The organism is Xanthomonas sp. NCPPB 901 (assembly GCF_056725085.1).
In genome coordinates this window covers 4161496-4219166 of the sequence record NZ_CM161511.1, presented here as the reverse complement: position 1 = coordinate 4219166, position 57671 = coordinate 4161496, and the positions used below count along the sequence as shown (strand labels likewise).

Genomic DNA, 57671 nt, shown 5'->3' with positions numbered 1-57671 from the left:
CGCTGCGCCACGCCGATCCGCAATGTCGCCTCCTGTCGGCGGGACAGCGTTGTTGTCCCGCAGCGATGGCGCTGCGCCGCGTTGCGGCGTGCAGGCCATTCGTGCGCGGTAGATCACACATCGTGCGACTGGATCCTGGCGTCGCCTCGTTGCCTCTTTACACGCGCGTCGCCCTCCCTAAAGTGCGCGCCTCTTCGGCGCCTGCCTCCCACGCGGGCATGACCCGCAGTTGTCCGAGGGGACAGCGACCGCGCAGGCGTCGCCGTGGGTTCCGCTGCCGCGGAGCGCGCGCGTCTGCGTCCAAATCACGCATGCACACGAGGTTTCCAGGATGATCACCCAGTCCTTCATCGCTCCATCGCCGCTGCGCACATTCGGCCTGGCCCTGTGCCTGGCCGGCATCGCCGGGGCCGCCCATGCCGACGCCAGCCTGGAGGTCGCCAGTACCGGCTGGGCCACGCAGAACGGCGGCACCAAGGGCGGTTCCAAGGCCGCCGCGGCCGACGTCTACAGCGTCAGCACCGCCGCGCAGCTGAAGGCCGCGCTGAAGGCCAGCGCCGGCAGCAACGGCCGCATCATCAAGGTCAACGGCATCATCGACATCAGCGAAGGCACGCCGTACAGCACCACCGCGGACATGAAGAGCCGCGCGCGCCTGGACATCCCGACCAAGACCACGCTGATCGGCGTCGGCAGCAACGCCGAGATCCGCGAGGGCTACTTCTACGTCAAGGCCAACGACGTGATCGTGCGCAACCTGACCATCGAGAACCCGTGGGATCCGCAGCCGGTGTGGGATCCGGACGACGGCAGCGCCGGCAACTGGAATGCCGAATACGACGGCATGACCATCGAGGGCGCCAGCAACGTGTGGGTGGACCACGTCACTTTCACCGACGGCCGCCGCACCGACGACCAGAACGGCACCGCCAACGGCCGGCCCAAGCAGCACCACGACGGCGCGCTGGACATCAAGAAGGGCGCCAACTACGTGACCGTGTCGTACTCGGTGTTCAAGTCGCACGAGAAGAACAACCTGATCGGCTCCAGCGACAGCGCTTCCAGCACCGACAGCGGCAAGCTCAAGGTGACCATCCACAACACCCTGTTCGAGAACATCGCCGCGCGCGCGCCGCGGGTGCGCTTCGGCCAGGTGCACCTGTACAACAACTACCACGTGGGCAGCACCGGCAACGCGGTGTATCCGTTCTCCTACGCCCACGGCGTCGGCAAGGAGTCGAAGATCTTCTCCGAGAACAACGTCTTCGACATCAGTGGCGTGAGCGGTTGCGACAAGATCGCGGCGAACTACGGCGGCAGCGTCTACCGCGATTTCGGCTCGCTGCTCAACGGCCAGGCGCTGACCTGTTCCTGGAACAACAACATTGGCTGGACCCCGCCGTACACCTATTCGCTGCTGCCGGCGAACAAGGTGGCCGCGGACGTCAAGGCCAAGGCCGGCGCGGGCAAGCTCTGAGCCTGACAGGTGTCGCCGCCTGCCAGGCAGGGCGGCGGCACCTGGGGACGGCCGTGATGTTATGTAGCCGCGGTAGGAGCGGTTTCAGCCGCGACCGGGCGTTCATGGGAAGGCCCGGTCGCGGCTGAAGCCGCTCCTACGACGCCGTGCCCGGTGGCGCCCCGCGTCCGCGCTACAGCTTGGCGCGCTGCTCGCGCAGGCCGTCCAGCTGCGCGCTCCAGTCGATCAGGCGCTGGCGTTCCTGTTCGACCACCGCGGCCGGCACCTTGTCGGTGAACTTGCCGAGCTTGGCCTCGCTCTTGTCCTTCTCGGCGGCGACGCGGGCGATTTCCTTGTCCAGGCGCAGGCGCTCGGCATCCAGGTCGACCAGCCCTTCCAGCGGAACCAGCAGCTTCAGTTCGCCGACGATCGCGGTGGCCGCGGCCGGCGCCGGTGCGCCGTCGTCCAGCCACTGGATGGCCTCGAGCTTGAGCAGGAAGCGCAGCTGCGCGGCGAAGCGCTCCACCCGCGCGCGGTCCTGCGCCTGGCCGCCCTGCAGCAGCAGCGGCACCTGCCGCGACGGCGCCACCTGCAGCTCGCTGCGCACGCGGCGCAGCGCCGACACCATCGCCTTCAGCCATTCCACGTCGGCCGCGGCCGCGTCGTAGGCGGCCACGTCCATCGCCGCCGCGTCCGGGTACGGCTGCAGCGAGATGGTCGGCGCGGCGATACCCAGGCGCGGCGCCACCTGCTGCCACAGCTCCTCGGTGACGAACGGAGTCAGCGGGTGCAGCAGGCGCAGCAGGGTTTCCAGCACGTGCAGCAGGGTATGGCGGGTGCTGTCGGCGGCCGCCGCGTCGTCGCCGCTCAGCGCCGGCTTGGCCAGTTCCAGGAACCAGTCGCAGAACTCGTTCCAGGCGAATTCGTACAGGCATTGCGCCAGCAGGTCGAAGCGGTACGCGGCGAACTGCGCCTGCGCCTCCGCGGTCACCGCCTGCAGGCGCAGCAGGATCCACTTCTCGGCATCGGTGACCGGTGCGAGCCGTTGCGACTCTCGATTCCCGACTCCCGACTCCCCGCCCGGCGTGTTCATCAGCACGAAGCGGCTGGCATTCCACAACTTGTTGCAGAAGTTCTTGTAGCCCTCGGCGCGGCCCAGATCGAACTTGATGTCGCGGCCGTGGCCGGCCAGCGCGGCGATGGTGAAGCGCAGCGCGTCGGCGCCGTGGGCGACGATGCCGTTCGGAAATTCCTTGCGCGTGGCCTTCTCGATCTTCGGGGCGTCTTGCGGCTTCATCAGGCCGGTGGTGCGCTTGGCGACCAAGTCCTCGATGTCGATGCCGTCGATGATGTCCAGCGGATCGAGCACGTTGCCCTTGGACTTGGACATCTTCTGGCCTTGCGCGTCGCGGATCAGGCCGGTGATGTAGACGTCGCGGAACGGCACCTTGCCGGTGAAGCTGTCGGTGGCCATGATCATGCGCGCCACCCAGAAGAAGATGATGTCGAAGCCGGTGACCAGCACGCTCGACGGCAGGTAGCGGTCGAAGCCGCGCTCGGCCATCGCCTGCGGATCGGGCCAGCCCATGGTCGCGAACGGCCACAGCTGCGAGGAGAACCAGGTCTCCAGCACGTCGCTGTCCTGGTGCAGGGCGACGTCGGCGCCGAGGCCGCCCTTGGCGCGCGCGTCGGCCTCGTCGCGGCCGACATAGCAGTTGCCCGCGTCGTCGAACCAGGCCGGAATGCGGTGGCCCCACCACAGCTGGCGGCTGATGCACCAGTCCTGGATGTTCTCCATCCAGTGGCGGTAGGTGTTGATCCAGTTCGGCGGTACGAACTGGATCTGCCCGGACTCGACCAGCTCCAGGCCGCGCTTGGCCAGCGCGTCCATCTTCACGAACCACTGGTCGGTGAGATACGGCTCGATCACCTGGCCGGTGCGGTCGCCGCGCGGCACCTGCAGCTTGTGCGGCTTGGTCTCGACCAGGATGCCGAGCTCTTCCAGATCGGCCAGCACCGCCTTGCGCGCGTCGAAGCGGTCCAGGCCGCGGTATTTTTCCGGGACGCTCTCGTTGAGCGCGGCGGTCGGGGTGAACAGGTTGATCATCGGCAAGCTATGCCGCACGCCGACCTGGTAGTCGTTGAAGTCGTGCGCCGGGGTGACCTTGACCACGCCGGTGCCGAACGCGCGGTCCACGTAGTCGTCGCCGATCACCGGCACGCGGCGGCCGGTCAGCGGCAGGGTCACCGTCTTGCCGATCAGGTGCGCGTAGCGCGCATCCTCCGGGTGCACCATCACCGCGGTATCGCCGAGCAGGGTCTCCGGGCGGGTGGTGGCGACCACCAGGTAGTCGCGGGTCTCGCGCAGGGTCTCGTTGCCGTCGGCGTCGTGCTCGACGTGTTCGTAGCTGGCGCCGTCCTCGAGCTTGTAGGCGATCGACCACAGGAAGCCGTCTTCCTCGACGTTCTCCACTTCCAGGTCGGAGATCGCGGTCTTCAGCACCGGGTCCCAGTTGACCAGGCGCTGGCCGCGGTAGATCAGGCCCTGCTCGTGCCAGCGCACGAACGCCTCGATCACCGCCGCCGACGGCTGCGGGTCCATGGTGAAGGTGCTGCGCGACCAGTCGGCCGAGGTGCCGAGGCGGCGCATCTGCCGCTCGATGGTGTCGCCGGAATGCTGCTTCCACTCCCAGACCTTGGCGATGAAGCCGTCGCGGCCCAGCGAATCGCGGGTCTCGCCCTTGCCTTCCAGGGTCAGGTTGCGCGACACCACCATCTCGGTGGCGATGCCGGCATGGTCGCTGCCGACCTGCCACAGCGTGTCGAAGCCGCGCATGCGGTGGTAGCGCACCAGCGCATCCATCAGCGTCTGCTGGAAGGCGTGGCCCATGTGCAGCGTGCCGGTCACGTTCGGCGGCGGCAGCAGCACCGTGTACGGCGTGCCCTGCCCGGACGGCGCGAAGTAACCGGACGCTTCCCATTGCGCGTACAGGCGCGATTCGAAGGACTTGGGATCGTAGCTGGAGGCGAGGGTGGTCATTGGCTGGGAATCGGGAATCGGGAATGGGGAATCGATGGAGCGCAGAGCGGGACCCGCCTCAATGCGGCGCTTGGAGAAACGATTCCCGATTCTCCATTCCCGATTCTCCGCTGCATCACATATCGTGCTTGTTGACCGTGTAGCCCTGCGCTTTGTACTGCTTCCAGCGCTCGCGCAGCGGTTCGCGTGCGGACGGATCGGCCGGGACCACTTCCAGGACGCGGTCGCAGGCGCCCAGGTAGGGCGCATCGCGCAGGTTGATCACCAGCGGCCGCGCCGGCGCGTCGACGCCGGGCGGGGCGATCAGCACCTGCGCTTCTTCCTCGTCGGCGTCGGCGCCGGCGATCTGGTGCGGGATGTAGGCCTCGTCGTCGAACGCCCACAGCAGCTCGTCCAGCTCCTCGGCCTGGGCCATGTCGCGCGCCAGCACCAGCGTCCACAGGTTGGCGTCGTTGGCCTTGCGCGCCAGCTCGCACACCAGCCGCAGCGGTTCGTTGAGGAACCGCGGCTTGGCGATCAGGTAGAAGTCGGCGCGCATCAGGGCTGGGAGTGGGGAATGGGGAATAGGGAATGGGAACAGCGGGCGGCGCGCGCGCCGCCTCCGGTTGGGTCAGACAAGGCGCTTTTCACGATTCCCGATTCCCGTTTCTCAATTCCCGGCCGCGGCGCGGTCGAGCAACCACTGCGACAACAACCCCACCGGGCGGCCGGTGGCCATGCCGCGCTTGCCTTCGTCGCTGGCCACGCCGGCGATGTCCAGGTGCGCCCAGCGCTGGCCTTCGGTGAAGCGCGACAGGAAGCAGCCGGCGGTGATCGCGCCGGCCCAGCGGCCGCCGATGTTGTAGACGTCGGCGAAGCTGGAATCCAGCAGGCCCTGGTACTCGTCCCACAGCGGCAAGCGCCAGGCGCGGTCGAACACGTGCTCGCCGGCGGCCAGCAGTTCGGCGGCCAGGTCGTCGTGCTTGCTCATCAGGCCGGCGGTCTGGTGGCCCAGGGCGACCATGCAGGCGCCGGTGAGGGTGGCCACGTCGATCAGCGCCGCGGGCTTGAAGCGCTCGGCGTAGGTCAGCGCGTCGCACAGGATCAGGCGGCCCTCGGCGTCGGTGTTGCCGACCTCGATGGTCTTGCCGGACATGCTGGTGATCACGTCCGACGGGCGGTAGGCATTGCCGTCGATCGCGTTCTCCACCGCCGGCACCACCACCACCAGGTTCAGCGGCAGGCGCGCGGTGGCCGCGGCGACGAAGGTGCCGATCACGTTGGCGCCGCCGCACATGTCGTACTTCATCTCTTCGATGCCGCCCTGGGTCTTCAGGTTGACGCCGCCGGTATCGAAGGTGATGCCCTTGCCGACCAGCACGTAGGGCTGGGCGTCGCCGCCGCCATGCCACTTCAGCACCAGCAGCCGCGGGCGGTTGGCCGAGCCGCGCGCCACCGCCAGCAGCGAGCCCATGCCCAGTTCCTGCATCCGCGTCTCGTCGAGGATCTCGGCCTCGGCGCCGTCCACGCCCCGGGCGAAGGCGGCCGCGGTCTCGGCCAGGTAGGCCGGGGTGCACAGGTTCGGCGGCAGGTTGCCCAGTTCGCGGGCGAACGTCACGCCGGCGGCGATCGCCTCGCCCTGGGCCAGCGCGGTGGCGTCGTCGCCGTGCAGGGCCAGACGCGCCAGGCCGCTGTCGTCGGGCTTCTTCTTGCCGAGGGTGGCGGTGTAGCGGTAGCAGGCGTGGTCGCTGGCGATCACCGCCTGGCGCAGGTTCCAGGCGCGGTCGCGGCCCTTGACCTCCAGTTCGCTCAGGGTCAGCAGCGCGCTGGCCGCCGGCCCGCTCTTGAGCGCACGCGCGGCGTCGCCGACCGCCTTCAGGTACTGCGGCACGCCGAACTTGGCGGCGTCGCCCAGGCCCACCGCCAGCACCCGCGGCGCGCTCACCCCGGGCAGGTCGTGGAGCAGGGCGGTGGCGCCGGTCTTGCCGCTGACGTCGCCACGGTCGGCCAGGGCGGTCAGGCGTCCGCCGCTGGCCGCGTCCAGGGCCTGGGCGGCCGGGGACAGGCGCTTGTCGGCGAACACGCCGACGACGATGCAGTCGAACGCCGCGGTAGCCGGGGCGTCGTGGTTCAGGGTGAATTCCAGGGCCATTGATCAGATTCCGTTGGCAAATCCGTACAATCGCGGACTCTTTACCCCCAGTCGAATAGGCTGGGTCCGCCGCGAACGAATCCGAGAGTTTAAATCAACCCACCCCCATGCCGAAGCTCGATCGATACCTGCTGCGCGATTTCGTCCAGAGCTTCTCGGCCACCCTGATCGTGCTGCTGGTGGTCAGCGTCGGTGGTGTGCTGGTGGACATCCTGGGCAACATCGCCGATGGCCGCATTCCGGCCAAGTTGTTGTTTTCACAGCTCGGCCTGCAGTTCGTGGTGTACCTGCCGCTGATCCTGCCGCTGGCGCTGATGCTGGGCCTGCTGCTGGCGCTGGCGCGCCTGTACCGCGATTCGGAGATGGCGGTGATCACCGCTATCGGCGTCGGTCCGCGGCGCCTGCTGCGGCCGATCCTGATGCTGGTGATCCCGGTGGTGACCCTGGTCGGCATGTGCTCGCTGTGGCTGGGCCCCTGGGCCGACCGCACCTCCGACCGGCTGATCGACGAGGCCAACCACAGCCTGCTGATGGCCGGGCTGGAGGCGGGCCGCTTCACCCCGCTGTCCGATGGCGGCATCGTCTACATCAGCACCCTGTCCGGGGACGGCACCAAGCTCAGCAAGGTGTTCATGCAGCGGCAGAAGGACGGCCGCCTGGACGTGGTCACCGCGCAGCGCGGCGCGATGTTCTTCGAAGGCAAGGCCGACCGCTACCTGCGCCTGGAGGACGGCTACCGGGTCGAAGGGCCGCTGGCCGGCGACGGGCTGGACTACCGGATGATGCGCTTCGTCAGCAACGACGTGGCGCTGCCGGACCGCGACGCCGCGCGCAAGGACGACGATCCGGAACTGCTGCCCACCGCCAAGCTGATCGGCGATCCGCGCCCGCAGGCCAATGCGCAGTTGCACGCGCGCCTGGCGCCGCCGCTGCTGGCGCTGGCCTTCGCCCTGCTGACCCTGCCGCTGTCGCGCAGTTCGCCGCGGCAGCAGCGCTATGGCCGGATCATGCTGGCGTTCCTGGCCTACCTGGTCGGCACCAACCTGATGTTCCTCGGCACCCAGTGGCTGAGCACCGAGAAGCTGCCGCGCGCGCTCGGCCTGTGGTGGCTGACCCTGCCGTTGCTGGCCCTGTCGGTCTGGATGTACCTGCGCGATGGCCGGCTGTCGCGGCCGCGGAGGCAGCCGGCATGAGGCTGCGTCCGAACCTGCACGATGTGTACGTGGGCCGCGCCGTGCTCGGCACGGTGCTGCTGACCTGGGCGGTGCTGCTGGGCCTGGATGTGATCATGGCCCTGTCCAACGAGTTCAAGGTCATCGGCACCGGCAGCTACAGCCTGGGCCATGCCGCCGCGTTCGTGGCCTACACGGTGCCGCGCCGCGCCTACACCCTGTTCCCGACCGGTGCGGTGATCGGCGTGCTGATGGGTCTGGGGCAGCTCGCCGCCACCTCCGAACTGACCGCGCTGCGCGCGCTGGGCCTGTCGCGGCGCCGGCTGAGCCTGGCCGCGGCCTCGACCATGGCGGTGCTGACCGTGGTCATGGTGGTCAACGGCGAGACCCTGGCGCCGTGGGCGCAGAACCAGGCCGACGCGATCAAGGCCAACGCCAAGTACAACGGCGACATGAGCATGGCCCGCTATTCCGGGCTGTGGGCGCGCGAGGGCAACACCTTCCTCAACGCGCAGGCCGGCGAAGAGCACCTGGAGGACGGTGGCGGCACCTGGCTGGAGCTGCGCGACGTGCGCCTGTACACGTTGGACGACAACGGCCGGCTGGCCTCGCTGACCCACGCCGCCATCGCCGAGCATCGCCATGACGGCTGGACCCTGAAGCAGGCCTACCGCGACACCTTCGGCGAGCGCTCGGTGCAGCGCGAGAAGTTCGACAGCCTGCCGTGGCAATCGCGGCTGGATGCGGCGGCGCTGGCCTCGGGCCTGGCCAAGCCGCGCAACCTGTCCGCGCGCGACCTGCACACCAGCATCGAGTACCGCCGCCGCAACGGCCTGGACGCGCGCGACTACGAGGACCAGTACTGGAGCCGCTGGTTCTATCCGCTGAACGTGCTGGCGCTGTGCTTCGCCGCGATCCCGTTCGCATTCGGCGCGCTGCGCAGCGGCGGCATGGGCAAGCGCCTGTTCCTGGGCATCCTGTTCGCGCTGGTGTTCTGGCTGCTGCAGCTGTTCTTCGGGCGCATGGCCGGTGCCCTGAAGTTCGACTACCGCATCGCCTACGCCTTGCCGCCGCTGGTGATGCTGACGGTGTCCTGGTTGCTGTTCCGCAAACGCAGCAGTTAGCGGTGCGCCGGCGCAGCGTGCTCGGCCTCGGTCTGTGCATGCTGTATGCGGCGCTGGTGGCGTGCTGCGTGTGGGTGGCGCTTGGCGCCGACGACAAGGGCCGTTTCGTGTTCTTGCAGTTGCCGTTGACGCCGCAGTTGCTGGTGTTGGCGGCGTTGGGTGTGGATGGTGCGCTGCCAGGCCTGTGCTGGGTCGCCCGCTATCTGCTGCTGATCCCGCCGTTCGGGCTGCTGCTGTATCTGACCGGATGTGCGCTGCAGGCACTGGTGCGGCGCGCTGTCATGCGTCTGCCGCGGTCCATGCGAGGTTGAACGGCGTAGCGTTCCTGAGGCCGCTTGGCGCCGTAATCCCGATACGTCAGCAACGGCTGGCTGTGCGGCTTTCTGCTGCGGTCAGGGCTTGGCTTTGGGTTGACGGGTCAAGTGGGTAGCGCTGGCTCTGTCATGCCACGTCAACCGTTCCCGATCGAACAACGCCCACCAGAACCCCAACCCACCCAGCAGCAACGACACGGTCCCGACCAGATAGCGCCGCCACAGCGCGCTCCAGCTCGGTGGCTTGCCGTCGGCGCCGTGCAGGCGCAGCCGCCACGGACGCATGCCCAAGGTCTGGCCGCCGCGGCGCCAGCTCAGCGTCGCGTACAGGCCGGCGACGACCCAGCAGCACAGCCACAGCAGCCACTGCAGGGCGCTGAACGGGGCGATGTTCTCGCGCGGCGCATGCCCCTCCAGCGTGTAGCCGAGGGTGAACAGCGCCGAGACCACGAACCACAGCGCCAGCACCGGCCAGGCGTCGTAGAACAACGCCAGCAGCCGCCACAGCAGCAGCGCGCGTGGACGGGGGGCGGAGGCGGGAGGCGAGGCGCTCATCGGCACAGCTTAGAGCCAGTCGCGCCGATTGCGGTGGACCGCGTGCATCGCGGTCGCGCTGCTCGCGCACGCCATCCTGGCGCTCGTTGCCCGGCCACGCCGGCCTTGCGCCCCCGGGCAAAGCGGCTAGGCTCTCCCGAATCCCGAATCCCGAATCCCGAATCCCGAATCCCGAATCCCGAATCCCGAATCCCGAATCCCGAATCCCGAATCCCGCCCGCATGCCCTCCCTGCATTCCCCCGCCGAACGCCGCCAGCAGGCGCAACGGCTCGCGCCGCTGCGCGAGGCCGATGCGGTGACGATCCAGCAGTTCCTGGATGCGGCCTGGGCCGAGCAGGGACTGGCGCGGCAGAGCCTGGAGAGTTACCGCCGCGATCTGGAGGGCTTCGCGCGCTGGCGCGACGGGGCCGGCGGCGGCCTGGCCGGCGCCGATCGGCAGGCGCTGTTCGACTATCTGGCCTGGCGCACCGAACTGGGCTATTCGCCGCGCAGCAATGCGCGCTGGCTGTCGTCGTTGCGCGCCTTCTTCGCCCTGCGCGTGCGCCGCGGCGAGCGCGGCGACGACCCGACCGCGCTGCTGGAGCCGCCGCGGCTGCCGCGCTCGCTGCCCAAGGCGCTGGCCGAGAGCCAGATCGATGCGCTGTTGGCGGCGCCGGACGTGTCCGCGCCGGTGGGGCTGCGCGACCGCGCCATGCTCGAGCTGATGTACGCGGCCGGCCTGCGCGTCAGCGAGCTGGTCAACCTGCCGGCCAACGCGGTGAACCTGCGCCAGGGCGTGTTGCGGGTCACCGGCAAGGGCAGCAAGGAGCGGCTGGTGCCGCTGGGCGAGGAGTCGCAGCACTGGCTGCAGCGCTACCTGGACAGCGCGCGGCCGGCGCTGGCGGCCGGGCAGGCGGTGCCGGCCAGCGACGGCGTGGTGCCGCTGTTCATCGACGCCGCCCGGCGCGCGCTGACCCGCCAGCAGTTCTGGGGGCTGGTCAAGCGCCATGCGGCGGTGGCCGGGATCGATCCGGCGAAGATCAGTCCGCATGGCCTGCGCCACAGCTTCGCCACCCATCTGCTCAACCGCGGTGCCGACCTGCGCGCGCTGCAGATGCTGCTTGGCCACAGTTCGCTGTCCACCACCCAGATCTACACCCTGGTCGCGCGCGAGCACCTGCAGAGCCTGCACCGCAAGCATCATCCGCGCGGCTGAACGCCGCCGCGGCGCGCGGGCGGGCCGCTCAGCCTGTCTACATGGAGCGCGCCGGGGGGTGTGCGACAATCGGGCGATTCGCAACCCTTATGGATCGCCAATGCTCCGTTTTGCTCTTTGCGCGCTGCTGGGCGCGGCTTCGCTCTCCGCCTGCGCACAGTCCACCACGCCGCCCGCCGGCGCCACCGCCGGGGCCAAGGCCGCTCCCGCCGCCAGCGGCGCGCCGGGCGAACAGCGCGTGCGTGCGGCGCTGCTGCAGCTCGATCCCAACTTCAAGCCCGACTACATCGGCGCCGCGCCGTTCCCCGGCTTCCGCGAGGTGGTGGTCGGCGGCCAGGTGCTGTACGTCTCCGACGACGGCCGCTACCTGTTCCAGGCGCAGCCGTTCGACATCCAGGAGAAGCAGTTCGCCTCCAGCGAGGGCCTGCTGAGCTACCGCCGCAAGCTGCTGGAATCGGCGCCGCGCGCCGATCGCATCGTGTTCGCCCCGGCCAATCCCAAGTACACCATCAGCGTGTTCACCGACATCGAATGCGGCTACTGCCGCAAGCTGCACAGCGAGATCGGCGAGCTCAACAAGCAGGGCATCGCGGTGGAATACCTGGCGTTCCCGCGCATGGGTCTGGGTAGCCAGGACTTCAAGGACATGGTCGCGGTGTGGTGCGCGGCGGACAAGAAGCAGGCGCTGACCGAGGCCAAGAGCAGCGGCAAGGTGCCGGGCGCGACCAACTGCAAGAACCCGGTGACCATGCAGTACAACCTGGGCCAGCGCCTGGGCGTCAACGGCACCCCGGCGATCTTCGCCCCGGACGGCACCCAGATCGGCGGCTACCTGCCCCCGGCCAAGATGCGCGAGGCGTTGGACAAGCGCGCGGCGGAAGCGACGAAGGCTGGCGGAAGCCGTTAAGGGCCGTGCGCTGAGCGGCCGGGAATGGGGAAACGGGAATCGGGAATGGGCGCGACGTCGCTCGTTCCCGCGGGCACGAGCGCTGAACGCGCGTCTCCCCCTTGGCCGGCGGTGCGACCTTCGCGCCACCGTTGGTACCACCCCGCGTTTTGCCGCTGGAGCGCCGCGTCCGCTGGCGCCCAACCACCGCTAGCGTCCGCGTGCGCCGACCCCGCTCGGCGGCCGGCTGTGCCGATTCCCCATTCCCGAATCCCCATTCCCAGCTCTCCGCTACAATAGCCAGCCCGTTTCCTCACACGGTTCCCCGGACATGATCGTCCTCGAGGGCGCTTCCGCCCTTTCGCCGTTCCGTCGCGCTCGGCTCGAAACCCGCCTGCAGTCCCTGGTTCCCGGTGTGCGTATCGCCGGCGCCTGGCATGTCTACTTCATCGACGGCGAGAACGCCGAGTCGCTCGATCTGGTCGCGGCGCGGCGCATCCTGCAGGCGCAGGAGGCACCCGCGCCGGCCGCGGCGGGGACCTGCTCGCGCTACGTGGTGCCGCGGCTGGGCACGCGCTCGCCCTGGTCGAGCAAGGCCACCGAACTGGTCCGCGGCGCCGGCCTGGCGATCCGCCGGGTCGAGCGCGGCACCCGCCTGGACCTGGCCGGCTGGCCGCAGGCGCCGGCCGACCAGGCGGCGCTGGCCAAGCTGCTGCACGATCCGATGACGCAGTCGCTGCTGGACGGCGCCGCGCAGGCGCAGGCGCTGTTCCAGGCGCCGGCGCGCGGCGAGGTCGAGCGCATCCCGCTGGACCAGCTGGAAGCGGCCAACGCGCGCCTGGGCCTGGCCCTGGCCCAGGACGAGATCGACTACCTGCGCCAGCGCTTCGGCGAGCTCGGCCGCGCTCCGGCCGACGTGGAACTGATGATGTTCGCGCAGGCCAATTCGGAGCACTGCCGGCACAAGATCTTCAACGCCAGCTGGACCATCGACGGCAAGGAGCAGGACCGCTCGCTGTTCCGGATGATCAAGCACACCCACCAGCAGACCCCGCAGCACACGCTCAGCGCCTACAGCGACAACGCGGCGGTGGTGGAAGGGCATCCGGCCGCGCGCTACCGCCCGGATCCGGCCAGCGGCGAATACCGCCGTGAGCCGGTGACGCCGTCGGCGTTCTGCATCAAGGTCGAGACCCACAACCACCCGACCGCGATCGCGCCGTTCCCGGGCGCCTCCACCGGCGCCGGCGGCGAGATCCGCGACGAGGGCGCCACCGGCCGCGGCGGCAAGCCCAAGGCCGGCCTGACCGGCTTCAGCGTTTCGCACCTGCGCATTCCCACCCTGCCGCAGCCGTGGGAGGGCGCGCGCCCGCTCAACCCGCGCATGGCCCCGGCGCTGGAAATCATGCTGGACGGCCCGCTCGGCGGCGCCGCGTTCAACAACGAATTCGGCCGGCCCAACCTGCTCGGCTATTTCCGCAGCTTCGAACTGCCGGAAACGCAGGACCTGACCCGCGCCTACGACAAGCCGATCATGCTGGCCGGCGGCCTGGGCGCGATCGACCGCGTGCAGGTGGAGAAGATCCCGCTGCAGCCCGGCGATGCGGTGATCGTGCTCGGCGGCCCGGCGATGCTGATCGGCCTGGGCGGCGGCGCGGCCAGTTCGGTGGCCTCCGGCGACAGCGCCGAGGACCTGGATTTCGCCAGCGTGCAGCGCGACAACCCGGAGATGGAGCGGCGCGTGCAGGAGGTCATCGACCGCTGCGTGGCGCTGGGCGCGGACAACCCGATCCGCTGGTTCCACGACGTCGGCGCCGGCGGCCTGTCCAACGCCATTCCCGAACTGCTGCACGACTCCGGCGTGGGCGGGATCATCGACCTGGACCGCGTGCCCAGCGACGACCCCTCGCTGTCGCCGATGCAGCTGTGGTGCAACGAATCGCAGGAGCGCTACGTGCTCGGCGTGCCGCAGGCGCGCCTGGCCGAGTTCGCCGCCCTGTGCGAGCGCGAGCGCTGTCCGTTTGCCGCCGTGGGCGTGGCGACTGCCGAGGAAAGGCTGGTCGTGGGCTACGGGGTGCTCGGCGGCGGGAATGGAAAATCGGGAACCGGGAATGGTGAAACGCCGGCCGACCTCGCTGTTGCCCATTCCCCATTCCCCGCTCCCCATTCCCAGCATCCCATCGACCTGCCCATGGACGTGCTCTTCGGCAAGCCGCCGAAGATGCACCGCGACACCCGGCAGCCGCCGGCGCCGCGCTGGCCGGAGCTGGACACCGATGCGCTGGACCTGCGCGAGGCCGGGCTGCGGGTGCTGGCGCATCCGACGGTGGCGGCCAAGAGCTTCCTGGTCACCATCGGCGACCGCAGCGTCGGCGGCCTGACCGCGCGCGAGCAGATGATCGGCCCCTGGCAGCTGCCGCTGGCCGATTGCGCGATCACCCTGGCCGGGTTCGACACCCACGCCGGCGAAGCGATGGCGATCGGCGAGCGCACCCCGCTGGCCCTGCTCGATGCCGCCGCGGCGGCGCGGATGGCGGTGGGCGAAGCCATCACCAACCTGTGCGCGGCGCCGGTGCAGGCGCTGGACCAGGTCAAGCTGTCGGCGAACTGGATGGCCGCGGCCAACCACGACGGCGAGGACGCGCGCCTGTACGCCGCGGTCAAGGCGGTGGGCATGGAACTGTGCCCGCAGCTGGACCTGAGCATCCCGGTGGGCAAGGACTCGCTGTCGATGCAGGCGCAGTGGGCGGTGACCGCCGTGAATCGGGAATCGGGAATCGGGAATGGGGAAAAGCGCGATGCGTCCGCCACCGATGCCGCCGCTTCCGCGATTCCCGATTCCCCCTTCTCCAGTCCTGGCAAAACCCACAAATCCGTCTCGCCCGTCTCGCTCATCGTCTCCGCGTTCGCGCCGGTGGCCGATGCGCGGGCGCAGTTGACCCCGTTGCTGGCGCGCGAGGCCGACAGCGAGCTGTGGCTGATCGGGCTGGGCGGCGGCAAGCAGCGCCTGGGTGGGTCGGTGCTGGCGCAGGTGCATGGCGACGGTGCGTTGCCGGCGTTCGGCGGGGCGGTGCCGGACCTGGACGACCCGCAGCGGCTGCGCGCGTTCTTCGAGCTGATCCGCGATGCGCGCGAGGCCGGCTTGCTGCTGGCGTATCACGACCGCAGCGACGGCGGCGCGTTCGCCGCGCTGTGCGAGATGGCGTTCGCCTCGCGGCAGGGGCTGGACATCACCCTCGATGCCTGGGGCGACGATCCGTTCCGCAGTTTGTTCAACGAGGAACTGGGCGCGGTGGTGCAGGTCGCGCGCGAAGACCGCGCCGCCTTCGCCGACCTGGTCGAGCGCCACGCGCTGACCGAATGCGCGCAGCGCATCGCCCGCCCCAGCACCGCGGCGGCGGTGCGCGTGGGCCTGGGCGGCAAGACCCTGGCCGAATGGCGCTGGGAGGAGCTGTTCGACGCCTGGTGGTCGGTGACCCACGCCATGCAGACGCTGCGCGACAACCCCGACAGCGCCGCCGAGGAGCGCGCGCTGGCGCGCGACTTCGCCGCGCCCGGGCTGAAGCCGAAGCTGGCCTTCGACCCGGCCGAGGACATCGCCGCGCCGTTCGTGGCCAGCGGCCAGCGGCCGAAGGTGGCGATCCTGCGCGAGCAGGGCGTCAACGGCCAGATCGAGATGGCCAACGCATTCGAACAGGCCGGGTTCCGCGCCTTCGACGTGCACATGAGCGACCTGATCGCCGGCCGCGTCGACCTGGCCGACTTCGTCGGCCTGGCCGCCTGCGGTGGCTTCAGCTACGGCGACGTGCTCGGCGCCGGCCGCGGCTGGGCCACCTCGATCCTGGAGCGGCCGGCGCTGCGCGATGCCTTCGCCGCATTCTTCGCGCGCAGCGACAGCTTCGCCCTGGGCGTGTGCAACGGCTGCCAGATGCTCAGCCAGCTCAAGGACATCATCCCCGGTGCCGAGCACTGGCCGCGCTTCCTGCGCAACCGCAGCGAGCAGTTCGAGGCGCGCACCAGCCTGCTGGAAGTGGTGGAATCGCCGTCGATCTTCCTGCGTGGCATGGCCGGCTCGCGCATCCCGGTGGCGGTGGCGCACGGCGAAGGCCGCGCCGAGTTCGACAGCGCGGTGGACCAGGCCGCCGCGCGCGTGGCGCTGCGTTTCGTCGACGGCCATGGCGCCGTCGCCACGCAGTACCCGCTGAACCCGAACGGCTCGCCCGACGGCATCACCGGCCTGACCAGCGACGACGGCCGGGTGACGATCCTGATGCCGCATCCCGAGCGCACCCTGCGCTCGCTCAACCTCAGCTGGCATCCGGCGGAGTGGCCGGACGAGGCGCCGTGGCTGCGCATGTTCCGCAACGCGCGGGTCTGGGTGGGCTGAGCCCGGCGTTGCGCTTGGCGTGCGCCGCAATGGCGATGCGCCAGGACGGCCTCGGCGGCGACACGCTGCCGGGGGCGCTGCCGCGTGCTGCGGGATGCAGATACAGCACCACGCGGCGCACCGCGCAGCGTCTCTGGATTGGTCGCGCGGCGCAGGCGCTGGATCGCGCGTCGCCGCATCCCGTGTGGGAGGGACTCCAGTCCCGACGCTGGACAGCCTCCGGGCCGGCGGCTGGGCGGTCGATGCCGTCGTTTTTTCCTGTGGGCCGAGCTGCGTTGTCTCGGCCCAACCCCCATTCCGATGATCTGAGCGTGCGCGGTCGCGGCTGAAGCCGCTCCGACGCGCATCGCGGCGCTTCTGGCGCTGCCGTCATGGCGGCAGCGTCCGCATGCCTGCGCCATTCGGCGTCTCGCGCAGGCCAGTGGCGCGCACGCATGGCGCTCTCCGCTGCGCCGCCGCCAAGCGTGGCTCCCTCCCAGACCTCCAACGCTCCAGCCCGGGCTGCCGCGCGACGTCGGCTGCGTGTTTCGCGCAATCGGCGCCCTCCGCGTCCGTTGCTCGCCTCGCGTTGGCGGGTCTGGACGCGCCTACCACGCGTTTGCGTCAAGTCCTTGACGGGTAACGAAATCGCGCCGAACGCAATGTGTCAAGACTGGCAAGGTGTGTGCCGAAAAATTGGCGGAACCCGCTTGTTTTCATTGATATTTACCGAAAAATTAACGAAAACGACCTGAATTCGCGGTCTTTGTCACGGCCTATGTCGTCGCAAGTCAAAAACTTGACGTACGCGAGAGACCGGGTTAACACTTCGGCCAGTTCCGCATTCCACCTCGGTTCATCTTCAGCTCCGAGCAGCGACAGGCGTGAGCCTCTCGGGTCCCGTATCGGGACGTGCGGCACCAAAAAACCGACAGGGGGTCGGCCGGCCGGAACGCCGGGCGAGGGTGGCTTTTTGACCAAAACCAGCCGAATTGAGGAGCAGTCGTCGATGAATCGGATTTATCGCAAGGTCTGGAACAACGCGTTGGGGATGTGGGTGGTGGCATCGGAACTGGCCAGCGGCGACGCGCGTGGCGCGCTCGTCCGCGACCGTCGTGCCGCCCGTGCGCACGGCCTGGCCCTGGCCGGCGCGATCGCCCTGGCGCTGGGCGCCGGCGCGGCGGGCCTGCCCACGGCGGCGCAGGCACAGGCCGTGCAGATCGGCGACAACGCCAGCGCCAGCGGCGACTACGCCACCGCGGTCGGTGCCGAGAGCAATGCCAGCGGCGCACAGAGCACCGCGACCGGCGCGGCCAGCAACGCCAGCGGTGACGGCAGCGTGGCCAGCGGCACGCTCAGCGAAGCCAGCGGCGTGGAGTCCAGCGCGCTCGGCTACTACAGCACCGCCAATGGCGATGGTGCGACCGCGCTCGGCGCCGAGAGCATCGCTTCCGGTGCGGCCAGCGCCGCGGTCGGCCTGGCGGCCGACGCGACCGGCGCGTACGCCACCGCGGTCGGCGGCTTCTCCAGCGCCAGCGGCTTCAACAGCACCGCGCTGGGCAATAGCGCGGTGGCGCAGGGCCGCAACAGCGTGGCGCTGGGCGCCGATGCGCTGGCCGATCGCGACAACAGCGTCTCGGTCGGCAAGGCCGGCGACGAACGCCAGATCACCAACGTGGCCGCCGGCACCGAGGCCACCGATGCGGTCAATGTGGCGCAGCTGGACGCGGTCCGGCAGACCGCCGACACCACCGCCAAGTACTTCCAGTCCAGCGGCAGCGACGCCAGCGATGCCGGCGCCTACGTCGAGGGCGCCAATGCGGTGGCCGCCGGCGAAGGCGCGAACGCCATCGGCGACGGCGCCAGCGCGCTGGGCAGCGGCGCCACCACGCTGGGCGGCAACGCCACCGCGGTCGGCAGCAACGCCACCGCCGTCGGCGCCTCGGCGACCGCGGTCGGCGGTGCGCTGTCGATCGTCGACGACAACGGCGAGGTGCTGCTGGAAGGCACCACCACCGCGGCCGAGCAGGGCGCCAGCGCGTTCGGCGCCGGCGCGCAGGCCAATGGCGCGTTCTCCACCGCGCTGGGCACCGCGGCGCGCGCCGACGGCGTGCAGAGCACCGCCACCGGCTTCTCCGCCGCCGCCACCGGGCTGGCCGCGACCGCCACCGGCGGCTTCAGCCAGGCCGGCGGCGACCTTGCCTCCGCGTTCGGCTACGGCGCCAACGCCAGCGGCGGCGAGGCCGTGGCGGTGGGCTTTTCCAGCCTGGCCAGCGGCGCGTCCAGTACCGCCGTGGGCGGTAGCGTGCTCGGCCAGTACGTCACCGAGGCGCGGGGCGAAGGCGGCAGCGCGTTCGGCGCCGGCGCCTGGGCCAACGGCGCGTTCTCCACCTCGGTCGGCTGGCTGAGTTCGGCCGACGGCGTCTCCAGCGCCGCGTTCGGCGCCGCGTCCTGGGCGCAGGCCGACGATTCCACCGCGCTGGGCTACGGTGCCAAGGCCGCGGCCAGCGACAGCGTCGCGCTCGGCCAGGGATCGGTCGCCGATCGTGCCGGCAGCGTGTCGGTGGGCAGTGCCGGCAAGGAGCGGCAGATCGCCAACGTCGCCGCCGGCACCGAGGCCACCGACGCGGTCAACGTCGCCCAGCTGGAGGCGGTGAAGCAGGCGGCAGCGACTACCAGCAAGTACTTCCAGGCCAGCGGCAGCGCCGACAGCGATGCCGGCGCGCTGGTCGACGGCGACAACGCGCTGGCCGCCGGCGAGGCGGCCAACGCCACCGCCGACGGCGCCACCGCGCTCGGCGGCGGCGCCAATGCGGTGGCCGCCGGGGCGACCGCGATCGGCTTCAATGCCGTGTCCAGCGGCGTCGACGCGGTCGCGCTGGGCAATGCCAGCCAGGCCGCGGGCGAGAACAGCATCGCCATCGGCAGCAACGCCCAGGCCAGCGAGATCGGCGCCACCGCCAGCGGCGCCGGCGCGCAGGCCAGCGGCACCTATGCCACCGCCACCGGCAACGAAGCGGTGGCCTCGGACAACCAGGCCACGGCGACCGGTTTCCGCAGCACCGCCTCGGGCACCGGCGCCACCGCGCTCGGCGGCTACAGCGAGGCCAGCGGCTATCTGTCCTCGGCGCTGGGCTATGGCGCGCTCGCCTCCGGCAGCTACGGCACCGCGGTCGGCGTGTCCTCCACCGCGTCCGGCAGCAGCAGCGTGGCGGTGGGCGAGTACAGCGTGGCCTCCGGCGAGGAGAGCGTGGCGGTCGGCGGTACCTCGTTCTACGGGCTGATCCCGGCCGAGGCGTCCGGCGCCAACAGCGCCGCGTTCGGCGCCGGCGCCGGCGCCACCGCCGACTTCAGCAGCGCGCTCGGCAGCCTCAGCTACGCCAGCGCCGACAGCGCCAGTGCGTTCGGCTACGGCGCGTCCGCGTCCGGCATCAACAGCGTGGCGCTGGGTGCGAACTCCACGGCGGCGCGCGACAACACCGTCTCGGTGGGCAGCGCCGGCAATGAGCGGCAGATCACCAGCGTCGCCGCCGGCACCGAGGCCACCGACGCGGTCAACGTCGCCCAGCTGGAGGCGGTGAAGCAGTCCGCCGACGCCACCGGCAAGCAGTTCAAGGCCAACGGCGGCAGCGATCCGGCCGACGATGTCGGCAGCTACGTGGAAGGCACCTACGCCACCGCCGCCGGCGAGGCCAGCAACGCCTACGGCACCGGCGCCTCGGCGTTCGGCAGCGGCGCGCTGGCCGGCGCGCGCTATGCCACCGCGTCCGGCTACAACGCCACCGCCACCGGCGAATCCAGCACCGCGATCGGCGGCTCGCTGTACTACACCGATGCGGCCGGCAACGTGCTGCTCGACGGCACCACCACCGCCAGCGCCGCCGGCGCCACCGCGCTGGGCGCCGGGGCGCAGGCCAGCGGCACGTTCAGCAGCGCCAGCGGCGCCGGCGCCCTCGCCAGCGGACTGCAGGCCACCGCCAACGGCTACAAGGCCACCGCCGGCAGCGACTACAGCACCGCGGTCGGCGCCTTCAGCAACGCCAGCGGCACCCGCACCAGTGCGTTCGGCTACGGGGCGGCGGCCGCGGGCAACTACGCCTCGGCGCTGGGCTGGGGCAGCACCGCGTCCGGCGCGTATGCCGCGGCGCTGGGCTACAGCGCCCGTGCCACCGGCGAGGACGCGACCGCGCTCGGTGCCTCGGCCTGGGCCACCGCGGCGCAGACCACCTCGGTCGGCCAGTTCGCCTGGGCCACCGCGCAGGGCGGCACCGCGATCGGCCAGAACGCCTTCGCCTACGGCGGCGCCAATGCCACGGCGCTGGGCATCAATGCCTCGGCCAGCGGCGCCGGCAGCGTGGCCCTGGGCTCGGGCGCGCGCACCAGCGAAGCCAACGTGGTGTCGGTGGGCGGCGGCAACGGCGTCACCGCGCCGGCCACGCGCCGCATCACCAATGTCGGGGCCGCGGTCAACGCCACCGATGCGGTGAACAAGGCGCAGCTGGACGCGGTGGCCTCGGCCGCCGGCGACACCAGTGCGCGCTTCCAGAGTTCCGGCACCGCGGTGGCCAGCGCCAGCGGCGTGGACAGCACCGCGGCCGGTGCCGGCGCCACCGCCAGCGGCCTGCGCAGTTCCGCGCTGGGCGTGGGCAGCGTCGCCGCCGGCGCCGGTGCCACCGCCACCGGTGCCGGCAGCTCGGCGACCGGCGCGCGCAGCACCGCGATCGGCCTGCAGACCAATGCGATCGGCGAGAACGGCGTGGCGATGGGCTACAACAGCTTCGTCCGCAACAGCGGCAGCAACGGCGTCGCGCTCGGCGCCAATGCCGGCGTCTCCGCGGACAACGCAGTCGCGCTCGGCGCCGGTTCGCGGGCGTACGAGGCCGACACTGTGTCGCTGGGCAGCGGCAACGGCCGCGGCGGTCCGGCCACCCGGCGCATCGTCAACCTGACCGCCGGCAGCGTGGCCGCCGGCAGCACCGAGGCGATCAACGGCGGCCAGCTGTACCAGTCGCTGAGCAACATGGCCACGTTCCTGGGCGGCGGCGCCGGGCTCGGCGCGCAGGGCCTGTTCGTGGCGCCGACCTACGTGATCCAGGGTGCCAGCTACAACAACGTCGGCGCGGCGCTGGCGGCGCTGGACGGCAAGGTCAGCGAACTGGATGCGCGCACCGGCGGCAGCGCCACCGTGGCCCGCAGCGCGCGCATGGTCAGCGCCAGTGCGGTGGCTGCGCAGGCCAGCGAGGCCGCGCCTGCGGCATCGGCCGCGACGGCTGCAACCGCGGCGGCGACGCCCGTGTCCGGCAGCATCGGCACCGCGCAGGTCGGCGAAAGCACGGCGGTGGCCGCCGCTGCCACCGCGGTCGGCGCTGCCGCACGCGCCAACGACGTCACCGGCACCGCGATCGGCGGCAGCGCCTACGCGCACGGCCCCAACGACACCGCGATCGGCAGCAACGCCAAGGTCAATGCCGACGGCAGCACCGCGGTGGGCGCCAACAGCCACATCGCGGCGGTGGCGACCAATGCGGTGGCGATGGGCGAGGGCGCCAGCGTCAGCGCGGCCTCGGGCACCGCCATCGGCCAGGGCGCCAGCGCCACGGCGCAGGGCGCGGTGGCGCTGGGCCAGGGGTCGGTGGCCGATCGCGCACAGACGGTCTCGATCGGCAGCGCCGGCAACGAGCGCCAGCTCGCCCACGTCGCCGCCGGCACCCAGGCCACCGATGCGGTCAACAAGAGCCAGCTCGACAACGGTGTGGCCACCGCCAAGTCGTACACCGATGCGCGCTTCGGCACCATGGCCGACAGCTTCGAGGTGCTGCGCGGCGACGTCGATGCGCGCTTGCGCGACCAGGACCGTCGCATCGACCGCCAGGGCGCGATGAGCGCGGCCATGCTCAACATGGCCACCAGCGCTGCCGGCATCCGCACCCAGAACCGGGTCGGCGCCGGCATCGGCTTCCAGAACGGCGAGTCGGCGCTGTCGGTGGGTTACCAGCGCGCCTTCAGCGACCGCGCCACGGTGACCATCGGCGGTGCCTTCAGCGGCGACGACAGCTCCATCGGCATCGGTGCCGGTTTCGGCTGGTGATCCATCGCGGACGGCGGCGCGTGCCGCCGTCCGCCACGCAACGGCCTGAGGGGGCAGACCACAGGACCTTGGCTGGGCCGGCCAACGGATTCGGAAAAGGGAGTTTTACGGCCGCAACTGTCGCCTGATCCACGAAACTTTGAAGAGGACGTCAACGTGATCGACAAGCAAAACCTTCGTATCAATGCCATCGCCGCCGCCATGCTGGCGATGTCGCTGGGCGCCTCGAGCGCAGTCGCGGCCGGCGCTTCGGCGCCGCTGCCGGTCAAGGAGCCGGGCAGGTCCGCGCCGGCCGATGCGGTGACCTCCAACCGCATCCTGGTGCGCTACAACGCCGGCAGCGCCGCGGCCAGCGACCGCAGCGCCAAGCTGTCGGCGGTGCAGTCGGCGGTGGGCCGCGCCAGCCTCGGCGGCGGCAACGGCATCTCGCGCGCGGCCGCGGCCAGCGTGCGCGCCGAGTACGTGCGCACCCTGGGCATCGGCGCGGACCTGATCCGCCTGACCGGCAAGCTGAGCAAGGCCGACGTGGACAAGGTGGTGGCGGAAATCGCCGCCGACCCGGCGGTGAAATACGCGCAGGTCGACGCCAAGCTGCGGCCGGTGGAAGTGCTGCGGGCCAAGGCGCAGGTGCAGCCGCAGTTCGTGCCCAACGATCCGCTGTACGCGCAGTACCAGTGGCACTACAGCAACGCCAACGGCGGCATCAACGCGCCGGCCGCGTGGGACGTGTCCAAGGGCGACGGCGTGGTGGTGGCGGTGCTCGATACCGGCATCCTGCCGAACCATCCGGACGTGGCGGTGAACCTGCTGCAGGGCTACGACTTCATTTCCGACGCGGCGACCTCGCGGCGTCCGACCGATGCCCGCGTACCGGGCGCGCTGGACTACGGCGATTGGGTCGAGAACGCCAATGAGTGCTACACCGGCTCGTCGGCCGAGGACAGCTCCTGGCACGGTAGCCACGTCGCCGGCACCGTGGCCGAAGCGACCAACAACGGCGTCGGCATGGCCGGCGTGGCGCCCAACGCCACCGTGCTGCCGGTGCGCGTGCTCGGCAAGTGCGGCGGCTACACCTCCGACATCGCCGACGCGATCATCTGGGCCTCGGGCGGCACCGTGTCCGGCGTGCCGGCCAACCAGAACCCGGCCGAAGTGATCAACATGTCGCTGGGCGGCAGCGGCGCCTGCGACAGCGTCACCCAGGACGCGATCAACGGCGCGGTGTCGCGCGGTACCACGGTGGTGGTGGCCGCCGGCAACAACACCGCCAACGCCGCCAACTTCAGCCCGGCCAGCTGCGACAACGTGATCGCGGTCGGCGCCACCCGCATCACCGGCGGCATCACCTATTACTCCAACTACGGCGCCAAGGTGGACCTGTCCGGTCCCGGCGGCGGCGGCAGCGTCGACGGCAACCCGGGCGGCTACGTCTGGCAGAACGGCTACACCGGCGCGACCACGCCCACCTCCGGCAACTACACCTACATGGGCATGGGCGGCACCTCGATGGCCTCGCCGCACGTGGCGGCGGTGGCGGCGCTGGTGCAGAGCGCGCTGATCGCCGCGGGCAAGGCGCCGCTGACCCCGGCCGCGCTGGAGACCCTGCTCAAGCAGACCGCGCGACCGTTCCCGGTGTCGATCCCGTCCAGTACCCCGATCGGCACCGGCATTGTCGATGCCAAGGCCGCGCTGGCCAAGGCGCTGGAAGAGCCGTGCGATCCGGCCACCGAGCAGTGCGCGCCGACCGCGACCGCGCTGACCAACAAGGTGGCGGTCGCGGGTCTGGCCGGCGCCGCGGGCAACGAGGCGCTGTACAGCTTCGAGGCCAAGGCCGGTGCGGTGCTGAGCTTCCTCACCTACGGCGGCAGCGGCAACGTCTCGCTGTACGTGAGCTTCGGCAAGGAGCCGAGTGCCGGCAACGCCGACGCCAAGTCGACCCGTCCGGGCAACAACGAGACGGTGCGCTTCACCGCGCCGCAGGCCGGCACCTACTACATCAAGCTGGTCGGCGAGAGCGCCTACAGCGGCGTCAGCCTGGTCGCGCGCCAGTAAGCGCACGCGGCGCAGGGAAGCGCCACGCGGTCCCAGGAAACCCGGCTCCGGCCGGGTTTCCTGCGTCTGGGGCCGGCGCACCGGCCCGACGATCGCCGAGTCGCCGAGCGCATGGAACACCAGGCGCTGGTGGCCGCGGCGGCGGGCCTGCTCAGCTTATTCTTCTGGCATGTCAGTGCGATGACCGCGACGGGCGCCGCCGGGTCGGCACCCTGCCGCCCGGTAGACAGTGGCGACGGCGCGCGCCGGATTCGGCGTCGGGTCGCGCCGAACTGCTAAAGTCGCACGGTCATCTGGGAGGGATAGCGTGAACGCGCTCGTGAAGGACACTGCCGTCGCCGTCGATACGCCCGAAACCCGCATCATCGAGGCGTTGCTGGCCAAGGGCCGGCTCAAGGACGGCGACCTGGCGCGCGCGCGGCAGTTGCAGCGCGAGTCCGGCGGCGGCCTGCTGGCGTTGCTGGCGCGCCTGGGCCTGGTCTCCGAGCGCGACCATGCCGAACTCAGCGCCGAGGTCCTGGGCCTGCCGCTGCTGGACGCCAAGCAGCTGCCGGCCACCGCGCCGGAAAGCCTGCCCGAGGCGCAACCGTTGTCGCTGCGCTTCCTCAAGCAGTTCCATGTGTGTCCGCTGGGCGAGCGCGACGGCGTGCTGGAACTGTGGATGGCCGATCCGCACGACGCCTATGCCGCCGACGCGGTACGCCTGGCCACCGGCCTGCAGGTGCTGCCGCGGGTCGGCCTGCGCTCGGAGATCGACGACCTGATCGAGCGCTGGTTCGGCCAGGGCCGCAGCGCGATGGGCGCGATCGTGGAGACCGCCGACGGCGACAGCGTCGCCGCCGACGACATCGAACATCTGCGCGATCTCGCCTCCGAGGCGCCGGTGATCCGGCTGGTGAACCTGGTGATCCAGCGCGCGGTGGAACTGCGCGCCTCGGACATCCACATCGAACCGTTCGAGAGCCGGCTGAAGGTGCGCTACCGCGTCGACGGCGTGCTGATCGACGGCGAGAGCCCGCCGGCCAACCTGACCGCGGCGGTGATCAGCCGCGTCAAGATCATGGCCAAGCTCAACATCGCCGAGCGCCGCCTGCCGCAGGACGGCCGCATCATGCTGCGCGTGCAGGGCAAGGAACTGGACCTGCGCGTGAGCACCGTGCCCACCGCGCACGGCGAGAGCGTGGTGATGCGCCTGCTCGACCGCGAGACCGTGGTGTTCGACTTCCACCGGCTCGGCTTCACCGACGCGTTCCTGCCGCAGTTCCGCAAGGTGCTGGAGCAGCCGCACGGCATCCTGCTGGTCACCGGCCCCACCGGCTCGGGCAAGACCACCACGCTGTACACCGCGCTGAGCCAGCTCAACACCGCCGACGTTAAGATCATCACCGTCGAGGATCCGGTCGAGTACCAGATCGAGGGCATCAACCAGATCCAGGCCAAGCCGCAGATCGGCCTGGATTTCTCGCATGCGCTGCGCAGCATCGTGCGCCAGGACCCGGACATCATCATGATCGGCGAAATGCGCGACCTGGAGACCGCGCGCATCGCCATCCAGTCCGCGCTGACCGGCCACCTGGTGCTGTCCACCCTGCACACCAACAACGCCGCCGGCGGCATCACCCGCCTGCTCGACATGGGCGTGGAGGACTACCTGCTGACCTCCACCATCAACGGCATCCTCGCCCAGCGCCTGGTGCGGCGGCTGGAGCCGACCCACGCCGAGCGCTACGCGGCCTCGCCGGAGGAGATCGAGAAGTTCGAGCTGCGCCGGCTGCAGCCGGAAGGCGAGATCTTCCTGTACCGCCCGCGGCCCTCGGCGCTCGCCCCGACCGGCTACGTGGGCCGCACCACCATCATGGAATTCCTGGTGATGAACGACGCGCTGCGGCGTGCGGTGATGCGCCACGCCGGCATGGGCGAGATCGAGCAGCTGGCGCGCGAGGCCGGCATGCGCACCATGTACGAGGACGGCCTGGCCAAGGCGCTCAGCGGCCAGACCACGATCGAGGAAGTGCTGCGCGTGACGGAGGAAACCTGATGCGCGCGGCATGCGCTCCGGCGATGGCAGCGTGGTGCTTCGCCATGCGCTCGCGGCCGGCGCCCGGGTACGCAGCGAACGTGCACGACGCGCTTTCCCACTCCCGATTCCCCATTCCCCATTCCCAGCCCTGATGCCCCTGTACCGCTACAAGGCCCTGGACTCGCACGGCGAGATCCTGGAAGGGCAGATGGAAGCCGCCAGCGAGGCGGAGGTGGCGCTGCGCCTGCAGGAGCAGGGGCACATGCCGATGCAGGCCCGGCTCGCCGCCGAGGGCGGTGGCACCTCGCTGCGTGGGCTGTTCCGGCCCAAGCCGTTCGACGGCGCGGCGCTGGTGCAGTTCACCCAGCAATTGGCGACCCTGCTCGGCGCCGGCCAGCCGCTGGACCGCGCGCTGTCGATCCTGCTCGAACTGCCCGAGGACGAACGCTCCAAGCGCACCGTCGGCGACATCCGCGACGCGGTGCGCGGCGGCGCGCCGCTGTCCACCGCGCTGGAGCGCCAGCACGGGCTGTTCTCGCGCCTGTACATCAACATGGTGCGCGCCGGCGAGGCCGGCGGCAGCCTGCACGACACCCTGCAGCGCCTGGCCGAATACCTGGAACGCAGCCGCGAACTGCGCGGGCGGGTGATCAACGCACTGATCTATCCGGCGATCCTGGTCAGCGTGGTCGGCTGCGCGCTGCTGTTCCTGCTCGGCTACGTGGTACCGCAGTTCGCGCAGATGTACGAGAGCCTGGACGTGGCCCTGCCGTGGTTCACCCAGGCGGTGCTGAGCGTGGGCCTGTTCGTGCGCGACTGGTGGATCGTGCTGCTGGTGGTGCCCGGGGTGATCATCCTGGCGGTGGACCGCAAGCGCCGCGACCCCGCGTTCCGCGCCAGCTTCGACGCCTGGCTGCTGCGCCAGCGCTTCGTCGGCGTGCTGATTTCGCGGCTGGAGACCGCGCGCCTGACCCGCACCCTCGGCACCCTGCTGCGCAACGGCGTGCCGCTGCTGGCGGCGCTGGGCATCTCCCGCAACGTGCTGTCGAACCTGGCGCTGACCGCCGACGTCGGCGCCGCCGCCGACGACGTCAAGAACGGCCATGGGCTGTCGGCCTCGCTGTCCAAGGGCAAGCGCTTCCCGCGCCTGGCCCTGCAGATGATCCAGGTCGGCGAGGAATCGGGCGCGCTGGACATCATGCTGCTGAAGACCGCCGACACCTTCGAGCAGGAGACCGCGCAGGCCATCGACCGCCTGCTGGCGGCGATGGTGCCGGCGATCACCCTGGTCCTGGCCTCGGTGGTCGGCCTGGTGATCATCTCCGTCCTCGTCCCCCTCTACGACCTTACCAATGCGATTGGGTGAGGTCATGGCGGGCCGGGCCGGCGTGTCCGGCGCCGGGACTGCGGCGCCATGCAGGGCGGTGGCCTTGCCCGCGGCGTCCGCGTGGTGCGCCATGGCGGATGGGGCGCCGCCCGCCCGCGCATGGCCTGGCCTCGGACGGCTGTCGCGGACTGTGACGCCGCGCGGTCCCGGGCGGGAACCTTCGGCCGTCGGCCCTGTCCCATTGCCAGCGGCGCCGCGCGCGCCAGCCGCGGCCGTGCGTGCGCGCGGCACGGATCCTCCGCTGCCAGGTGTGACGGCGTGCGTGACGCGCCGCTGTACCGCCGGCTGGCGCCGGCAGCCATCGTCACCGTGTTCGGCTACATAGGTCTTCCACCGCAAGGATCCGATGCAATGCGTACTCTCCGCCGCTCCCTGACCCGTTCCCCGTCCGCCGCACGCCAGGCGGGCATGAGCCTGCTGGAAATCATCATCGTCATCGTGCTGATCGGCGCGGTGCTGACCCTGGTCGGCAGCCGCGTGCTCGGCGGCGCCGACCGCGGCAAGGCCAACCTGGCCAAGTCGCAGATCCAGACCCTGGCCGGCAAGGTCGACAACTACCAGCTCGATACCGGCAAGCTGCCGTCCAAGCTCGACGACCTGGTCACCGCGCCGGGCGGCGTCAGCGGCTGGCTCGGCCCGTACGCCAAGCCCGCCGAACTGAACGACCCCTGGGGCCACCCGATCGAATACAAGGTGCCCGGCGAAGGCCGCCCGTTCGACCTGATCAGCCTCGGCAAGGATGGCCAGCCCGGCGGCAGCAGTTACGACGCCGACATCAAGTACGAGTGATCCGGCGCCGTGATCCAGGCCCCTGCCGGCGCGCTGCGCTTCGGCGCGCCGGCGGGCGCGCCGGCTGCGCGTGCGCGCATGCGCGGCGTGTCGCTGCTGGAGATGTTGCTGGTGGTGGGCCTGATCGCGATCGCCGCGCTGCTGGCGGCCTCGGTGCTGACCGGCGGCATCGACGGCATGCGCCTGCGCTCGGCGGCCAAGGAGATCGCCTCGCAACTGCGCTACACCCGCACCCAGGCGATCGCCAGCGGCCAGCCGCAGCGCTTCCTGATCGACCCGCAGGCGCACCGCTGGCAGGCGCCCAACGGCCGCCACGGCGAGATTCCGCCGTCGCTGACGATCCGCTTCACCGGCGCGCGCCAGGCGCAGCGCCGCGACGGCGAGGGCGCGATCCAGTTCTTCGAGGACGGCGCCTCCACCGGCGGGCGCATCGAGCTGCAGGCGCGCCAGGCGCGCTGGCGCATCGACGTGACCTGGCTGACCGGCGAGGTCACGGTCGGGCGCGCGCCGGAGCAGGCGGGCTCATGAACCGCCAGCGCGGCTACACCCTGATCGAGGTGATCGTGGCGTTCGCGCTGCTGGCGCTGGCGCTGACCCTGCTGCTCGGCTCGCTGTCCGGCGCCGCGCGCCAGGTGCAGCGCGCCGACCAATTGAGCCGCGCGACCCTGTACGCGCAGTCGCTGCTGGCGGCGCAGGGCGTGGAGCAGCCGCTGCAGCCGGGGCGCAGCCAGGGCACGCTGGAGCAGGGCGGCTACCGCTGGACCCTGGACGTGGCGCCCTACGCGGATCCGCGGCGCCCGCCGGATGCGGCGGTGGTGCCCGGCGCGCCGACCCTGCTGCAACTGACCCTGCAGGTGCGCTGGGGCGAGGCGCCGGCGCAGGCGCTGCAGTGGAAGACCCTGCGCCTGGTCGCGCCGCAGAGCGCCGGGGTGCCGCAATGAGCCTGTGCGCGCCGCGCCGCGCCGGGATGCGCGGCTTCACCTTGATCGAGGTGCTGCTGGCCACGGTGCTGCTGGTCGGCGGCCTGACGTTGGCCTTCGCCACGCTGCGCTCGGCGATGGCGATCAGCGGCCGCGGCGAGGCGATCGCCGGGCGCAGCGAACGCATGCGTGCGGTCGAGGGCTTCCTGCGCCGGCGCCTGAGCGGCGCGCAGTCGCTGCCGCTGGACATCGACACGCACACCCTGCAGCCGGTGCGCTTCGTCGGCGAACCGCAGCGCATGCAGTTCGTGGCCGATCTGCCCGAGTACCTCGGCCGCGGCGGCCCCTACCTGCACGACCTGCGGGTCAGCGGCGACGGCGACCACCGGCAGCTGACGATCGCGCTGGTGCAGGTACAGGCCGGCAAGCAACTGGCCGAGACGCCGCCGCGTCCGCCCGAGCCGCTGGCGCGCGACCTGCGCGAGGTGCGCTTCCGCTACCGCGGCCTGGACCCGGAGCGCGGCACCATCGGCCCGTGGCAGGAGCGCTGGGAGCGCACCGACACGCTGCCGCTGCTGGTCTCGATCGAGCTGCGCAGCGGCGACGGCGTGGCGTGGCCGCCGCTGGTGGTGGCGCTGCGCCAGGCCGGCGGCGCGGAGATGCGGCAGTGAACGCGGCACGCAACAACCGCGGCGCGGCGCTGGTGCTGGTGCTGTGGCTGATCGCGCTGCTGACCGCCCTGATCGGCGCCTTCGCGCTGACCGCGCGCACCGAGAACCTGCAGGGCAAGGTGCTCGGCGACGGCGCCGAGGCGCAGGAGCGCGCCCGCGCCGGCCTGGAATACGCGCTGACCCGGCTCGCCGGCACCGCCACGCAGCCGGGCTGGCGTGCCGACGGCCGGCGCTACCGTTGGCAGTACGAAGGCGCCACGGTCGACCTGCGGGTCACCGACGAGAGCGGCAAGGTCGACCTGAACATGGCCGATGCGCCGCTGCTGGCGGCGCTGGTGCGCGCGGTCGGCGAGGATCCGCAGCGCGCCGAGCGCATCGCCGCGGCGATCGTGGACTGGCGCGATCCGGACAACCTGACCCAGCCCAACGGCGCCGAGGATCCGGATTACGCCGCCGCCGGCCTGCCCTACGGCGCCAAGGATGCGCCGTTCGAGAGCCTGGCCGAACTGCAACTGGTGCTGGGGATGGACCCTGCGTTGTACGCCAAGCTGCTGCCCAACCTGACCCTGTACGCCGGCGTGTCGCGGCCGACACCGGACTTCGCGCCGGGGCCGGTGCTGACCGCGCTCGGCCTGGACGCGCAGCAGGTGCTGGCGCAGCGCGAACGCACCGATCAGACCCAGCTCGGCATGGTCGGCCTGGGCGGTGGCGGCACCTACAGCATCGAAAGCCGGGCGCGGCTGGGCAATGGCCGCGAGGGCGTGTTGCGCGCGGTGGTGCGCCCAGGCTCGTCGGCGCTGCCGGGCTCCGCCTACACTGTGCTGCGTTGGGAAGAAGGAACGACGGTGCGATGACGGCGTGGCGCGACACGATGGACAAACTTGGCGTACGCATCGCCCCCGGTGCGGGCGGGCTGCTGTCCTGGTGGCAGCGGTCGCTGATGGCGTGGCTGCCGCCGCGCTGGCAGCTGCAGCTGGGCTGGTCGCAGGCGCGGCTGCTGCTGTGGCGCCAGGGCGAGCAACTGATGCTGGCGCGGCAGGTCGAGTCCGAGCTGGGCGCGCCGCTGGCGTTGCCGTGGCCGCTGCTGCCCGACGAACTGGATGCGCTGCTGGGGCCGCGCCTGGCGGCGCTGCCGCGGGTGTGGCTGCTGCCGGCCGAGGCGGCGCTGCAACGCCGGCTGCGCCTGCCGGCGGCGGCGGCCGAGCACCTGCGCGAGGTGGTGAAGTTCGAGATCGACCGGCAGACCCCGTTCCAGGCCGACCAGGTGATCTACGACGTGCGCGCCGACGGCCGCCGCGACGACGCCCAGCTCGATGTCGAACTGGTGGTGGCCCCGCGCCGCGTGCTCGACGACCTGCAGGCCAGCGCCGGCGCGCTGCGCCCGACCCTGGCCGGCATCGACGTCGCCGGCAGCGACGGCGCGCCGCTGGGGGTGAACCTGCTGCCGCAGGAACAGCGCCACCGTCGCGCCGACCCGATGCGGCGCTGGAACGCGATTCTCGCCGCCACCGCGCTGCTGGCGCTGTTTGCGGCCGGCTGGCAACTGCTGGACAACCGCCGCGACGCGCTGGAGCACCTGCGCACGCAGGTGGACAGCGGCGCGCAGCGCGCGCGCGCGGTGGCCGCGCAGCGCCAGCAACTGCTCGACCTGGTCGAAGGCGCCGCGTTCTTCGACCAACTGCGCGCCGAGCGCCCGGCCTCGGTGGAGGTCTGGAACGAACTGAGCAAGCGCCTGCCGGAGGGCACCTATCTGGAGAAGTTCTCGATCGAGGGCAATCAGTTGCAGTTGATCGGCCTCAGCAGCGAAGCCTCGTCGCTGGTCGGGCGGCTGGAAGGCTCGCCGCTGTGGCGCACGCCGTCGCTGACCGGCGTGCTGCAGGCCGACCCCGGCAGCCACCGCGACCGCTTCACCCTCACCGCCGAACTGGCCGGGACCAAGCGCAAGGAGGCCGCCGATGCCGGTGCAGGTCGATAAGCGCGACCGCTGGCTGGCCCTGGGCCTGCTGCTGGCGGCGCTGGCGCTGGGCTACCTGGTGCTGGTGCATCCGTGGTGGACTGTGCCGATGCGCGAGGTCGATGCGCAGCTCCAGGAACTGCGCCAGCGCGAGTTGCGCGTGCGCATGCAGTTGCAGCAGGCGCCGCAGGTGGCGCAACGGCTGCAGCAGGCGCAGCGCGAACTGGCCACGCGCCCGGGTTTCCTGCGCGAGACTTCGGCCGAGCTGGCCTCGGCCGGCCTGGTGCAGCGCCTGGAGAGCGCAGTGGCCACGGCCAGCCCGGGCAACCGCAGTTGCGCGATCAGCAACCGCTCGCCGCTGGCCGCCGACAACCGCAGCGACCGCTTCACCCGGGTCGCGGTGCAGGTGCGCCTGCGCTGTGGCACGCCGGAACTGGCCGCCGTGCTGCATGCGCTGGAGAGCGGCACGCCGGCGCTGTTCATCGACAACCTCAACGTGATGGCGCAGCGCTACCAGCTCTCGCCGGGCGAAAGCGGCAACGGCCTGGACGTGGCCTTCGAACTGGCCGGCTACCTGCGCCCGAACGCGATGCCGGCGCCGCCGGCGTCCGCCGCACCGGACCCCTCCGCGGCGGCGGCACCCGCCGCGACCGCCCCGGTGATGAACGCCGGCGGTTCCGCCGGCGCCGGGCCGAGCGAGCCGGCCACGGTGCCGTCGCCGCCGGCCGCGCCCGGCGCGACCAACCTGCCGGGCGCCCCGGCTGCCGCGCCGGCGGACCTGCCGCAACAGGTGGAGGGCCGCCATGCGAATTGAAGCGATGGGCCTGCGCACCGTGTGGCTGGGCACGCTGGCGCTGTGGGGCCTGCTGGTCTGGGCGCTGGGCCTGGGCGGACTCGGCGAGCGGGTGGCGCCGCTGCCCGACGATCCGTCGATGCTGCAGCGGCTGCCGGGCCTGCCCGCGGCCACCGCGCACCGCCTGGGCGATTTCTCGCAGTACGGCGAGATCGCCGCGCGGCCGGTGTTCGCCGAGGATCGCCGCCCGCATCCGTTCTTCCTCAGCGCCGACAACGGCCAGGCCGCCGCGCCCAACGTGCGCCTGACCGGCGTGCTGCTCACCGACCGCTTCAAGATGGCGACGCTGACCACCGAGCAGGGCGAGTCGCTGCGCCTCAAGGAAGGCGGCGACGCGGTGCAGGGCTGGCGGCTGCTGTCGCTGGCGCCGCGCCAGGCCACGGTCAGCGGCGCCGGCGGCACCCAGACCCTGGAGTTGAAGGTGTTCGACGGCAAGGGCGGGCAACCGCCGACCGTGCTCGGCCAGGCCGGGCGCGCGGCCGCCGGGCAGGTGCCGCCGCAGGCCGCCGCGGGCAACGGCCAGCCCAACGCCGGCATGCAGCGTCCGCCGACCCCGGCCACCCCCACCACGGTGCCGAACCAGGCGCCGACCCCGTCCGCACCCCAGCCCGCGTCCCCGGCGCCGTCGTCGGAGCAGTTGCAGGCGATCCGCGAGCGGATCGAAGCGCGGCGCCGGCAATTGCAGCAACAGCGCCAGAACAACCCATCAGGCCAGAACCCTTGAAGAGTGATCGCATGACGCCGCGTCTGTTTTCCCTGTTCCTCGCCATCGGCCTGGTGGCCGGCTGCGCCACCACGCCCTCGCCGGACATCCGTCGCGGCGCCGCGATCAACCCCCAGGTGGGCGCGGCCGGCAGTACCCAGACCGACGGCCAGGGCGGCCCGGCCGATCCCAATGCCCTGCCCGAGCGCACCGCCCCGGTGATCCGCCGCGGCAGCGGCACCATGATCAACTCCGCGGCCGCCGCCGCGCCGGCGCCGTCGCTGGGCAACGCCAGCAGCGGCAGCGCCACCTTCAACTTCGAGGGCGAATCGCTGCAGGCGGTGGTCAAGGCCATCCTCGGCGACATGCTCGGGCAGAACTACGTGATCGCGCCGGGCGTGCAGGGCACGGTGACCCTGGCCACGCCCAAGCCGGTGTCGCCGGCGCAGGCGCTGAACCTGCTGGAGATGGTGCTGGGCTGGAACAACGCGCGCATGGTCTACAGCGGCGGCCGCTACAACATCGTCCCCGCCGACCAGGCCCTGGCCGGCACGGTGGCGCCGAGCACCGCCTCGCCGGCCAGTGCGCGCGGCTTCGAGGTGCGGGTGGTGCCGCTGAAGTACATCTCCGCCAGCGAAATGAAGAAGGTGCTGGAGCCGTACGCGCGGCCCAACGCCATCGTCGGCATCGACAGCTCGCGCAACGTCATCACCCTGGGCGGCACCCGCGCCGAACTGGAGAACTACCTGCGCACGGTGCAGATCTTCGACGTCGACTGGTTGTCGGGCATGTCGGTGGGCGTGTTCCCGATCCAGTCCGGCAAGGCCGAGCAGGTCGCGGCCGACCTGGAGAAGGTGTTCGGCGAGAACAGCAAGACCCCCAGCGCCGGCATGTTCCGCTTCATGCCGCTGGAGAACGCCAACGCGGTGCTGGTAATCACCCCGCAGGCGCGCTACCTGGACCAGATCCAGGAGTGGCTGGACCGCATCGACAGCGCCGGCGGCGGCGCGCGGCTGTTCTCCTACGAGCTGAAGTACATCAAGGCCAAGGACCTGGCCGACCGCCTGGCCGAAGTGTTCGGCGCCGGCGGCGGCAACCGCGGCGATTCCAACGCCTCGCTGATGCCGGGCTCGCAGATGAGCCAGTTGAACGGCGGCGGCGGCCTGGGCGGCTTCAACGGCAGCGACAGCAGCAGCCTGGGCGGCGGCGTGGGCGGTAGCCTGGGCGGCAGTAGCGACAGCCTGGGCGGGAGCAGTTCTTCCGGCAGCAGCGGCGGCGGCCTGGGCAACGGCAGCCTGCAGCTGTCGCCGCGCACCGCCGGCAACGGCAGCGTGACCCTGGAAGTGCAGGGCGACAAGGTCGGCGTCTCGGCGGTGGAGGAAACCAACACCTTGCTGGTGCGCTCGACCCCGCAGGCCTGGCGCTCGATCCGCGACGTGGTCGAGAAGCTCGACGTGATGCCGATGCAGGTGCACATCGAGGCGCAGGTGGCCGAGGTCAGCCTGACCGGCGATCTGCAGTACGGCGTGAACTGGTTCTTCGAGAATTCGGTCAACGCCTCCGCCGATTCCACCGTGGCCAATTCCACCGGCCTCGGCCCGGGCGCAGGCTTGCCCAGCGCGGCCGGTCGCAAGATCTGGGGCGATATCGCCGGCAAGATCACCGGCAGCAGCGGCCTCGGCTGGACCTTCCTCGGCACCAATGCTGCGGCGGTCATCACCGCCCTGGACAAGGTCACCAACCTCAAGCTGCTGCAGACCCCGTCGGTGTTCGTGCGCAACAACGCCGAAGCCACCCTCAACGTGGGCACGCGGATTCCGATTAATTCCACTTCGATCAACACGGGTATCGGCACCGACACCAGCTACTCGTCGGTCCAGTACATCGACACCGGCGTGATCCTCAAGGTGCGCCCGCGGGTCACCAAGGACGGCATGGTGTTCCTGGACATCGTGCAAGAGGTCAGCACGCCGGGCGCGCGGCCGACGGCATGTACGTCCTCCAGCACCATCGTCAACAGCTCGGCCTGCAACGTCGATATCAACACCCGCCGGGTCAAGACCGAGGCGGCGGTGCAGAGCGGCGACACCATCATGCTCGCCGGCCTGATCAACGACAGCACCACCGACGGCAGCAGCGGCGTGCCGTACCTGAGCAAGTTGCCTGTGGTCGGCGCGTTGTTCGGACAGAAGACCCAGCAGAAGAACCGCAACGAAGTGATCGTGCTGCTGACCCCGACGATCGTGCGCAACCCGCAGGAAGCGCGCAATCTCACCGACGAGTACGGGCAGAAGTTCAAGGCCATGGAGCCGCTGCCGGTACGCGGCAAGAAGTAAGCGGGTGAGCCTGCCCATCGTGCTGCTGGCGGTCGGCGTCGACGACGTCGCCCTGGACGCCTGCCTCGGTGCGCTGGAGGAGAACACACCGGCCGGTACCCGCGTGTGGCTGGCCGACGATGCGCAGGCCGGCCCGCGCGGCATCCGCGTGATCGAGGCCTGGCTGGCGCGCACGCGCCTGCAGGCCGACTACACGCGGCGGCCGCGCATGCTCGGCGAGGTGGCGCATATGGACGAGATGCTGCGCGCCTGCGGCGATGCCGATGTGGCGGTGCTGGCCGCCGATGCGCAGCCCGGGCCGGGCTGGCTGCAGCAGCTGAGCGCCTGCCTGGCGCGCGATGCGGCCATCGCCAGCGCCACGCCGTGGAGCAATGCCGGCGAAGCCTGTGCGTGGCCGCGGCTGGGCGAGATCAACCCGCTGCCCGAGGATCCCGAGCGCCTGGCGCGGGCCTGCGCGGCGTTGCCGCCGCTGCATCCGGAACTGCCGTCGGCGGTGTGCCACGCGGTGGTCCTGCGCGGCGTGGCGCGGCAGCGCGCCGGCGGCCTGGACGCCAGCAGCTACGGGTCCTGGTACGCGGCGCTGACCGACCTGTCGCTGCGCATGGCCGGGCTCGGCTGGCGCAACGTGTTGTGCGAGACCGCGCATGTGGCCTGCAGCGGCGAAGGCCGCGCCGCCGACGGCGACATGGATGCGCTGGCCACGCGCTGGCCGGCCTGGCACGCGCGCCTGGCCGAGTTCCTGATGCACGATCCCTTGCGCGCCTGCCGTGAGGAATTCCAGCGCTTGTACGACACCTTGCCGCCGCCGGATCCGCAAGGCGCGCTGTTCGATGCCTAGTGCGTCTCGTGTCGAGGTCGCTTCCACATTCAGCCATGGTGACAACAAGTGCAAGAGCAAAGCTTTCGCCTTACGGCGAGTTACTTTTCTTTGCTCGCGCAAAGAAAAGTAACCAAAAGAAGCGCTTTACCACAGCCGAAGGCTGGTCAAGCGCGCCCTGCCTCGCGCCCTCCGCGCTGCGCGCTCCGGGTCCGCGTCCATCGCGGGGATCCGCGGAAGGAGCATCCTGCCCCTGCCGCGGACGGTGCACATCCATGTGCGCCGCCCTTCGGGTTTTTCCCCGCGCTGGCCGCCGCTTCGGAAGGGAACCCGGTAAGTCAAAAGCAAGGCAAGAGCAACAACCAAAGCCAAGCGACCGCGACTCCCGCGGGGACTGGCGGTGATCGGTGTGCGGGCGCGATGTGGGAGGGAATCTCGTTCCCTTTTGTGGGGTCCAGTCCCGACGGCTTCCGAGGTCCGATCGTCCACCTACTCCGTTCGTCGTGGTTGCATGACAGTTGACTCCCACAACCCCCGTGCCTGGTTGACATCGCCGCAGATCGGCTTATTTCGGCGGCGCGTACACGTCCACCGAGACTTCCAGCACGTCGTGGCGCCAGGATTCGATATCGAACTCCACCGCGCGGCCGTCGGCGGCATAGCTGACGCGCTGCAGGCGGAAGCAGGGCGTGCCGGCGGTGGATTGCAGCAGCGCGGCCTGCTCGGCGTCGAGCGTGGCCGGATACATCGACAGCCGGCTGCGCGCCTGCCGCAAGCCCAGGCGCTGGGTCAGCACCGCGCTCAGCGAGCCGGCCAGGTCGTGCTCGAGCAGGCGCGGCGCCCACGCGGCGAGGATGGCGTTGGTTTCCAGCAGCACCGCACGCCGCCCGATCCAGCGCCGGCGGCGCAGCACGAACACCTCGGTCGCAGGATCGTCCAGGTGCAGGTGCCGGGCGAGCGCCGCGCCGGCCGGCTGGCGCTGCGCGGCGAGCAGTTCGGTGCGCGGGACGCCGCCCTGCGCGGCCACGTACTGCATGAAGCCGGCGATGCTGTTGGGGTCGTGGCGTACCCGCGGCGCGCTGACGAACCAGCCGCGGCGGTTCTCGCGGTAGATGTGCCCGTCCGATTCGAGTTGCTGCAGGGCCTCGCGCAAGGTGATGCGGGTGCAGCCGAACAGCGCGGCCAGCTCGCGCTCCACCGGCAGGCGCTGGTCCGCCCGCCATTCGCCGGCGGCGATGCGCGCCAGCAGCGCATCGGCGATGCGTTGGGCGAAGCCGGCGGCGGTGGCGAAGCTCATGCGAAGTCCAGGGCGTGGCGAAGCGTGGCCGACAAGACTACGCCGACGGCTGGCGGGCGGGGACGATGCGCGGACGTCTCCTGCGCGCTGTCCGCACACCCGGCGATGGTTCGCGCTGCGCCGCTGCACGCATCGCAGGCGCTAGGCACCGAGCGCGCTCAGGCGACGGCACGCGCGCGGCGCAGATCGGCCTGCCACAGGCGCAGTCCGTACACCGCCAGCACCACGAATCCGGCGTACAGCGCCGCGGTGGGATACAGGCCCTTGTACACGAACACGCCGACGTAGACGCAGTCCAGCACGATCCACAGGCCCCAGCTGGCCACACGTTTGCGCGCCGCCCAGACGCTGGCGACCACGCTGAACGCCGACAGCGCCGCATCCAGCCACGGCAGTGCCGCATCGGTGTGCCGGTGCATCAGCCAGCCCAGCAGCGCCGCGCCGGCGGCGCCGGCCAGCAACGAGCGCACGCCTTCGGCCCACGGCAACGGCCCGACCCGGACCTTGCCGTCCTCGCCCAGCCCCTGGCTCCAGCGCCACCAGCCATAGCCCTGCAGGACCACATACAGGCCCTGCAGCAGCATGTCCGAGTACAGCTTCCACTGATAGAACAGCCACGCGTACAGCAGCACCGCGACCACGTTGACCGGCCAGCACCAACGCACCCGCCGCGCGGTCAGCCACACGCCCAATACGTTGACCAGCACGGCGAGAAGTTCGAGGGGGGACATGGGGGGAAGGCCGGGAGTGGGGAGTGGGGATTCGGGATGGGGTGTGGTTCGCGAGCGCGGTGCATTGCGCGCGTTCGTGGAGCGGCTCCAGTCGCGCCCTGTCAGCGGTAGCGCGTCGCGGCTGAAGCCGCTCCCACAGGGGCTTGCGGCGAGCCTGTCGGGTGCAGTGTAGGAGGGACTTCAGTCCCGACGCATTGCGCCACCGAAACGCACACCACTTCGCGCGTTTCCGCTGCATGGCAGTGGATCGCCACATCGGTCATCGGCGTGGCTGGTGTTCGAGAGGGGGCGCGAATGGATGAAGTCATGGTGGATCCGGAGAACAGGGTCAGGCATTTTTGCGAGCGAAGAAGACAGGGTTTGTTGAAGGAGCAGCTTGTCTCACTGTGGGGATCGGCCTCGACCCGTCCGCAGTAGCGCGTCGTGGCGGAAGCCGCTCCCACACCGGCAACGCGCCATGTCTGCTTCCGGCTTTTACGAATCCCCACTCCCGACTCCCCAATCCCCGCCCCTCAAAAATCGAACTGCAGCGCCAGTCGTGCGGTCCGCGGCGCACCAAGGAACAGATAGTCGTCGCCTTCGTAGGCGCCGACGTCGCGCCAGTAGCGCTTGTCGGTGAGGTTGTCCACGCTCAGCCGCAGCGTGGTCGGCACCGTGCCCAGCCGGGTGGCGTAGCGGGCGCCCAGGTTGTAGACGCTGTAGCCGCCGACGGCGACCTGGCCGCCGCGGTCGGCGTACTTGGCACCGCTGTACTGCGCCCCGCCCAGCAGCGCCAGGCCGTTGACGCCGGGCACGTCCCAGGTGGCCTGCGCGCTGGCGCGCACCCGCGGCACGTTCAACGCCTGGTGGCCCTCGTCGCCCGGCGTGCCGGTGTCCTCGGCGCGCGCGCGGATGCCGGCGACGCTGGCCTGCAGGTGCAGCCCGGCGCCCGGCGTGCCGGCGGCCGACAGTTCGATGCCGCGGTTGTGCAGGCGGCCCTGCTGCACGAACAGGAAGCTGCCGTCGGCCTGCGGTTGCGCGTACTGGTCCGCCTGGCGCATGTCGAACAGCGCCGCGCCCAGGGTCAGCCCGTCGCGCTCGTACTTCATGCCGGCCTCGCGCTGGTAGGCGCTGGTGGGGGCGAGGATGCTGTCGGCGTTGCTGGCGAACCACGGCGCGGTGCCGCCCGGGGCCAGGCCCTTGGCGAAGCTGGCATACAGCGACAGCGACGGCTGCAGCTTGAACAGCAGCGCCGCCTGCGGCAGCAGCACCGAGCGGCGCGTGCGCCGGGTCAGGGTGCCGTCGCGGTCCCAGGCGCGTTCGTCGTAGCGCACCTGGCGCGCGCCCAGCAGCAACTGCCAGGCATCGCCGATGCCGATGCGGTCGCTGGCCAGCAGGGCGGCCTGTGCGCTGTCCAGGCGCCGGCGCTTGGGGCCAAGCGTGGCATCGGCCGGCGCCAGCAGCGGCGGATCGGCATCGATGTTGCCGCTGCCGATCATTTCGTTGATCGAGCCGTGGCGGTCGATGGTGCGATGCAGGGAATCGACCCCGACCTGGAACTGGTGCTGCAGCGCGCCGGTGCTGGCGCTGCCGCTGGCGATCGCCTGCAGTTCGTCGTTGCGGCGGCTGTCGGCGGGGCTGCGGTAATCGTAGATGTCGTAGTCGCCCTCGCGGCTGAAATGATTGGGCACCGCGTCGCTGGCGCAACTGGCCGCGCCGTAGCAGCCCCAGGCGAAGCTGGAGAAATCGTCGATCAGCGCACGGCTGTGCGCCGCGGCCACGTGCAGGGTCCAGGCGTCATTGAAGCGGTACTCGTAACGCACCTGCGCATTCAATGCCTCGATGCCGACCGGCTTGGACCACGGCTGGTAGGCGAGCAGGCGGTGCACCGACACCCCGCTCGGCAGCTGCGTGCCGCCGAGCAACTGGTAGCCCGGCACCGAGCGCTGCTGGCGGTCCTGGTATTCCACGTCCAGCTGCAGGGTCGATTGCGGATCGATGTTCCAGTCCGCGGCCAGCGACAGGAAGTTGCGGTGGCCGTCGGCGTGATCCACGTAGCTGCGCAGGGTCTCGTGCGCGGCGTTGACGCGCAGGCCGACCTGGCGCTCGCTGCCGAACCAGTCGCCCAGGTCCACCGCCGCGCCGCGGCTGCCGTCGTCGTCGCCGCTCAGCAGCAGGCTGCGCACGTGCTGCGGGCGCTTGGTCTGGTAGTCGATCACGCCGGCCGGGGTGGTGATGCCGGACAGCACCCCGGACAGGCCCTTGAGCACCTGCACCTGCTGCTTGTTCTCCAGCGCCACGTTCTGCTCGCCGGCGATGGTCAGGCCGTTGATGCGGTAGCTGTTGGCCGCATCCAGCGAATAGCCGCGGACCAGGAAGTTCTCGTAGTAGCCGATCGGCGCGTAGCTGTCGCCGACCGCGGCGTCGGCGCGCAGCACTTCGCTGAGTACGCGCACCTGGCGGTCGGACAGCTGGGTGCGGTCGATGGTGTCGATCGCCATCGGCGTGTCCAGCAGCGGCGCATCGCCGTAGCCGCTGAGGCTGCTGCGGTTGTGCGGCTGGCGGCCCTGCACGTTGACCGCGTCCAGTTCGACCGGAGTCTGCGCAGTGGCGGATGCCGGTGCATCGTCGGCGGCCAGGGCCGGCAGCGGCAGGGCGATGGCCAGGGCCAGCGCGAGCGCGTGCGGAGCGGGGAAGCGGCGGGTGGGGAGCATGCGGAGCGACCTCGTGGAAACGGGACGGAAGGGGAAAGCGGCGGCACAGCCGCACGGTGTGCGCACGGCAGCCGTGCCGGCGGACGTGCCGGTGTCGATGCGACGGTTCATAGCGCGGCCGTGGCGCGGCGCCGCAGGTGCCGCAGCAGGCGCTGGCCCTCGCCCTCGCCGTACCAGGCGGCGTGGCCGAGCAGGTAGCGGCGGTAGGCGATCTCGGCGTGCGCGTCCGAGCCGGTGATGCCGGCGAAGTACTCGATCTCGCTGAGCGCGAAATCGGCATGCACCAGCGGCAGCAGCGCGCCGAGCAATCGCAGCTGCGCCGCGTCCAGCGGCAGCAGCGTGGCGTAGCCGTGCAGCAGCGCATCGAGCTGGTCGAGTTCGGCGGCCGCGCTGCCGCCGTCGTCCAACTGCAGCCACGGGATCAGATTGCGTTCGATCGCGGTGGCCAGGTCGAACAGGGCGAACGTGCGGTCGGCCAGGCCGAAGTCGAACACCGTGCTGACCGTGCTGGCGGCGCCGTGGCCGCGCCACAGCAGGTTGGAGGCGTGCCAGTCGCCATGCGTCCACAGCGCCGGCGGCGGCGTCTGCAGCAATGGCCAGGCCTGCGCGTGCCAGGGCAGCAGGTGCGCGCGCAGGTCGTCCTGCCAGTCGCGCCGCTGCAGCCACGCGGCCAGCGCCGGGCGTCGCGGCAGGTCCTGTCGCAGCGCCTGCAGGGGCTGCGGTTGGACGAACAGGCGCAGGTTGGCGACCAGCACGGTGGTGCCGCGCGGCGGTGCGGCGTAGCCGGCGGCGGCGCGGTGCAGCGCCGCCAGCGCGCGGCCGGCGGCCGCGGCATGGGCGGTGTCGGCGAACGGCGTCCACGACGTCGCCTCGCGGTAGCGATCCTCGCCGTCGCCGGCGCGCAGCACTTCGTAGGTCCAGTGGCCCCGTCGCACCGCGCTGGCGCCGTCGCGGTCGCGCAGCACGTCCGGCACCGGCACGCCCTGCGCGTGCAGGTGGGCGATGAAGGCGTGCTCTTCGCCCAGCGCACGCAGGTCGCGCACGCGGCGATGGTGGCGCTTGACGAACAGCGTGCCGGCGGCGGTCGCGACCTCCGCCGCCGCGGAGAACGGGCGCGGGCTGTGCCAGCGCACTGCGTGCAGGTGGCCGGGCAGGGCGTACTGCCGCAGCAGCGCTTCCACCTCGCCCTCGGACAGCGGCGGCCAGTCGGCGACCACGGTCTGCGTGCCCATACCGTGCATCTGGTGGCGAACGCTCATGCGCACGCCTTGTTGCGCAGACCCGACTCGGCGTGCCACGTCGGTGGCCGCAGGCGTGACCGGTCGCGCGCCGCGGCGCGGCCATCGCCAGGGATTGGTCTAGACCAGGAGTAGGCGGGCCTGGGGCAGGGCCCGGTCGCGCGATCGGGGACGGGGACGGTGGCGCCGCCGGCGTCTCGGCATGCGCGCGGGCTCAGGCGGCGCGCGCGGTCTGCGGGGTGGGGCGGCAGCCTGGGACAGGAAACAACGCTGGCCGGCATCTGCACTGGGCGAAGGAAAGGACACGGATCGCTCCGTCTCCCGCACGCACGGGCCGCAGGCGGCCGCGCAGCGCACGGGGCGCAGAGTATGCGCGGCAATCGCCGCCGCCGCCATGCCCGCCGCGCGTGGCAGGCGGCGCATGCGGGATAATCGGCGGATGAGCGAACAGCAGATAGCCGTGGTGGTGGTGACCTACGAGAGCGGCAGCACCATCGATGCCTGTCTGCAGCGGCTGCGCGCGGCGGCCGAGGTGGCGCAGATCCGGGTGGTCGACAACGCCTCGCGCGACGACACCCTGGCGGTGGTGCAGCGGCATGCGCTGGACGATGCGCGGGTGCGCTTCATCGCCAATCCCGACAATCCCGGCTTCGCCACCGCCTGCAACCAGGGCGCCGCGGCCAGCGATGCGCCGTGGCTGGCCTTCGTCAATCCCGACCTGATGGTCGAGCCGCAGACCCTGGCGCAGCTGCGCGCGCAGGCCGCCGCGCTCGGCGAGGCGCTGCTGGGCGTGGAGCAGGTCGACGAACAGGGCCGCGCCGACGCCGCGGTGCGCCGCCGCGACCCGGACTTCGCGGCGATGCTGCGGCATCCGCTGGCCGGCTCGCGGCTGGCGCTGGCCGCCGACCCGGCGCAGCCGCTGCAGCCGGTGCCGGCGCTGTCCGGTGCGCTGATGCTGTTGCCGCGCGCGCTGTTCGCGCGCATCGGCGGCTGGGACGCCGGCTACCGGCTGCACGCCGAGGACCTGGACCTGTGCCGCCGGGTACGCCAGGCCGGGGCCACGGTGGCGGTGCTGAACAGCCTGCGCGTGCTGCACATGCGCGGCGTGTCCAGCCGCAAGCGGCCGTGGTTCGTGGAGTGGCACAAGCACCGCGGCCTGTGGCGCTACTTCCGCAAGTTCGAGGCGCCGAGCCGGACCTGGCCGGTGCGTGCGGCGGTCTGGGCGGTGATCTGGCTGCATGCCTGGGTCACCTTCGCCCGGCTGTGCTGGCGCCGTCCAGGCTGAACGAAATCCGCCGCGTTGCGCGCGCGGGCGGCATGGCAGCAGAAAATCGCTATATTGCGAAGTACGTCACTTAACAAATGACGTGTTCCGCCGATTCCCCCTGCACTGTGCCTGCTCTCTGGTTCAGGGGACCCCACCAGGAACTCAACCATGCATGATTCCGACGGCGTGCGCTCGCGCACCCACGCGCGCGGCTGCGCGTCCGCTGTGTCCATGCCCGCTGCCGGTCGCGCGTCGCCTGCGCGCCGCGCGCGGCTGGCGCTGGCGCTGCTCGCGCTGGCGGCCGGTCCCTGCGGCGCCAGCGCCTGGGTCGACGAGGCCGGCCACGGGCTGGTGATCCTCAAGGCCAGCCATACCGATGGCGGCGCGGTGTTCAACAGCCACGGCCAGCGCGGCAACTTCCCCGATGCCGGGCGCAGCCGCCAGGACCAGCTCAATCTCTACGGCGAGTACGCGCTGAGCGCGGATCTGACCCTGGTCGGCAACTTCTATTTCAGCAAGGTCGGCTACCGCAACGACAGCGGCTACGGCGACCGCCACAGCAGCGGCTGGTCCGACCAGGAAGTCGGCCTGCGCTACCGGCTCGACCCCGACGGCGGCGATGGCCCTTGGCAGGGCGCGCTGCAGGTGCTGGCGCTGGTGCCCGGCTACGCGCGCCAGCGCGACAGCGCGCGGCCGGCGCTGGGGCAGGGCGACTACGGTGCCGAGCTGCGCTACAGCGTCGGCCGCGGCTACCGCCTGGGCGAGCACGACGGCTATGTCGATCTGGGCACGGCGGTGCGCCTGCGCGGCGGCGACGCCTCCGACGAGGCGCGGCTGGACGTGTCCAGCGGCCTGGCGCTGGCGCCGCGCTGGATGCTGATCGGCGAGTTCAACGTGATCCAGAGCCTGGGCAACGGCAAGGGGCCGAACCGGATCTACGCGCCCGGCGACAACACGCCGATCCGCGGCAACAACTTCGACTTCAGCAAGCTGCAGGCCTCGGTGCTGTACACGCTGCCCGGCGGCACGCAGCTGCAGCTCGGCTACCAGCAGCCGGTGGCCGGACGCAATACCGGCGGCGCCGGCGGTCCGTTCGTGGCCGCCTGGTGGCGGTTCTAGCCGTGTCCGGGAATCACCAGCGCGTTGCCGCCGAGGCGAGCGTCCCCGGCCGGCTCGGGCGGCTGCCGACCAATGGCGGCCTGCAGGCGCCGATCGGCGAGGCGCTGGTCGCCGCGGGGGTGATCGACCCGCCGCAACTGCAGAACGCGCTGTCCCTGCAGGCGCGCTGGCGCTCGCGGTTGGGCGACGTGGTGCTGGCCCAGCGCGGCGTCGTCGCGCTGCGCTTCTACACGGTGCTGGCACAGCATTTCGGGCTGAACTTCGTCAATCTGCTCAAGCAGCCGATCGACCCGGCGCTGTTCCAGCCGGAGCGGTTGGCCGACTACGCGCAGCGCCTGGTGCTGCCGTGGCGCGAGGAGGACGGCCAACTGGTGCTGGCGGTGGCCGATCCCGGCCCGGACATCTTCGCCTGGGCGCGCGCCACCTACGGCGAGCAGGTGCGCTTCGTCGGCACCTCCAAGTTCGACATCGTCTGGAGCCTGCAGCAGCACGCCGACGCGCTGCTCACCCACGACGCGCTGAACCTGCTGGCCGAACATGCGCCGGAGCACTCGGCGCGGCAGGTGATCACCCGCGCGCAGTCCGCCTTCCTGGTGGCGCTGACCGTGGTGCTGGCCGCGGCCCTGGCGCTGTGGCCGCTGTTCACCCTGATCGCGCTCAACACGCTGATCGCGGTGGCGTTTCTGGCCACCTTCGGGTTGAAGCTGGTGCTGGCCTGGCGCGGCGCGCGGCGCCGCATCGACATCAAGGTCAGCGACGAGGAAGTGGCCGCGCTCGGCGACGAGGACCTGCCGGTCTACACGGTGCTGGTGCCGATGTACAAGGAACCGGACGTGCTGCCGATCCTGGCCAACGCGCTGCGCCGGCTCGACTACCCGACCTCCAAGCTGGACGTGAAGCTGGTGCTGGAGGCCGACGACACCGAGACCATCGAGGCGGCCAAGGCGCTGGGCCTGGAGGCGTTCTTCGAGATCATCCGGGTGCCGCCGTCGCAGCCCAAGACCAAGCCCAAGGCCTGCAACTACGCGTTGCGCTTCGCCCGCGGGCAGATGCTCACCATCTACGACGCCGAGGACAAGCCGGAGCCGGACCAGCTCAAGCGCGTGGTCGCCGCGTTCCGCAAGTCGCCGGCCGACGTGGCCTGCATCCAGGCGCGGCTGAACTACTACAACGCCGACGAGAACTGGCTCACGCGCATGTTCACGCTGGAATACACGTTGTGGTTCGACTTCTACCTGCCGGCGTTGGAGACCCTGCGCATCCCGATTCCGCTCGGCGGCACCTCCAACCACTTCCGCCTGGACATCCTGCGCAAGGTCCATGCCTGGGATCCGTACAACGTCACCGAGGACGCCGACCTGGGCGTGCGCCTGACCCAGCAAGGCTACCGGGTCAGCGTGGTCAACTCGACCACGTTCGAGGAAGCCAACGTCAGCATCCCCAACTGGATCCGGCAGCGTTCGCGCTGGCTCAAGGGCTACATGCAGACCTGGCTGGTGCACATGCGCAACCCGGTGCAGCTGTACCGCTCCACCGGCGTGCGCGGGTTCTGGGGCTTCCAGCTGTTCGTCGGCGGCACCTTCTTCACCGCGCTGGCCGCGCCGCTGATGTGGCTGAGCTACGGGCTGTGGCTGGCGGTGGGCTCGAAGTTCTTCGATCCGTTCTTCCCGCCGGCGCTGCTGTACCTGAGCCTGCTCAACCTGCTGCTCGGCAACGGCTTCCTGATCTACATGACCCTGGTGGCGGCGTTCAAGCGCGACTACTTCCGCCTGGCGCCCTACGCGCTGACCGTGCCGCTGTACTGGCTGCTGCAGTCCATCGCCGCCTACAAGGGCTTGTGGCAGCTCATCCGCAACCCGTTCTACTGGGAAAAGACCACCCATGGCATCAGCAAGCACATGGCCGAAGAGCGCCGCGCCGCACTCGACGACTGACGCGGCGCCGCGCGCGCGCGGCACCGCGGTGTTCGTGCTCACCGCGGCGCTGCTGGCGCTGCTGTGCCACCGGCTGCTCGCGCACGGTTACATGAGCGACGACGCGATGGCGCAGTACGCCAAGCTGCTGCTGTTGCGCGACGCGGCCGGCTTCCGCATCGAGTACCTGGGCTTCCTGTACGCGCAGGCCTCGCTGTACCTGGGCGTGCTGATCGGCGGCCTGCCGGGCCTGTCCACGCCGCTGTTGCCGTACCTGGTCGACGTGCTGGCCGGGGCGACGCTGGTGACCCTGTTGTGGCGCGACATCGCCGCCGGCCTGGGCCGCGGCTGGGCCTGGGCGCTGAGCGCGGGACTGGTGCTGCAGCCGTTCTTCCTGTGGCCGACGCTGTCCGGCAACAACCAGGGCCTGGGCCTGCTGGTGTTCTACGTGGCCGCGCGCGCGCTGCGCCACGTCCGCGACGATCCGGAGGCCTTCGCCTACCTGCGCCTGGCCGCGAGCCTGTGCCTGCTGTTCTTCGTCGACGAGCGCGCCTGCTTCCTGGCCGTGGCATTGGCGCCGTGGCTGTTCCTGATCGCGCCGCCGCGGCTGATGCGGCAGGCGCCGCTGGCCTTCTACCTGGTGTGCTACCTGCCGTTCCTGTTCGCGGTGGGGGCGTGGATGTACCTCAACTACATGTTCTTCGGCGACCCGCTGCTGTTCGTGCGCGACGCCAACTCCGCCTTCCGCGGCATCTACGCGCAGGCGGCGTTGCAGCCGTGGCTGCAGCAGGCCGCGGCGCGGCCGTGGTGGCCGCCGCTGTGGCTGCTGCTGGCCGGTGTGGTCAGCGCGCCGCTGTTGCTGCTGACGTGGCACACCCGCAGCCGCACCACCTGGCGCTGCGTGCTGGCCGCCATCGCCACCGTGATCGGCGCCGGCACGCTGGCGACCTGGGCGCGCTTCAGCGCGCAGCCGCTGGACTTCCTGGCCCTGCTGCTGGTGCCGGTGGCGCTGGTGCTGGGCGACCTGCGCCACAACGTCCGCTGGCTGGGCCTGGTCCTGCTGCTGGCTGGCGCGGTCTCCAGCGGCTGGGTGATCGCGCGCACCGCCACCCCCACCACCCGCGACTGGATCGGCGCGTTGCAGGCGCCGGCGCCGGCGCGCCATGCCGACGCCGCGCGGCTGGGGGCGTGGCTGGCCGAGGCGCGCCTGCCGACCCTGCTCGACGACCGCGCCAGTTATCCGGTGATCGTCGCCCGTGGCGACGCCAAGCAACTGATCCTGCCGTTCGATCCGCGCTTCAAGCAGGCGCTGGTGGATCCGCGGCGGATGCCGGCGCAGGTGGTGGTGAGCGATCCGGCCAGCCAGACCGGCGCCCTGGACAGCCTCAACCGGCGCTTCCCGCAGCTATGGCAGCAGGGCCTGCCGGGTTACAGTCTGGTCTACCGACAGGGCATCTACCGGGTATGGCGCCGATCGCCGTGAGACTGCTGGCCGCACTGCTGCTGGCGCTGAGCGCCGGCGGCTGCAGCGCGGCGCCGGCGCCGCCGTGGCTGGGCGCCAACGTCAAGGTTTCGCCCGAGGCGCCGTGGGGCAGCGCGGCGGCGCAGCGCTCGCTGCGGCAACTGGCCGATGCCGGCGCCACCCGCGCGTTGCTGGTCGCCTTCGTCTGGCAGGCGACGCCGCAGTCCTCGGCGCCGGTGCTGGGCAGCGACAGCAGTCCGGCGCTGGTCCGCGCCGGACTGCGGCAGATGCACGCGGCCGGCCTGCAGCCGGTGCTGAAGGTGCACCTGTGGATTCCCGGGCACTGGGCCGGCGAGGCCGCGCCGGCCGATCGCGACGCCTGGTTCGCCGGCTACCGGCGCGCGCTGCTGCAACTGGCCCAGGTCGCCGCCGAGGAGCGCGCCAGCGCGCTGATCGTCGGCACCGAACTGCGCCAGCTGCAGGATGCGCCGCAATGGCCGGCGCTGCTGGCGGCGGTGCGCCAGGTCTATCGCGGCCCGATCGGCTACGTCGCCGACGGCCTGGAGCAGGCCGAGCGCTTCGGCTACTGGGACCGCTTCGATTTCGTCGGCACCAGCCTGTATCCGGCGCTGGCCGCGGCGCCGGCGCAGCGCCTGGCGCAGATGCGCGCGGCCGCGGCGCGGGTGCAGGCGCTGGGCGAGCGCAGCGGCCGCCCGGTGTGGGTGGCCGAACTGGGATTGCGCTCGGCGCACGGCAGCCTCGCCGCGCCGTGGGAAAGCCCGGAGCAGCGCAGCGCCGAGGTCGACACCGCGTTGCAGGCGCAGGTGCTGCGCGAATGGCGCGACGTGCTCGATACACAGTCGCGCATCGCCGGCATCGCGCTGTGGTGCTGGTACACCGATCCGGACGCCGGCGGCGCCGACGACAGCGATTTCACCGTGCAGCACAAGCCGGCGCAGGCGGTGCTCAAGCGCTGAGGCGCGCGCGGCGCAGCGCGCTTCCGATCGCGTTTCGTCGGCGCGGCTGCAGCCGCGCCGACGAGCACCGCACGCAGACCGAACCTGCAACCCGCCGGGCGCATAATCGCCCGATGATCATCGATTCGTTGCTGGACACCGACCTCTACAAGTTCACCATGATGCAGGCGGTGCTGCATCAGCACCCCGGCGCGCAGGTGGAGTACCGCTTCAAGTGCCGCACCCCGGGCATCGACCTGGCGCAGTACCTGCCGCAGATCTCGGAGGAGATCGACGCGCTGTGTGCGCTGCGCTTCCGCGAGGACGAGCTGGACTACCTGCGCGCGATGCGCTTCATCAAGCCGGACTTCGCCGATTTCCTGGCGCTGTTCCACCTGGACCGCAAGTATCTGCACCTGCAGGCCTCGGCCACGGTGCCCGGCGAGATCGAACTGCGCATCCGCGGGCCATGGCTGCACACCATCCTGTTCGAGGTGCCGCTGCTGGCGATCATCAACGAGGTGTGGTTCCGCAACGCCGGCGGCGCCGAGCATGCCGAAGGCCTGCGCCGCCTGCAGGCCAAGATCGCCCTGCTGCGCGATACCCCCGGCTACGACGGTTGCGCCATCGCCGACTACGGCACCCGCCGCCGCTATTCGCGGGCCTGGCACGGCGAACTGCTGCCGGTGCTGCAGCAGACGCTGGGCAAGCAGTTCGTCGGCACCAGCAACGTGCACTTCGCCCGCCGCTACGGGCTGACCCCGCTGGGCACCATGGCCCACGAGTACCTGCAGGCGTTCCAGGCGCTGGGGCCGCGGTTGCGCGACTCGCAGGCGGCGGCGCTGGAATCGTGGGCGCGCGAGTATCGCGGCGATCTCGGTATCGCGCTGTCGGACGTGGTCGGCCTGGATGCGTTCCTGCGCGATTTCGATCTGTACTTCTGCAAGCTGTTCGACGGCATGCGCCACGATTCCGGCGACCCGTTCGAGTGGGGCGAGCGGGTGCTGGCGCACCTGCAGCGGCATCGGGTGGATCCGCGCAGCAAGATCCTGGTGTTCAGCGACGGCCTGGACATCGACAAGGTGATGCGGCTGTACGCGCATTTCCGCGACCGCTGTATGCTGGCGTTCGGCGTCGGCACGCACCTGACCAACGACCTGGGCCTGGTGCCGCTGCAGATCGTGATCAAGATGGTCCGCTGCAACGGCCAGCCGGTGGCCAAGCTCAGCGACTCGCCCGGCAAGACCCTGTGCGACGACCCGGCCTACCTGACCTACCTGCGCCAGGTGTTCCAGGCCCCGGTCGAGGCCCAGGATTGAGTCGCCGACTCGCCCGGCCGAGGCCGGGCAGGGGCCCCTTGGCGTCGCCGGGGACCGGACGCGACGCGCGGCGCGGGAGGGCTTTGCTGCGACGCAACCGTGCGATAAACTGCGAGAGAAAGTGAGAACTGTGTCGCAATAGTGACGGCCGGCACACTGTCGCCAGCAAGCGTTGCCGCCGCCACGCCATTGTCGTCCCGCCCTTGGTCAGAGACCTCCTCGATGAGCGCTCACGCGTTGCAGACCCATTACCGCACCCACGCCTGTTCGCGGCAGTGGCGGGGCTTCCTGCACGCGCTGGCCGAGGAATTCGCCGCGGAACTGGGTGCCGAGGACCTGGCGTTGCTGATGGCGCGGATCGGCCGTCGCTTCGCCGCCGAACACCCGGTCGGCGCCTGCGCCACCCTGCAGGACCTGGAGGAGGCGGCCAACCGTATCTGGGACCGCCTGGAATGGGGCTATGTGCGGTTCGAGGAGCAGGCCGACCGCGTCGACCTGCTGCACGCCGGTTCGCCGCTGCACATCGGCCTGGCCGGGCAGGCCACCGGCGCCGACGGATTCATGGAAGGGGTGTATCAGGCATGGTTCGTGCAGGTCGGCATGTCGGCCGGGCTGTGCGTGCGTGCGTTGTCGTCTGCGAACGAGGATCTGCGTCGCTTCGTGCTGACCCGGGTCGGCTGAGCGCAGCAGCAAGGACCAACCAATTTCAGATCGTCATGAGGGGAGTCATGTCCAAGAAATCCAAGCAGATGGGTGCCGAAACCGGCGACGACGTCTCCAGCCTGTTCGCCAAGCTCGGCAGCAGCGGTGCCACCGCCTACCAGGATTTCTCCGCCACCCGGCTCAGCGCGGTGGAGTCGGCCGCGCCGGCGCCGGTGCTGTCGGTGGTGCGGGCCCCGGTCGAGCCCAGGCCGGCCGCGCCGCTGCCGGTGGCGCCGGTGGCGCCGGTCGCGCCTGCCGTGCCGGTGGCGCCCGCGCCGGTCGCCGCTACCGCGGGCATGGGCACGGGGACGCCGTTGCAGCAGCTGTTCCAGCGCCTGCTCGAGGCCGGTCGCGAGGCGGCCGTGCCGGCGCCGGGCGGCCCGCTCAAGCGTTTCCAGAACCGCTGACGTCGCGCGGCGCTTGGGGCGCCGCACCTGATTGCCGTTGCCGCGCGGTGGGGAGACCGCGCGCCGACCTCACTCCTCTTTGTTAGGAACCTCCGATGAGCGCTGCCTCCGCGTCGCATGCCGCGCGCCCGCTGCATGTCCTGGCCACCTGGTCGCTGTGGCTGCTGGGCGCCGTGTCGCTGGTCTTCGTCGTGGCCATCCCGATGGATGTGCCGCAGCAGCTGCTGTTCTCGCTGGTGGTGTTCGCCGCGGCGATGCTGCTGCGGCGCAGCGGCAGCCGCCTGGCGATCCTGGTGATGATGGCGCTGTCGCTGGCGGTGTCCTCGCGCTACATCTGGTGGCGCCTGACCCAGACCGTGGGCATGAGCAGTCCCGTCGACCTGAGCCTGGGCCTGGGCCTGCTGCTGGCTGAGCTGTACGCGTTCGTGATCCTGGCGCTGGGCTACTTCCAGGTGCTGTGGCCGCTCAACCGGCGGCCGCTGCCGCTGCCGGCCGACCAGCGCGAATGGCCCAGCGTCGACCTGTTCATTCCCACCTACAACGAACCGCTGTCGGTGGTGCGCTCGACCATCCTCGCCGCCAGCGTGATGGACTGGCCGGCCGACAAGCTCAACATCTACCTGCTCGACGACGGCCGCCGCGAGGAATTCCGCGCGTTCTGCGAGCAGGCCGGCATCCACTACGTCACCCGCACCAACAACTTCCACGCCAAGGCCGGCAACATCAACGCCGCGCTGAAGAAGTCCAGCGGCGACTACGTGGCGATCTTCGACTGCGACCACATCCCCACGCGCTCGTTCCTGCAGGTGGCGATGGGCTGGTTCCTGCGCGACCCGAAGCTGGCGGTGGTGCAGATGCCGCACTACTTCTTCTCCGCCGATCCGTTCGAGCGCAATCTCGGCAACCACGGCAAGGTGCCCAACGAGGGCGAGCTGTTCTACGGCCTGCTGCAGGACGGCAACGACCAGTGGGACGCCACGTTCTTCTGCGGCTCGTGCGCGGTGATCAAGCGCAAGCCGCTGGAGGAAGTGGGCGGGGTGGCGGTGGAGACCGTCACCGAGGACGCGCACACCGCGCTGAAGCTGCACCGCCGCGGCTATCGCAGCGCCTACATCGCGGTGCCGCAGGCCGCCGGCCTGGCCACCGAGAGCCTGTCCGGCCACGTCGCCCAGCGCATCCGCTGGGCGCGCGGCATGGCGCAGATCGCGCGGCTGGACAACCCGCTGCTGGGCAAGGGCCTGCGCCTGTCGCAGCGGCTGTGCTACGCCAACGCGATGCTGCACTTCTTCTACGGGCTGCCGCGCATCGTCTACCTCACCGCGCCGCTGGCCTTCCTGTTCTTCGGCGCGCACGTGATCCACGCCTCGGCGCTGATGATCCTGGCCTACGCGCTGCCGCACATCCTGCAGGCCAACCTGACCAACCTGCGCACCCAGGGCAAGTTCCGCCATCTGTTGTGGAACGAGGTCTACGAGACCACCCTGGCCTGGTACATCCTGCGCCCGACGCTGGTGGCGCTGTTCAATCCCAAGCTCGGCAAGTTCAACGTCACCCCCAAGGGCGGCCTGGTGCCGCGCAGCTACTTCGACGGGCAGATCGCCAAGCCGTACCTGTTCCTGCTGGTGCTCAACCTGGCCGGCCTGGCCGCCGGGGTGATGCGCCTGCTCAGCGTGCAGGCCGGCGGCGAGGAGCAGACCATCTGGTTCAACCTGGCCTGGACCGCGTACAACGTGCTGCTGCTCGGCGCCACCATCGCCACCGCCAGCGAGATGCGCCAGGTGCGCCGTTCGCACCGCGTGCCGCTGGACATCCCGGCCAGCCTGCACCTGGCCGACGGGCGCGAACTGGCCTGCCGCACGGTCAACTTCTCCACCGGCGGCATGGCCCTGCGCCTGCTCGCGCCGGTGCCGGTGGAGCCGGACATGCCGGTGGAGATCGAACTGCCGCAGCGCGGCAGCGCCAAGCGCCTGCCGGCGATGGTGCGCCACGACCGCGACGGCGAAATCAGCATCCAGTTCCGGCCGATGTCGATCGAGCAGGAGCGCTGGCTGGTGGCCTGCACCTTCGCCCGCGCCGACATCTGGGTGTCGCAGTGGGGCCGCCACGACCGCGACCGCTTCTGGGTGTCGCTGGGGCGCGTGTTCGCGGCCAGCATGCGCGGCTTCCGGCGCCTCGGCCAGCACATCGGCAGCAGCGCGCGCAGCGGCTGGCGCGGTCGCGCGGCCGGCGAGGAGGCCGCGCCATGAGTCGCCGCCCCGCTGTGTTGCGTTGCTTCTTCTCTTTCACTTCCTTCCGGTTGCCGTCGATGCGTCTCCCTGCCCTGGCTGCATGCTGTCTCACGGTCCTGTCCGGCCTGGCCCTGGCCAAGGAGCCGACCCTTCCTGCCACCACGCGCGCGCCGGCCGCCGCAGCGACCGCCACGGCGCGGCCGGCCCCGGTCGAACGCGAGCGCTCGGCCACGCTCAAGCAGCTCGGCGTGGACTACGAGATGACCCTGCGCGGCATCCAGGGCAGCGCCGGCATCGCCTTCAGCACGCGTACCGACGAGGTGGTGCAGGCGGCGAACCTGCACCTGGTCTACAGCTATTCGCCGGCGCTGCTGCCGGACCTGTCGCACCTGAAGGTCAGCGTCAACGGCGTCACCGTGGCGACCCTGCCGGTCAGCCGCGAGAACGCCGGCAAGCTGCAGCAGAGCGACGTGCCGATCGATCCGCGCCTGATCAGCGACTACAACCGGCTCAATCTGCAGCTGATCGGCCACTACACCCGCGACTGCGAGGACCCGGACCACACCAGCCTGTGGGCCAACATCGATCCGTCCACGCGGCTGTCGCTGACCGCCACCCCGCTGCTGCTGCGCAACGATCTGGCGCTGCTGCCGGTGCCGTTCTACGACAAGCGCGATACGCGCCGCCTGGACCTGCCGTTCGTGTTCCCGCAGCGCCCGGACCTGGCCATGCTGCGCAGCGCCGGCATCGTCGCCTCCTGGTTCGGCGCGCAGGCCGGCTACCGCGGCGCGTCCTTCGGCGTGACCATCGGCGAGGTGCCGGTCACCGGCAACGCGGTGCTGTTCGCCACCGCTGCGACCCTGCCGGCGGAGCTGGCCGCGACCCAGGCCGGCCTGAACGAGATCGCCGGGCCGACCCTGGCGATGATCACCAATCCGCGCGATGCCACCGGCAAGCTGCTGCTGGTGCTGGGCCGCGACGACGCCGAGCTGCAGCAGGCCGCCATCGCGCTGAGCCTGGGCACGCCGTTCAATGGCCCGGTGGCGCGCATCGGCGAACTGAAGCAGGCGCAGCCGCGCAAGCCCTATGACGCGCCCAACTGGATCTCCAGCGACACGCCGGTGCGCTTCGGCGACCTGGTCGCGCAGACTTCGCAATTGAACGTCAGCGGCTACCACCCCGACCTGATCCGGGTCGGCCTGCAACTGCCGCCGGACCTGTTCGTGTGGCAGCGCGACGGCATCCCGGTCAACCTGCGCTATCGCTACACGGTGCCGGAGACGCAGAACAAATCCGCGCTCAACGTCAGCATCAACGACGCCTTCGTGACCACGCTGCCGCTGACCGGCCACGCCTACGCCGAGTCGTTGCCGCTGCGCTGGTGGCACGCGCTCTCGCCCAAGGGCGCGATGCCGGTGGAGCAGACGCTGCTGCTGCCGACCGGACCGTTCTCGGCCAACAGCCAGCTGCGCTTCCACTTCTTCTTCGACCGCCCGCAGGCGGAGGCGTGCAAGAACACCTTCCCCGACGTGTCCGGCGCGATCGACGCCGATTCCACGGTGGACCTGAGTTCGTTCCATCACTACATGGCGATGCCGAACCTGGCCGCGTTCGGCAATGCCGGCTTCCCGTTCACCCGCCTGGCCGACCTGTCCGAGTCGACCGTGGTGGTGCCCGACGAGATCGGCGATCAGGACATGGCCAATCTGTTGACCCTGCTCGGCCGGCTCGGCGCGTCGACCGGCTACCCGGCGCTGCGGGTGACCCTGATCCACGCCGCCGAGGTCGACAAGCACGCCGACAGCGACCTGCTGGTGTTCGGCAGCCTGCGCTCGCAGCCGCTGTTCCAGCGCTGGAGCGCGGCGCTGCCGATCGGCGACGGCGCCAGCGGGCGGCGCTTCGCGATGAGCGACTGGGTGCTGGACAAGCTGCCCGGCTTCCTGTCGGTCGATCCGCGCCGCACCGACCTGCCGACCACCGCCGAGGTGGCGGTGAAGCCCGCGCCCGGCGACGTGGTGCTGATGGGCTTCCAGTCGCCGCTGAAGGCCGGGCGCAGCGTGGTGGCGCTGCTGGCCGAGGACCCGGCCAGCGTCGAGGACTTCTTCGACGCCTGGTTCGAGCCGGCCACGCTGAAGGACTTCCAGGGCAGCGTGGTGCTGTTGCAGAAGGGCAAGGTGCGCAGCCTGGCCGGCAACCAGACCTACTACGTCGGCCACCTGCCGCTGCCGACCTGGGCGCGCTGGTACTTCTCGCAGCACCCGCTGCTGCTGGGGCTGGCCGTGCTGGCGCTGAGCATGCTGTTGGCGCTGGCCGCGCGCGTGGTGCTGCGCCGGCATTCGGCGGCACGGTTGCAGGAAGGGCGGTGAACGGACACACCGGCCAACGCCGTCGCCTGCTTGGCGGCCTGCTCGCCGCCGGTGCGGCGACGCTGCTGCCGCCGGCGCGCGCCGCGCTTGCGGCGGCGCCGGCCTGCGCGCCGTGGCGCGAGTGGACCGCGTTCGTCGGCAAGCATCTCGATGCCAGCGGGCGGGTGATCGATTTCCAGCACGCCGACCAGCGCAGCACCTCCGAAGGCCAGTCCTACGCGCTGTTCTTCGCGCTGGTGGCCAACGACCAGGTGCTGTTCGAGCGGGTGCTCGGCTGGACCCGGCACAACCTGTGCGGCGGCCGCCCGCAACAGGTGCTGCCGGCCTGGCTGTGGGGCCGCGCCAGCGACGGCGGCTGGCGCGTGCTCGACGGCAACAGCGCCAGCGACGCCGACCTGTGGATCGCCTACGCGCTGCTCGAGGCCGGGCGCCTGTGGCAACGGCCGGGTTATACCCAGGCCGGCCTGCAGACGCTGGCGCTGGTGCGTCGCACCGAACTGGCAGAACTGCCCGGTTTCGGCAGCATGGTGTTGCCGGCGGCCAAGGGCTTCGTCAAGCCGCAGCGCTGGACGCTCAACCCCAGCTACCTGCCGATCCAACTGCTGCGGCGCTTCGCCGCAGTCGATCCGAAGGGGCCGTGGGCCGGCCTGGCCACGCGCAGCGCGCGGCTGCTGCGCGATAGCGCGCCGATCGGTTTCGCGCCGGACTGGACCGCCTGGGACGGCCGCGCATTCGGCGTCGATCCGGACAAGGGCGCGCTGGGCAGCTACGACGCGATCCGCGTGTACCTGTGGGCCGGCATGCTCGACCCTGCCGAGCCGCTGCGCAAGGCGCTGCTCGACGACCTGTCCGGGCCGCTGCAGCAACTGCGCGCGCAGGGCCATCTCGACGAGAAAATCGACACCCGCCACGGCGTCGGCAGCGGCCAGGCGCCGCCCGGCTTCTCCGCCGCCCTGCTGCCGTATCTGAGCGCGCTGCGCGAACCGGCGCTGCTCAAGGCGCAGGCGCAACGCATTCCCGCGCCCGGCGCTGCCGCCGCGGCCCGGCTTCCCTATTACGACCGGGTGCTGATCCTGTTCGGCCGCGCCTGGCTCGACAACCGCTATCGTTTTTCCGCAGACGGCGCGCTGCAGCCCGCCTGGA

39 protein-coding genes and 2 pseudogenes (1 of these 41 running past the window's edge) are annotated in these 57671 nt (G+C 71.2%); 33 read left to right on the top strand and 8 right to left on the bottom strand.

The annotated features are described in order from the left end of the window. Positions 1-331 precede the first annotated feature (331 nt). A complete protein-coding gene (locus AC1PME_RS17835; protein WP_307552446.1) occupies positions 332-1477 on the top strand; it encodes a pectate lyase family protein in 1146 nt (381 codons plus the stop codon). 172 nt (positions 1478-1649) lie between these two features. Here AC1PME_RS17835 and AC1PME_RS17830 read toward each other — a convergent pair whose 3' ends face one another. The 3 genes from AC1PME_RS17830 to AC1PME_RS17820 all read right to left on the bottom strand — a co-directional run bounded on the left by AC1PME_RS17830 (position 1650) and on the right by AC1PME_RS17820 (position 6627). After that, the gene (locus AC1PME_RS17830) at positions 1650-4496 is read right to left on the bottom strand and encodes a valine--tRNA ligase (protein WP_481096577.1); all 2847 of its coding nucleotides are present in this window, start codon (positions 4494-4496) and stop codon (positions 1650-1652) included. A gap of 115 nt (positions 4497-4611) precedes the next feature. Next, positions 4612-5037, bottom strand: coding sequence for a DNA polymerase III subunit chi (locus AC1PME_RS17825; RefSeq protein WP_481098145.1), 426 nt, complete (start codon positions 5035-5037; stop codon positions 4612-4614). Between the two features lie 108 nt (positions 5038-5145). After that, a complete protein-coding gene (locus AC1PME_RS17820; protein ID WP_481096576.1) occupies positions 5146-6627 on the bottom strand; it encodes a leucyl aminopeptidase in 1482 nt (493 codons plus the stop codon). 107 nt (positions 6628-6734) lie between these two features. Between AC1PME_RS17820 and lptF the strand changes: the two genes are divergently transcribed. From lptF to AC1PME_RS17805, 3 genes are read left to right on the top strand one after another with little or no spacing between them, the layout of a single operon-like run. Continuing rightward, positions 6735-7820 (top strand): LPS export ABC transporter permease LptF, encoded by a 1086-nt coding sequence (lptF, locus tag AC1PME_RS17815; RefSeq protein ID WP_160948123.1) that lies wholly within the window; start codon positions 6735-6737, stop codon positions 7818-7820. Next, positions 7817-8923 (top strand): LPS export ABC transporter permease LptG, encoded by a 1107-nt coding sequence (gene lptG / locus AC1PME_RS17810; protein WP_254459170.1) that lies wholly within the window; start codon positions 7817-7819, stop codon positions 8921-8923. Before lptF ends, lptG begins: the two co-directional genes overlap by 4 nt. 2 nt (positions 8924-8925) lie before the next feature. Beyond that, complete coding sequence (locus tag AC1PME_RS17805) at positions 8926-9234, top strand: hypothetical protein (RefSeq protein ID WP_481096575.1); 309 nt, start codon at positions 8926-8928, stop codon at positions 9232-9234. A gap of 81 nt (positions 9235-9315) precedes the next feature. Here AC1PME_RS17805 and AC1PME_RS17800 read toward each other — a convergent pair whose 3' ends face one another. Then, positions 9316-9792, bottom strand: coding sequence for an RDD family protein (locus AC1PME_RS17800; protein ID WP_481096574.1), 477 nt, complete (start codon positions 9790-9792; stop codon positions 9316-9318). A 221-nt stretch (positions 9793-10013) separates the two neighbouring features. On the opposite strand from AC1PME_RS17800, the gene xerD reads away from it, so the two are divergent. The 18 genes and pseudogenes from xerD to AC1PME_RS17710 all read left to right on the top strand — a co-directional run bounded on the left by xerD (position 10014) and on the right by AC1PME_RS17710 (position 36851). Continuing rightward, positions 10014-10988, top strand: coding sequence for a site-specific tyrosine recombinase XerD (gene xerD / locus AC1PME_RS17795; RefSeq protein WP_481096573.1), 975 nt, complete (start codon positions 10014-10016; stop codon positions 10986-10988). 100 nt (positions 10989-11088) lie between these two features. Further along, positions 11089-11895 carry a DsbC family protein gene (locus AC1PME_RS17790; RefSeq protein WP_254459166.1) on the top strand — a complete coding sequence of 269 codons (807 nt, stop codon included), beginning with the start codon at positions 11089-11091 and terminating at the stop codon, positions 11893-11895. A 310-nt stretch (positions 11896-12205) separates the two neighbouring features. After that, positions 12206-16261, top strand: coding sequence for a phosphoribosylformylglycinamidine synthase (gene purL, locus AC1PME_RS17785; protein WP_481096572.1), 4056 nt, complete (start codon positions 12206-12208; stop codon positions 16259-16261). Positions 16262-17018: 757 nt separating this feature from the next. After that, positions 17019-17336 (top strand): annotated as a pseudogene (locus AC1PME_RS17780) (ESPR domain-containing protein); the annotation flags it as partial. Beyond that, positions 17313-22328 (top strand): beta strand repeat-containing protein, encoded by a 5016-nt coding sequence (locus tag AC1PME_RS17775; protein ID WP_481098144.1) that lies wholly within the window; start codon positions 17313-17315, stop codon positions 22326-22328. The pseudogene AC1PME_RS17780 and the gene AC1PME_RS17775, both read left to right, overlap by 24 nt. Positions 22329-22484: 156 nt before the next feature. Then, entirely contained in the window at positions 22485-24380 is a 1896-nt protein-coding gene (locus tag AC1PME_RS17770) for a S8 family peptidase (protein WP_481096571.1), read from the top strand. A 307-nt stretch (positions 24381-24687) separates the two neighbouring features. Next, positions 24688-26418: a type II secretion system ATPase GspE gene (gspE, locus tag AC1PME_RS17765; protein WP_254459162.1), complete on the top strand. Its 1731-nt coding sequence runs from the start codon at positions 24688-24690 to the stop codon at positions 26416-26418. 133 nt (positions 26419-26551) lie between these two features. Then, positions 26552-27766: a type II secretion system protein XpsF gene (gene xpsF, locus AC1PME_RS17760; protein ID WP_254459161.1), complete on the top strand. Its 1215-nt coding sequence runs from the start codon at positions 26552-26554 to the stop codon at positions 27764-27766. A 372-nt stretch (positions 27767-28138) separates the two neighbouring features. Beyond that, a complete protein-coding gene (gspG, locus tag AC1PME_RS17755; RefSeq protein WP_026143220.1) occupies positions 28139-28576 on the top strand; it encodes a type II secretion system major pseudopilin GspG in 438 nt (145 codons plus the stop codon). A 78-nt stretch (positions 28577-28654) separates the two neighbouring features. Continuing rightward, entirely contained in the window at positions 28655-29104 is a 450-nt protein-coding gene (xpsH, locus tag AC1PME_RS17750; protein WP_254461469.1) for a type II secretion system protein XpsH, read from the top strand. Continuing rightward, entirely contained in the window at positions 29101-29517 is a 417-nt protein-coding gene (gene xpsI, locus AC1PME_RS17745; protein WP_254459160.1) for a type II secretion system protein XpsI, read from the top strand. The genes xpsH and xpsI overlap by 4 nt, the downstream gene beginning before the upstream one ends. Next, a complete protein-coding gene (locus AC1PME_RS17740; RefSeq protein WP_481096570.1) occupies positions 29514-30167 on the top strand; it encodes a type II secretion system protein J in 654 nt (217 codons plus the stop codon). Before xpsI ends, AC1PME_RS17740 begins: the two co-directional genes overlap by 4 nt. Further along, positions 30164-31021, top strand: coding sequence for a type II secretion system minor pseudopilin (locus AC1PME_RS17735; RefSeq protein ID WP_481096569.1), 858 nt, complete (start codon positions 30164-30166; stop codon positions 31019-31021). The genes AC1PME_RS17740 and AC1PME_RS17735 overlap by 4 nt, the downstream gene beginning before the upstream one ends. Further along, positions 31018-32142, top strand: a complete 1125-nt coding sequence (locus AC1PME_RS17730; RefSeq protein WP_254459157.1) for a PilN domain-containing protein — start codon at positions 31018-31020, stop codon at positions 32140-32142. Before AC1PME_RS17735 ends, AC1PME_RS17730 begins: the two co-directional genes overlap by 4 nt. Then, positions 32123-32779 (top strand): annotated as a pseudogene (gene gspM / locus AC1PME_RS17725) (type II secretion system protein GspM); the annotation flags it as partial. The gene AC1PME_RS17730 and the pseudogene gspM, both read left to right, overlap by 20 nt. 145 nt (positions 32780-32924) lie before the next feature. Then, a complete protein-coding gene (xpsN, locus tag AC1PME_RS17720; protein ID WP_254459155.1) occupies positions 32925-33698 on the top strand; it encodes a type II secretion system protein XpsN in 774 nt (257 codons plus the stop codon). 11 nt (positions 33699-33709) lie between these two features. After that, on the top strand, positions 33710-36013 hold the full coding sequence (gspD, locus tag AC1PME_RS17715) for a type II secretion system secretin GspD (protein WP_307552423.1): 2304 nt from the start codon (positions 33710-33712) through the stop codon (positions 36011-36013). Between the two features lie 4 nt (positions 36014-36017). Then, on the top strand, positions 36018-36851 hold the full coding sequence (locus AC1PME_RS17710; RefSeq protein WP_307552421.1) for a glycosyltransferase: 834 nt from the start codon (positions 36018-36020) through the stop codon (positions 36849-36851). A gap of 544 nt (positions 36852-37395) precedes the next feature. Here the strand turns inward: AC1PME_RS17710 and AC1PME_RS17705 are convergent. From AC1PME_RS17705 to AC1PME_RS17690, 4 genes are all read right to left on the bottom strand, one after another. After that, a complete protein-coding gene (locus tag AC1PME_RS17705; protein ID WP_481096568.1) occupies positions 37396-38127 on the bottom strand; it encodes a UTRA domain-containing protein in 732 nt (243 codons plus the stop codon). Positions 38128-38285: 158 nt separating this feature from the next. Then, a complete protein-coding gene (gene pnuC / locus AC1PME_RS17700) occupies positions 38286-38858 on the bottom strand; it encodes a nicotinamide riboside transporter PnuC (protein WP_307552417.1) in 573 nt (190 codons plus the stop codon). A gap of 512 nt (positions 38859-39370) precedes the next feature. Then, positions 39371-41551, bottom strand: a complete 2181-nt coding sequence (locus AC1PME_RS17695) for a TonB-dependent siderophore receptor (protein ID WP_481096567.1) — start codon at positions 41549-41551, stop codon at positions 39371-39373. 107 nt (positions 41552-41658) lie between these two features. Then, positions 41659-42810: a phosphotransferase enzyme family protein gene (locus AC1PME_RS17690; RefSeq protein WP_481096566.1), complete on the bottom strand. Its 1152-nt coding sequence runs from the start codon at positions 42808-42810 to the stop codon at positions 41659-41661. A 418-nt stretch (positions 42811-43228) separates the two neighbouring features. Between AC1PME_RS17690 and AC1PME_RS17685 the strand changes: the two genes are divergently transcribed. From AC1PME_RS17685 to bcsZ, 11 genes are all read left to right on the top strand, one after another. Further along, entirely contained in the window at positions 43229-44074 is an 846-nt protein-coding gene (locus AC1PME_RS17685; protein WP_254459148.1) for a glycosyltransferase family 2 protein, read from the top strand. A gap of 150 nt (positions 44075-44224) precedes the next feature. Next, entirely contained in the window at positions 44225-45175 is a 951-nt protein-coding gene (locus tag AC1PME_RS17680; protein WP_254459147.1) for a hypothetical protein, read from the top strand. A 2-nt stretch (positions 45176-45177) separates the two neighbouring features. Beyond that, entirely contained in the window at positions 45178-47109 is a 1932-nt protein-coding gene (locus AC1PME_RS17675) for a glycosyltransferase family 2 protein (RefSeq protein ID WP_481096565.1), read from the top strand. Next, positions 47057-48571, top strand: coding sequence for a hypothetical protein (locus AC1PME_RS17670; protein ID WP_481096564.1), 1515 nt, complete (start codon positions 47057-47059; stop codon positions 48569-48571). The genes AC1PME_RS17675 and AC1PME_RS17670 overlap by 53 nt, the downstream gene beginning before the upstream one ends. After that, positions 48553-49527, top strand: a complete 975-nt coding sequence (locus AC1PME_RS17665) for a glycoside hydrolase family 113 (RefSeq protein WP_481096563.1) — start codon at positions 48553-48555, stop codon at positions 49525-49527. The genes AC1PME_RS17670 and AC1PME_RS17665 overlap by 19 nt, the downstream gene beginning before the upstream one ends. A 113-nt stretch (positions 49528-49640) precedes the next feature. Beyond that, positions 49641-50825, top strand: a complete 1185-nt coding sequence (gene pncB / locus AC1PME_RS17660) for a nicotinate phosphoribosyltransferase (RefSeq protein ID WP_481096562.1) — start codon at positions 49641-49643, stop codon at positions 50823-50825. Between the two features lie 222 nt (positions 50826-51047). Continuing rightward, complete coding sequence (gene bcsD, locus AC1PME_RS17655; protein ID WP_307552406.1) at positions 51048-51506, top strand: cellulose biosynthesis protein BcsD; 459 nt, start codon at positions 51048-51050, stop codon at positions 51504-51506. Between the two features lie 47 nt (positions 51507-51553). After that, complete coding sequence (locus AC1PME_RS17650; RefSeq protein ID WP_481096561.1) at positions 51554-51934, top strand: hypothetical protein; 381 nt, start codon at positions 51554-51556, stop codon at positions 51932-51934. Positions 51935-52029: 95 nt separating this feature from the next. Then, positions 52030-54180, top strand: a complete 2151-nt coding sequence (bcsA, locus tag AC1PME_RS17645; protein ID WP_254459141.1) for a UDP-forming cellulose synthase catalytic subunit — start codon at positions 52030-52032, stop codon at positions 54178-54180. 59 nt (positions 54181-54239) lie between these two features. Further along, a complete protein-coding gene (bcsB, locus tag AC1PME_RS17640; protein ID WP_481096560.1) occupies positions 54240-56528 on the top strand; it encodes a cellulose biosynthesis cyclic di-GMP-binding regulatory protein BcsB in 2289 nt (762 codons plus the stop codon). Continuing rightward, positions 56525-57671 carry the 5' portion of a cellulose synthase complex periplasmic endoglucanase BcsZ gene (bcsZ, locus tag AC1PME_RS17635; protein ID WP_307552399.1) on the top strand. 20 nt of this gene lie beyond the right edge of the window, so 1147 of the gene's 1167 nt are visible here — the first part of the coding sequence; its start codon is at positions 56525-56527; its stop codon lies off the right edge, out of view. Before bcsB ends, bcsZ begins: the two co-directional genes overlap by 4 nt.

What these genes read in the sequence shown, in the direction of transcription:
- AC1PME_RS17835 (WP_307552446.1), top strand. Translation starts at nt 332, where the DNA reads ATGATCACCCAGTCCTTCATCGCTCCATCGCCGCTGCGCACATTCGGC.
- AC1PME_RS17830 (WP_481096577.1), bottom strand. Translation starts at nt 4,496, where the DNA reads ATGACCACCCTCGCCTCCAGCTACGATCCCAAGTCCTTCGAATCGCGC.
- AC1PME_RS17820 (WP_481096576.1), bottom strand. Translation starts at nt 6,627, where the DNA reads ATGGCCCTGGAATTCACCCTGAACCACGACGCCCCGGCTACCGCGGCG.
- lptF (WP_160948123.1), top strand. Translation starts at nt 6,735, where the DNA reads ATGCCGAAGCTCGATCGATACCTGCTGCGCGATTTCGTCCAGAGCTTC.
- lptG (WP_254459170.1), top strand. Translation starts at nt 7,817, where the DNA reads ATGAGGCTGCGTCCGAACCTGCACGATGTGTACGTGGGCCGCGCCGTG.
- AC1PME_RS17800 (WP_481096574.1), bottom strand. Translation starts at nt 9,792, where the DNA reads ATGAGCGCCTCGCCTCCCGCCTCCGCCCCCCGTCCACGCGCGCTGCTG.
- xerD (WP_481096573.1), top strand. Translation starts at nt 10,014, where the DNA reads ATGCCCTCCCTGCATTCCCCCGCCGAACGCCGCCAGCAGGCGCAACGG.
- AC1PME_RS17790 (WP_254459166.1), top strand. Translation starts at nt 11,089, where the DNA reads ATGCTCCGTTTTGCTCTTTGCGCGCTGCTGGGCGCGGCTTCGCTCTCC.
- purL (WP_481096572.1), top strand. Translation starts at nt 12,206, where the DNA reads ATGATCGTCCTCGAGGGCGCTTCCGCCCTTTCGCCGTTCCGTCGCGCT.
- xpsF (WP_254459161.1), top strand. Translation starts at nt 26,552, where the DNA reads ATGCCCCTGTACCGCTACAAGGCCCTGGACTCGCACGGCGAGATCCTG.
- gspG (WP_026143220.1), top strand. Translation starts at nt 28,139, where the DNA reads ATGCGTACTCTCCGCCGCTCCCTGACCCGTTCCCCGTCCGCCGCACGC.
- xpsH (WP_254461469.1), top strand. Translation starts at nt 28,655, where the DNA reads ATGCGCGGCGTGTCGCTGCTGGAGATGTTGCTGGTGGTGGGCCTGATC.
- xpsI (WP_254459160.1), top strand. Translation starts at nt 29,101, where the DNA reads ATGAACCGCCAGCGCGGCTACACCCTGATCGAGGTGATCGTGGCGTTC.
- AC1PME_RS17740 (WP_481096570.1), top strand. Translation starts at nt 29,514, where the DNA reads ATGAGCCTGTGCGCGCCGCGCCGCGCCGGGATGCGCGGCTTCACCTTG.
- AC1PME_RS17730 (WP_254459157.1), top strand. Translation starts at nt 31,018, where the DNA reads ATGACGGCGTGGCGCGACACGATGGACAAACTTGGCGTACGCATCGCC.
- xpsN (WP_254459155.1), top strand. Translation starts at nt 32,925, where the DNA reads ATGCGAATTGAAGCGATGGGCCTGCGCACCGTGTGGCTGGGCACGCTG.
- gspD (WP_307552423.1), top strand. Translation starts at nt 33,710, where the DNA reads ATGACGCCGCGTCTGTTTTCCCTGTTCCTCGCCATCGGCCTGGTGGCC.
- AC1PME_RS17705 (WP_481096568.1), bottom strand. Translation starts at nt 38,127, where the DNA reads ATGAGCTTCGCCACCGCCGCCGGCTTCGCCCAACGCATCGCCGATGCG.
- pnuC (WP_307552417.1), bottom strand. Translation starts at nt 38,858, where the DNA reads ATGTCCCCCCTCGAACTTCTCGCCGTGCTGGTCAACGTATTGGGCGTG.
- AC1PME_RS17695 (WP_481096567.1), bottom strand. Translation starts at nt 41,551, where the DNA reads ATGCTCCCCACCCGCCGCTTCCCCGCTCCGCACGCGCTCGCGCTGGCC.
- AC1PME_RS17690 (WP_481096566.1), bottom strand. Translation starts at nt 42,810, where the DNA reads ATGAGCGTTCGCCACCAGATGCACGGTATGGGCACGCAGACCGTGGTC.
- AC1PME_RS17685 (WP_254459148.1), top strand. Translation starts at nt 43,229, where the DNA reads ATGAGCGAACAGCAGATAGCCGTGGTGGTGGTGACCTACGAGAGCGGC.
- AC1PME_RS17680 (WP_254459147.1), top strand. Translation starts at nt 44,225, where the DNA reads ATGCATGATTCCGACGGCGTGCGCTCGCGCACCCACGCGCGCGGCTGC.
- AC1PME_RS17670 (WP_481096564.1), top strand. Translation starts at nt 47,057, where the DNA reads ATGGCATCAGCAAGCACATGGCCGAAGAGCGCCGCGCCGCACTCGACG.
- AC1PME_RS17665 (WP_481096563.1), top strand. Translation starts at nt 48,553, where the DNA reads ATGGCGCCGATCGCCGTGAGACTGCTGGCCGCACTGCTGCTGGCGCTG.
- pncB (WP_481096562.1), top strand. Translation starts at nt 49,641, where the DNA reads ATGATCATCGATTCGTTGCTGGACACCGACCTCTACAAGTTCACCATG.
- bcsD (WP_307552406.1), top strand. Translation starts at nt 51,048, where the DNA reads ATGAGCGCTCACGCGTTGCAGACCCATTACCGCACCCACGCCTGTTCG.
- AC1PME_RS17650 (WP_481096561.1), top strand. Translation starts at nt 51,554, where the DNA reads ATGTCCAAGAAATCCAAGCAGATGGGTGCCGAAACCGGCGACGACGTC.
- bcsA (WP_254459141.1), top strand. Translation starts at nt 52,030, where the DNA reads ATGAGCGCTGCCTCCGCGTCGCATGCCGCGCGCCCGCTGCATGTCCTG.
- bcsB (WP_481096560.1), top strand. Translation starts at nt 54,240, where the DNA reads ATGCGTCTCCCTGCCCTGGCTGCATGCTGTCTCACGGTCCTGTCCGGC.